Origin of the sequence: Prevotella sp. P6B4 (genome assembly GCF_000619985.1) — a bacterium.
Classification (GTDB): domain Bacteria; phylum Bacteroidota; class Bacteroidia; order Bacteroidales; family Bacteroidaceae; genus Prevotella.
In genome coordinates, this window is the sequence record NZ_JHVE01000019.1 from 1 (window position 1) to 57,671 (window position 57,671).

The window sequence follows — 57,671 nt, forward strand, 5'->3', positions numbered from 1 at the left end:
CATCCTGGACATTTGCCATTGAGGAACTTTTTGCATGCTCCGCAATATAATCCACATGCGGCAATCTGCTGAGGGTTAATTGTGATTTCTTTCATTCTGTAACTCATTTTGTCCTGACCGCCCCAAACTATATGGGACGATCAGGGCGAATTATTACTCTATTGGTATCTGAATCACCGACAGCCATTTCTCAGGGTCTTCTTGGTTCCATGCTCCATCGATGTAGCATGTACGATGTTGCCCGACCGCCTTATAGCCCTGCTCCTCAATATAACGGAAGGCCTCGGTGAACGACTCGTAGAAGCGTTCGTAAGGACCAACGTGCTTCATGCAGAGGGCCTTGGGTACGGCTGGCAAGCGCTTGAACTTGATAATGGCGCTGTCTTCGCCCATCTCCTCCACCTGTTCGCAATACTCGATATCGATGTTGGTGGGGGTGTACTCCTTGTTGTGCTCAATGGTGAAGCAGTAACCTGGTGGCGGACACTTGCATCCTAAACGTTGCATTTCAGGACCAATCTTCTCGACACACATAGGGCCGATAGCGGCGTAGTTAGGAATTACTTCACGATGACTTGCCACGATGATTTCGGGCAGAGATTGAATACTAATCTTTTCCATTGTCTTCATTTCTTTGCGAGCGTTCCTCCAGTCGAGCAGTTGGTTACGACGGGCGATCAGTAGTTTCAGCTCAGCCTCTGTTTCCTTTATCTTCTCAGTAAGCTGGCGGATGGTTGGAGTGTGAGAATATGAATCGCACAGGTCCTTAATCTCATCCAGCGAGAAACCGAGACGTTGTAGGTCGCGTATGGTCTTCAGCCGTTGCATCTGGTCGATGCTGTAATAGCGATAGCCCGTCCACTCGTCCACCTCGTCAGGTACCAGTAGTCCCTTCTGCTCATAATGACGCAGGGTTTTAACTGTTACCTGCATCAACTGTGAGAACTCTCCGATTTTTAATTTCTTTTTAAAATTCATAATCGCGCGATGTATTTGCTAAGCGACTGCAAAAATAAGGCATGCCCTTAGGGACGAGTCAAGAGAAATGAATACTTTAACACGGATTTAACACTTTATCTTCTTCGTTCTAACAGTTGTCTGGTAATATTTGCTATCACTGCCTCAGATGATGAATTCGTGGTGAAAATGGCGATAATGGCGTGGCTTCCATTAGGCATGAGAATGATACCTGCATCGTTCATGTCTTGCAATCCTTCAGCAGATGGGAATCCCGTACCTGTCTTATGTACGATTCGAGCATCTGCAGGTATGGCTGCAGGGATTCGTTTCTGTCCTGTTGAGCAGTCTGCCATCGCCTTCCAGATGAATGTCAGATATCGGTTGTCATCTTTATGATGATAAAACCACTCGAACAAACGAACCATCTCAGTGGGGGTAGAACTGTTTTCGATAGCCTTTGCCGGATTCTTGTGCATCTGTTCCTCTGTCATACGGATATGGATATCGTGGAATCCAAGTTTTCTCATGTACTTCTCTACCGCTTTGGGCTTGCCGCAAAACTTGAAAAGGAGTTCGCTGGCATTATTGTCGCTCTGTCCGAGAGACAATTCCAGCAGTTGCGCATACGAAAAGGTCGTTTTGCATTCAAACCGTTTTAGCATTGGCGACCATGTGTCTTGCATCAGGTCTGCCTTATCGACAACGATAGTGTCATCGAGATCCAGCCCTTTCCGACTCAGATAATCGGCAACACATAATGCTTGCGGGAACTTCATCACACTGTGCATGGCAAAATGCTCGTTTTCATTAATGCCAACAAAAGAGCCATCACGCATGATGCACGCACCATAGCTGGTACTGTCGCATATTAGGTCTTGGCCCAAACACGATGTAGCAATCAATGCACAAACTATAGTTACTATCTTTCTCATATCATATAATATAGTTTCATTGTCCCTCCGGCGGAAGCCACCTCCCCGTTTGGCGGGGAGCGTTCCGTCTTATGAAATGTCCCTCTTGTACAGCAGCAAATGTGGCTACGATTGCAGCTATTGAGATGGGGGCGATAGACCACAATGTCATGGGTACCGTAATGAATAGCAGGAATCCCGCCCACTTGTTCGCGAGGGTGTGAGGGAAGCAACAGCGCCCATACATCACAAGTGCTGAAAGCTGATTCACGACTTTAATCGCGACGATTACTCCTGCCCACAACCATAGCCATTGTGGCAGTTCGAGTATCGGCAGGAGCTTCCAAGCACAACATGCTACGAAGCAGATGTCTGCCACGCTATCTAGCAATGCTCCAGTCCTGGTAACGCACTTCAGTTTCCTAGCCAGCCACCCGTCGGCTATGTCGCTGATGCCGCAAACGATGTAAAGCACCCCGAAAAGAATGCTTGACACATCACTTAACAACAGAACAACAGTTCCGACAATTCGGAGCGACGACAGGATATTCGGCAGGTGTTTCATAGGCATTGTCTTTCTTATCCTTTATTTTATTCCAATGGCATCATCACGCCACACTGGTAATTGAGCGAGTCGATGTCGGTGCCGTTGTACCATTCCATCGTCATAGCGTTGTTGGGGCAATGGAATTCCGAGTGCTGGGGCAGCCACTCCTTATAGAACATTTGGTATTGCTCTTGAAAGGCTTTCATGCCTCCCTCGAAATGCATCTTCAGCCACTTGCCACTATGAATAGGGAAAAGCTGCATTCCCTCAGGCACCCCACCACCTTTATATATTCCGCCAATGACGTATGTAAAGGTGTTCTTGCTGCAAGCACCAAAGTTTGCCTCCCAACAGGTTGCACAATTATGGTTGGGAGTGTCGCAGGTGCAGAGCCCAAACTCTCCGACACCATTGTCGATGGCTGCCTGCTGAAAGGGATCAGGTGCCTTGTGTTCCATAAAGACGGGTTTAATAATGCGTTCCACATACTCGCCCCAGAACTTAGGGCACTCTTCCTGTCCCTTGCAGAATGCAATTTCCTTGTGCATACCGATAATCTTAACATCGGCTAATGTAATAATCTCGTGTTTCATTATTTTTGTTCGTTTTTAAATATGTTCTCTAATCTGTTTAATTGTTCTCATAGCTCCTGGCCAGTAGCACCATGCAATGATGACAATTCTAATCTCAACACTCTGATAGGCCTGTTCTCACCTTGATACTGATTCGCATCGATGCAGGTTTCACCTGTAGGGACGAAGCCACATTTCTCCATCACTCGGCCTGAAGCGGGGTTGTCAACGAAATGACCACTGATTAGCGAATTGATGTCCGTCGTTTGTCGGATATGGTCTAGCATCAGGCGCAGAGCCTCCGTACAGATACCTTTGTTCCAATAGGGTTTAGCCACCCAATAGCCGACGAGCGGTTCACCATCACGGGTCGGCAGGTCGCACTCGCAAGATGGCCCGTAACCTATAGCACCAATCGGCTCGCCTGTTTCTTTCAACTCAATAGCCCAAGTATTGGTTATATCATAAAATACAGTGCGAATAGTTTCCAAACTCTCCTCCACACTCTGATGTGGTGGCCAGCCTGCACGAGGCCCCACATCCGGATCAGAAGCCCATTTATACAGTGTCTCCGCGTCACTGTCGCGCCAAGGGCGCAATATAATTCTATTCGTTTCCATCATTTTCTCCATCGCTTTAGCATCGGGAAGAAACCTTGCATCATCTGCTTATACTCTTCTTTGGTCATGGGCTTGGGCATGTTCTTGTTTACCTCATCAATAAACTGAGCGCAATGCTCTATCATTTCGTCCATGGTACATTCCTGCACAAACTTACCATCCTTGTAGCAATACAGGCAATAATCAAAATTGGTACTGCCGTCTTCGTTTGTACCGCAATCCTCGATACGCGTCAATGGCATGCCGCAACTCTGGCAGAACTGTGGCAGTTGGCCCTCTTGGAATGCTTTCTCCTTCTGAGAGAAGCTGGCTTCGTAAGCCTCGAAAGCCTCTGGGTTTTCATCGGCTACAAAATAGCCCTTGGGAGGGCAATAGGTTGCCTCGGCGATACCATTATTCTTAAGCCAACCAGGAATTAGTTCCTGAGCCAGGAAATAAGGCACTTCGGCATCTTTCGGCTCGGCATGATAGTGAATGTTCAGTTTGCTGGCAAGGTCGAAGCCTGCATGTTTGTAAAACTCGATGTTACCCTCCATACAGATAAAGCCGATACCCATGTCGCGAGCCTTATCCAAGGCATATTGCAGCAACTTCAGACCATAGCCCTTGCGCTTGTAGGCAGGATGAATGCTGATGGGGCCGAATGTCCACGAAGCTTTCTTGCTGCCATCATCAAGCACAAGTTCGGCCTTCGAAAACATCACATGACCGATGATCTTTCCATCTACCTCCATCACAAAATCCAGCTCTGGTATAAAGTCGGGATTGGTTCTATACTGATTGAGCACGTAATGCTCTGTGCATCCAGGACGATATACGTTCCAGAATGCCTCACGCGTCAGGTTCTCTACCTCACGATAGTCTTTTGTATCTTCTAATCTAATAATCATTGTTATTTTTGATTTTAATTATTTACAACTTATTGATAGCCTTACGGCACTTTTGTTTGTCTTTCTCGGTCAGCGCGGGATGCATGGCTGTGCCGCCACGCTCGATGGTACTTACGATTTTGAAACCTGCATAGCGGGCTATCTCACGCATGGCACGGATAGCTCCGCGCGACTGTTTGAACAAAATGTTCCAAGGCCATGGCGTAGTGCAGGTGCTGATAAGGATACCCTTCTTACCTTTCATCAGCGGTTCTGGAAAACGATTAGTATCACGCATCATGCCATACACCTGACGGTCGAACATCAGTTTCATCTGTCCAGGGATGTTGCCCCAGTAGCAAGGTGCACCCATGATGATCGCATCAGCCTGCTGCATCAGCTTCAACACCCGCTGCGAATCATCTTCTGCGAGAACGCATTTCTGCTTCGTGCGACACGCCATACAGCCTTTGCAAGGCTTCACGGTCAGGTCGTTGGTATAGACCATCTCCACTGTATCGCCTCGCGTTTCAGCCTCCTCCTGCATGATGCCTAGCATCTGGGAAATCAGCCCCTTCTTCCGAGGACTGCCATTTATAATCAGAATGTTCATATTCTCTTTTGTACTCAAAAATCTATTTTATTTGTATCGCCCACTGAAAATCCTTTTACGCAGACACTTTATGGCGGGTTTATAATAATCTATCTCCATCGCTTCGAGGGTACGTTTCAACTCGTCCATCAGTTCTGGATAGAAGGTGCACATGCGAAAGGCGAGTTTCATGCAGAGCGTTTGGGTGCCAGGAAACTCTTCGATGCTGACCATGTGCTCGAAACAGAAATCAAGAAAGTCAGTCCTCAAATCATCCTCGTCCATTTTCAGCTTTTCGATGATGTTCAGCGTTAGCCGCCTCACCGACGAATTCTCCGTCTGCATGGCCTGATCTATCAGCTCATTGTATATCACCTTCAATTCCGACAACTCTTCGTCCTTAGCTTTGGTCAGACCCCACAAAGCAGTTCTCGCCACACGATAGTCGGTGTCGAAGGCATAGCGTTGGGCAAAGCCCAGAAAATCACCTTTCGCCTTAATCTCTTGGTATATCTCCTGAGCTCCGCCCTCACTAAAAGTCTGGTTCAATCTCTCACTTGTTATCGCCATTGTAACTATTTATTCTGGTTTTGCCCAGAATACCTCTGGGTCGGTTGTGGTATCACACTTCCAATTGTTGTTAACGAAGCCTACTGGTATAAGTCTGACGTCACCTTCAGGATCGTTGTCGCGATAGACGCTCTCAGGATTAAAGCGGTTAAGCTTCTTGCACACAAAGTAGTACAGGTTCTTCGCCATATAGGTTTCCAAATAGTATTCCTTTGTCTGCTGCGACTCATGGTTCCAGTTGGCTGTCTCACAAAGCACCAAGGGCTGGTCGTTAATGAGTCGTTCGCGCACTTCGGCGATGCTAAGCAGCGTGCCGTTCTCATCAGTCACCCAGGCATCCATCGTGGGGTCGATATAAAGCCATTTCTGCAACTGACTCGACCACACCGTGTTAATCACATGGCACTCATAATCGAGCGAATCGGCAGGCATGCAGGTCACGTAGCGGGCAGGAATGCCCATCGACAGGTACATCTCGCAGAGCGATATGGCCAGCTGGCGGCAGTTCACCCCCTTGCCAGTAGCCTTGTAATAGTTGTAAAGGTCGATGGCATCCAACTCGGCAAACGCCTGGTTGCTGCCGTCGTGGCGGATGTTGTCGTGGGCAAAGTGCAGCAGATTGATAATCTTCGACAGTTCATCGCCCTGACCTGCTACAGAATCGAGTTTAAAGTAATCGCGAACCTTGCAGAGATTGTTCGATCTCTTGGGTTGATAACGGAACTCTACCTTCGCATCATCCTTTGCATACGGGGCCGACTTCTTCAGCACATTCAGCGGCTGACGGTCTTTCACCTGCGCCTGTAGCGCCTGGTATTTCTTGTCCTTGCGCAGCGAGCGGAGGTCGTTGTCGTTCACCATATTATTATAATCTTTGTAGCCCAGCAGAACAGACTGCTCCAATGCCGCGAGTGCCTGTTTCTTTTGCCCCACCAGTGCATAGCAGCACGCATAGTCGTAGTACAGAAGTCCCTTCTGTTCCTTGATGGCCCTCTCAGGAATGGGCGACACCTTGAAAATCGTGGTAGTGTCAAGCATCGCGATGCAACTTGCCAGCGGAGCCATCGCCTCCTTATGCTTTCCACTATGCATCAGCTCACAGTATTGTGTCTGATACTTGGAGAACTCATTCTGGAACTCACTCATTCGCTGACTCTGAGCCTTCAACCTCATAACACTCAACAAACCGATGGTTAGTACAACCAATAATCTCGTTTTATTCATAACATTCGTTTTTATTATTTGCTATTTGACGTTGCAAAGATACGTATTGTTGCAATACGAAGCAAGTTTTTGGGATAATCTGCATACTTTTGTGACGAATAGCTTGGTTAAATCACTAATTTACTTTATTCATGCGGCATGAAACTAATTAATTATCTATTCATTGTATTACTATTAGCTGCATGCAGCAAAACAGATAAACAGCTTATTAGCGAAGCAGAGACACTTGTTGGAGAACACGCCGACAGCGCCTTGTGTATATTAAATAAGGTAGAAGATGCCACCCACCTTTCAGGCGAATGGAAGGCTCGTTACTGGATGGCGGCGATAAGATTATGAGCCTATACGGGCCTGCACATCCCTGCCCGCTCCAGTACCCTTGTATTTGCTGCGGGTGGCGTTAAAGCGGTAAATGAGCGTAGTTACCAACTTATGGGTTGAGTAACGATTGGTCTGTTTGAACCAGTTGTAACCCAGATCGCACACCTCGTTCACATGATGGCGCTGCAAGCAGTCGACTACGCCCACACGGGCTATGAGCGAGCGGTCCTTCAGGAAACTCTTCTGTACGACCAATCCCAAACGCAGACTGTAGGTGTCGTTATAGAAAATATACGAGTTACCCTTTGAGCGGAACATCACGTTGGCATCAAACTGCCAGCCATGCTTGAGTGTAAAGGTATTAAAGGCGTTCACGGTATAAGTGGGCTTGTTGCAATACACACGATACTGGTGGTTGTGCGGCCCCTCTACATCCAGATACAAATCCTGCTTCTCGACACCCAACGTAGCGTTAAGCGACCAGATGCCCACACGTGGTGTGAGCGACAGATAGGCACTTAGCACCTTGATAGGCTTATCCAGATTACGATGCTTTACAAGTGTGGCATCCTTCTGGGCTGTATTGATTTCCGTCCACTGGATAATGGCATTCTTGGTATGTTCGTACGAGGCTGAGAGGTTAATCCACTTCCAGGCCAGGTTCAGCGTCAGGTCGCGGATACGCTCATTCTTCAACTGCGAGTTACCTGCCTGCAGGGTATAGCGACTGATGTAAGTAACGGCATCGTTCATGGCAAAAAAGCTGGGGCGTTCGGTCTTAAAACTATAGGAGAGTCCAGCCTGCACCTTACCAAGCGTCACTGCATACGAAACAGTGGGGAACCACTCGTCCATCGAACGGTGCAGATAGTCGTCGTTGCTGGCATCGTCGTAATCCAACAGCGTATGCTCGTAACGCAAACCAGCACTGGCCTGTCCCCATTTGCCAAAGTCGCAACCATACTCGGCGAAGGCCGCCATGTTATTCTCCTTAATGTCGGCATCGGTATTGGCAATGGTAGCCTTGTCAATCCAGTATGTGTTATTACGCTTCACAAAGCTCATCTCGGTTCCTGCATCCAGCGAACCCTTCCAGATGGGGTACGACAGCACCAGCTTGGCGGCATACAGATGGCTGTTGGTACCCGACTTACTGAGCACATAGTCGTTCTGAATCTGACTCAGCTCCACATTCTCGCGGTCGGTATCGGTACCCCCCTTCATAAAGTCGAAGTTAAAGTCGATACCTAACTTGCCCACCTTACCATTGTAATAGGTATTGGTGAGTATGCCCAGAGGTTTGCTTTCTTTGCTGGTCTGGTGCGAGTACAGATGGTCGATCTTCACGTTATTCTCTATCACATCCTCATCGTATATCACCTGGTTGGTACCGCTTTTGGGGCGGTGTGTCAGGTCTATGCGCGCACCTAATGAGTGGTTCTCGTTCAGCTGCCAGTTCACACCAGCACTATAGTTCAGCTGGTTGTACTTCCACGTCATGGTGTAAGGGCCATGCTGATAAAATGTCTTCACATCGGTCATGGTCTTATCCTCAATCGTACTGTACTGGCGGTAGTCCTGATGGTAGAAATATACCTGTCCGAACACATCTACCCCATCCTTGCGGTAGTTGGCCCCCAGCTTTACCTGTGGACGGTCGAAATCGTAACGCAGATCGCGCTCGTTCGAGAGTGTGGCATTCAGTCCCAGACCCTCACCCTTCTGCTTCTTGGTTCTGATACGCACCACGGCACGTATCTGTGCATCGTACTGGGCTCCTGGGTTGTTAATCACCTCTACATCGCGAATGTCCTCGCTGCGTAGGCGCTTCAGTTCGCTGTCGTCGCGCATCTTACGACCGTTAATATAGATAAGAGGCGTACCCTTGCCTAATACCTCGGGAGCCTCATCGGTACCAGTCATGCCTGGCACCTTTACCAGCAAGTCGCCCAGTGTACCTGCCGATGCCAGCACCGTACCATCCACACGGGTAACCATAGCGTTACCCTTGAGACGAGTGTGAGGGAGGCCGCCTTTAACGACGACCTCCTTCAGATTTAAATACTTGTCTACAGATTCTATTGAGTCCTGAGGCTCCTGCGCCCTGCCTGTTGTACTAACAAGTGCCAGGGCAGTTACCACAACATATTTCTTTACCATACTAATGCACGTTTCTCCTTAGGGATAAACATCTTATCGCCCTGCTTGATGCCAAAAGCATCGTACCAGGTATCGATCATAGGCAGAGCAGCCATAACACGGATACGGGCAGGTGAGTGAACATCGCTGTTAACCAGCATGGCGGTGTACTCAGGGGTGCTGTTACAAGCCCATACACGGGCATAGGCCAGATAGAAACGCTGTGCAGGGGTGAAGCCCTCGACATTACTCAATGGCTCCTGCTTCATACGGTTCTCGTAAGCACGATAGGCAATCTTCAAACCACCATTGTCGCTCACGTTCTCGCCCAGAGTCTTCTGTCCGTTCACCTTCAAACCAGGCACAGCCTCCTGCTCGCTAAACCAGTCGGCTATCACCTTGGTACGGGCATCGTAATTGGTCTTATCATCAGCTGTCCACCAGTTCTTCAGGTTACCATCCTTATCAAACTGACAACCCTGATCGTCGAATCCGTGGGTCATCTCGTGTCCCATTACCACCCCAATGGCACCGTAGTTGCTGGCGTAATCGGCATTTACATCAAAGAACGGTGGCTGCAAGATGGCTGCAGGGAAGTTGATGCTGTTGAAGAGGGGATGATAGAAGGCATTAACAGTCTGAGGTGTGCAAACCATGCGGGTTTTATCAACAGGCTGGTGCCAGTACTTACGGAACATAGCAGCGCGTGCCTCCTGAGTGATACGGATGAAGTTCTCAACCAGATTCTCGTTCTCACGGATATCCACAAACTTCTCCATATCCTCCCACTTATCAGGATAACCTACATTAATATGCATGGCGTGCAGCTTTTCGAGCGCCTTGGCCTTGGTGCTATCGCTCATCCAGGTGTTCTCCTTCAAACGGTCCTCAAAGGCTTGCTGCAGGTCCTTAACCAAACGTATCACACGCTGCTTGCTGCTCTCGGGGAAGTACTCCTGAACGTACAGTTTACCGATGGTTTCGCCCAGACTACCGCTGATGGTTGAAACAGCACGCTTCCAACGGGGCTGCTGTTCCTGTACACCACTGATGGCCTTTTGGGCCTCGAAAGCACGATCCTCGAAAGCATCGCTCAGGAAACCGCTGTAAGAGCGGATAATCTGAAGCTCGACATACGACTTGAGATCGTCGAGGCTGGTGTTGGCCAGAATCTTCTCAACCTCGTGCAGAGGCTCCAACTGGCTGATGTTCACCTGATCGATATCCTTTGGCATACCTAAGGCATCGCGATAACCCACCCAGTCGATACCCTTGAAATCGTTCAGCAACTGCTGCCAAGGCATGATGTGGATAGTAGCCATGGGATTACGGCGCTCAACCTGATTCAGGGTCTTAATGCCGATAGCGTGCTCGATGCCCCACTCGGCCTCCATCTTTTTCTGAGCCTCTTTCTCGCTGTAGCCTACCATCTTGAAGAAATCCTTATACATGGCCTTCTTGGCTTCAACTGTCTTCTTCTGCTGCTCGTTAGGGTTGGCATAGTACTCCTGTGGCAGCGAGGCACCACCATGACCGCCACCAATCATATACTCTGACGAGTTGAATGGATTGAGTGACAGACTGATACCGAATGGAGCGGTATTGAATCCCTTTGCATCGAAATCGCACATCAGCTTAAGCAACTGCTCGCGGTTTTTAACGTCGCGTACTTGCTTGAGGTAGGGCTTGATTGGCTCGTAGCCCATCTTATTGCGGCTTACGCTATCCATATATAAGCGATAGAGAGCACCTATCTTCTGTCCGTCGGTTCCCTGTGGCATCTGCTTCTCGGCATACTTCATAATCAGTTCCTTAATACGATCGTTGTTCAGCTCCTCCAAGTCGGTAAACGCACCATTCTCAGCATGCTGTTTATCCAGCGGATTGGCCTTGAGCCAGCCGCCAACGGCATACTGCCAGAAGTCGTCGCCAGGTTTAACACTCGGGTCCATGTTCGCTTTCAGATCTTGTGCTGAGCCGGCCAAACTAACAAGGGCCATAGCTACAGCAAAAAACATTTTTTTCATACTTCGTAATCTATAATTAGTTCAACGATATTTGTTCTTACCATGAAAGCAGCACGCATCATCGCGACGAATACTGCCTTTTAGAAATTTATTCTAACTTGATATTAACAAAACTTCATACTAGTTTTTGACATCAACTCCCCCAAAGAAGTTACTGGCTACGACGTGTAGACAAGGGGCATCCTTATCAGGCACATGCACGGTTGAGTTGCCTACGCCTCCAATGAAACTGCGACTCTTTATCAATACATTGACATGAGCTGGCACAAAGAGCTCGACACCACCACAGAAAGTGTGGATATCAATCTCCTCGTCCTCTGTAATCACAGCCTCGCGCAAGTCCATACGGATACCGCCACAGAAAGCGTCGAGACGGGCACCATGAAACTGCTCGCCACGGAAGATATACTCATCGCCACCATAATGCACGCTACAACAAATACGCTTGCCATCCTCGCCAATGGGCAGAGGGCGCTGCAACCACTGGTCGGGGTCGCGACGATAACTATCGACAATCAGATGCGCACCTATATATATTATCAAACAGATGCTGAAGTACATGCTCCAAGGACCTTCAGTCATGGTTTCGAACCACTCCCAATGAATAATTCCCCAGATGGTAGCCAGCTTAACCAGGCCGCCCACAACTAAAACTAATCCGATAATCGTTCTTGGTTTCATAACTCTCTTATTTTTGAAATTCCACATTTCGATTGTTTGACGCTGCAAAGATATAAATAACTACATCACATGCCAAATATTAGGGATATTCTGTACAAAAATGTGATGAATGGGATGATTATCCGCCATCAGAACTCCACACGATAGGCAATATTGGGGAATGTGAGCGAGGTGAATTTGTCGACAATCTCGTGGGAACGCAGGTCGAAAGTCTGTCCCTAGAACGTCTTCATCTGCAGATATTCAAGGATGAAGTGGTGCGAAGTATGCTTCTTATTGATGGATTACATACGTGCCTTCTGCTTTTCGCCAGCACCTTTTCCACGATACTTACTGTGAGCCTCGTTGAACTTCCAAGTCAGGTCGAGCATGAAGGTACGACGGGCTGGATTGCGAACAGTCAACTCACGCTGACCAAACAAGGTGGCGTTAGTCTTATCGGTATTAAAGATATCATTGCAACGTACATCGGCAGTAAGCGTACCCAAACGGCGCAGGTTGAAGTCGCGCTGTACACCAAGGTTAGAACGGAACTGCTGCTTATGAATACGGAAGTTATTAGCATCACCCTTAGGCACATAACTCAATCCAGCATTAATGCGCCAACCCTTTGACAGCTGGATGGTATTATTCCAACCTACCTGACAATAAGGATGATTGAGGGTGATGGTAGAACCATCTGCACGAGGCGCCTTGTAATCCTGGAACTGAACATAGACGTACCAGGTAGGATGCCAACAGCCAATAACCGGACTGGCATAGGGATTCAGGCCCAGCTGATTGAAGTCCTCCTCGGTATTGATGGGACGAACCAGGCATACCAGCGGATCATCGGCACCAGGGAAGGGTTCTGACGACATCGTCTCCAAATCCTTAATACGCGAGTAGTTCATACTCATTCCCATCCACTTATAGTTTACGTTCAGCTCTAAACTGTGAGTGTAAGTGGGGCGTAGATATGGGTTACCACTCTGATAGGCATAACGGTTCAGATAGATGGTAGAGCTTGTTAAGCTGCTGTAGGCTGGGCGCTTGATATCGCGACGATAAGAGAGTGCCAGCTGAACCTTACCGATAGGCGCCGAGAGGGTAGCGGTGGGGAACCAGTCGCCATAGTCGCGGCTCTCATCGTCCATACGCTTACCAAAGTTATAATAGTCGTTCTTCAGATGCTCGTAACGCAAACCAACCTGGGCATACAGCTTTCCGAACTGATGTCCATATTCGATAAAGGCGGCCTCCGACTTCTCGTTAATCTCTGTATCGGTAGCTGTTACAGGCACTGCCTCAGAGGCGGTAAACGAGTAGGCATCGGTACGATGATTGTAGCTATATTCACCACCGATAGAGAGGTTACCCTGCAGCAATGGATAGCTGAAGATAAGCTTCGAAGCCCAGAAATTATTACCGCTCTTGGTATTGCTATTGATAGTGCGCTGCGTTTTCTCGCCAGTAGGCGATGTGGCAAACTCGCTGGTATTGCCTGGAGTTTCGGTATCGTCGAAAAGTCCGTCGATATTCAGGTCGATACCCAACTTACCAATCTTACCATTATAATAGGCATTAAAGATGTGTTTCTTAAACTTATCATCCTGGTTAATTTTACTCTCCGAACGCTCCATAAAGACGCCATTCTGATACTCGTCGGTGTTAAAATCGCTGGTCAGGCTGCCACTGGGGTGATAGTCGTACTTGTAGAAAGCACCCAAACTATGGTTCTCGTCAATCATGTAGTTTACCTGAAGCTGTGGCGAGAGACCTTTCCATATCTGTTTGGTTTCCTGCTTGGTATAGCCGGTAACCACATCTTTGCCATTGCCATTTGGCACCATATAATACATATCATCCTCCTGTAACGACTTGCTGTGACCATATCTGCCAGTCCAGAACGATGCTGTTAGATCCAATCCGCCAGTACGATAATTCACATCGAGGTTATTGGTAAGCGTATGACCATACTGATACATGCCACCAGCATTATCCTGGAAACTGATACCCTCACCCTGCGCCTTCTTCAACGTAATGCGAACCACAGCCTTAGTTGATGCGGCATAGCGGGCTCCTGGATTCTGAACCACATCTACATGTAGCACCTGATCGGAACGCAAGCGCGACAACTCAGAGATATCCTGCACCTTACGGCCATTGATATACACCTCGGCATCGCCACGACCCAGCACTTTTACTGCACCATTGCGCTCGGCTTCGAGCGAAGGAATCTTTGCCAAAGCATCGCTCACGGTTCCGGCTTTTTCAAGGATGGTTCCTGCCACAGTAGTACGCATGGCATCGCCTTTAACATGAGTTTTAGGCAACTGACCTTTTACTACCACCTCTTTCAACAGCTGGTTATCCTCTTTCATCTGGAGGGTAAGATCCTGTCCGGCCTTAATATATAAGGTCTGATAGCCTACGCTCGTTACCTTAAACAAGCCCTCGTTTACATCAGTTACAATCTTAAACACGCCTTGTTCGTTGGTCATCGCACCCTGCACAAAGGCCGAGTCAGGCAGCGACAGCAGCACTACATTTACAAATGGCATGGGTTCGCCATTCTCATCTATCACGCGTCCGCCCCAGTCCTGTGTCTTAGCGGAACTTGTCAGCGTCATCATCATTGTGGCCATCAGGGCCATCAGTCTAAAACTTAACTTTTTCATAACTTTCATCAATTAAATTTTGCAACTCGAGCTTTGTCGTTTTGACGTTGCAAAAGTAGATATAGTTGCAACACACTCCAAATTTTGGGGATATTCTGTGCAGATTTGTGACGAACGGTGTGATAAACGGTAATTTTGTGACGAATGGCGTAGAAAAATGATAATTGATAATTCATAATTGATAATTATTTTGTATTTTTGCCCACTGTATGAACAAAGGTTCTGTTTATTGCATAGGATTGGGATTAGTGGTCATCGTACTCTTTGCCCTCAATCTGTTATTGGGATCGGTATCGATTCCTACAGGCGACGTAGTGAGTATTCTTCTGGGTAACGAAGCCGCCAAAGCCTCGTGGCAGTTCATCATTTTAGAGTCGCGATTGCCCCAAGCCATCACAGCCACCTTATGTGGTGCTGCTTTGGCTGTAAGCGGACTGATGCTGCAAACGGCTTTCCGCAACCCGCTGGCTGGTCCCAGTGTATTTGGTGTAAACAGCGGTGCTGGATTAGGTGTGGCATTGGTCATGTTGTTTTTAGGTGGCGGACTTTCTGTAGGTTCGGTCAGCATAACAGGTTTTGCCGCCATCCTGCTGGCTGCCTTTGTGGGCGCCATGACGGTGATGGCCATCATCTTTTTCTTCTCAACCTTGGTTCGCAATAGTGTGATGCTATTAATTATAGGTATTATGATTGGCTACATCAGCAACTCGGCTATATCGCTACTTAACTTTTTTGCTACCGACGAGGGTGTAAAATCGTATATGGTATGGGGTATGGGCTCGTTTGGTGGTGTGTCGATGGCCAATATGCCTGTGTTTGCGATTGTAACGCTAACAGGCCTTTTAGGCGCTTTATTATTGATAAAACCTCTGAATGCCCTGATGCTGGGCGATCGTTATGCCGAGAACTTAGGCGTAAACATTCTGCGTGTTCGCAACTGGTTGCTGATAGTAACTGGCCTGCTCACTGCTATCACCACCGCCTTCTGCGGTCCTGTAGCTTTTATCGGATTGGCTGTCCCCCACATCGCCCGCCTGTTGCTCACCACCGACAACCATCGTCAACTGCTCCCCGCCACCTTACTCTGCGGTTCGGTAGTTGCCTTAATATGTAATCTCATCTGCTATCTGCCAGGCGAGAGTGGTGTCATCCCCCTAAACGCCGTCACCCCCCTCATCGGTGCCCCCGTTATCATTTATGTGATTGCCCGTAAACGATAAAAAAGAAGGACCCGATACTATCTCAGTATCGAGCCCCAAAGCAAACTTTAACAAATCGCTCACGATTCAGCCATCTACAAGCCAACTTGCATGGCTTCTTCGCTCAATCGCGATTTTCAAACAACCAAAAAAAGAATTGTTTGATTTATCGATTATCGGATGAACAGCAATTCTCTGTACTTAGGCAGTGGCCACAGTGCATCGTCAACAATCAGCTCAAGTTTGTCAATCTGATAGCGAATGCTGTCGAGATGTGGTTCTACTGTATCATGATAAGCAATAGCCTTCTCGTGCTCGTCGGCAATTTTGTTGGCCTTCTTGCGTGCTTCAACCAGTTCCTCTACACCCTTCTCAATGGCAAAGGTACGTTCAGCAATCTCCTGGATGATTTTCTTGTTACGAGCCGAGAGTTTATCGGCGGTATCGATAGGGAATACTACTGCCATATGGTTCAAGTTACTTAGCAACTCACTCTGGTAACGGGTTGCCACTGGGATGATGTGATTCATCGACAGATCACCCAGTACACGAGCCTCAATCTGAATCTTCTTGGTGTAAGTCTCCCACTTCACCTCGTTACGTGCCTCAAGCTCCTTCTTGGTCATTACACCCAGACTCTCAAACATCTTGATGCTAGCCTCGTCGAGATAACGCTCAAAGATCTTTGGACAGCTCTTCTCTACGTCCAGACCGCGCTTCTCGGCCTCAATAACCCACTCGTCTGAATAACCGTTGCCATCAAAGCGAATAGGTTTACAGGTCTTGATATCCTCGCGCAACACGTCGATAATAGCGTGGAAAGTTGCGCTATGACCTGTACCAGCCAACTTCTTCTCGAACTCAGGAATACGAGCATCCACACGCTTTTTGAACTCTACCAAAGCCTCGGCAACAGCAGCGTTCAGGGCAATCATTGCGCTGGCGCAGTTTGCCTCAGAACCTACGGCACGGAACTCGAAACGGTTACCAGTGAAGGCGAATGGAGAAGTACGGTTACGATCGGTGTTATCAATGAGCAGTTCAGGAATCTCTGGGATATCCATCTTCAAACCCTGCTTGCCTGCCATAGCCAGGATATCGTCCTTATCGGCCATTTCAATGTGGTCGAGCAACTCGCTAACCTGCTTTCCGAGGAACGAAGATACGATGGCTGGGGGAGCCTCGTTAGCACCCAGACGATGAGCGTTGGTTGCACTCATGATAGATGCTTTAAGCAGTCCGTTATGCTTGTAAACACCCATCAGGGTCTCTACGATAAAGGTTGCAAAGCGCAGGTTAGCCTCAGGCGTCTTACCAGGTGCATGCAACAGAATGCCATTGTCAGTAGACAGACTCCAGTTATTGTGCTTACCAGACCCGTTGATGCCAGCAAATGGCTTTTCATGCAGCAATACACGGAAACCATGCTTGCGGGCGATGCGCTTCATCAACGACATCAACATCATGTTATGATCAACTGCCAGGTTTGTTTCTTCAAAGATAGGTGCCAGCTCGAACTGATTGGGAGCCACCTCATTGTGACGGGTCTTACAAGGAACACCGAGCTCAAGAGCCTGAATCTCGAGGTCGCGCATAAAAGCAGCTACACGCTCAGGAATTGCGCCAAAGTAGTGGTCGTCCATCTGCTGATTCTTGGCAGAGTCGTGTCCCATCAGGGTACGACCAGTCAGCAGCAGGTCGGGGCGAGCAGCGTAGAGTCCTTCATCCACGAGGAAATACTCCTGTTCCCATCCGAGGTTTGAGGTTACTTTTTTCACAGTAGGATCAAAGTAATGGCAAACATCAGTAGCAGCCACATTCACTGCATGAAGCGCACGCTTCAGCGGAGCCTTGTAATCGAGAGCCTCGCCGCTATAACTGATAAATACTGTGGGGATACAAAGCGTATCATCTATAATAAAAACTGGAGAAGTGGGATCCCATGCGGAATAACCACGTGCCTCGAATGTAGAACGGATGCCACCAGAGGGGAATGAAGAAGCATCAGGCTCCTGCTGAACGAGCAGCTTTCCGCTAAACTCTTCAACCATACCACCCTTGCCATCATGCTCAATAAATGAGTCGTGCTTCTCGGCAGTACCTTCAGTCAGGGGCTGGAACCAGTGAGTATAGTGAGTAACGCCATTTTCGGTGGCCCATTGCTTCATGCCTGCAGCTACTGCATCGGCAACCGTACGATCCAAACGTGCGCCATTATCAATAACGTCAACCATCTTCTCATACACATCCTTGGGCAGGTACTTGTACATTTTCTCACGATTAAAGACCTTCTTGCCAAAATACTCGCAAGGTCTCTCACTTGGTGCTTTTACGTCGAGTGGCTTCTTCTTAAAAGCCTCGCCGACAACCTGAAATCTTAATGCTTCCATAATTACTGTTTATGTTGTTATACAATTTGCTTACACTTTGCTATGATTTCGATGCAAAGGTACTACAAATTGAAAGTAAATTACCTATTTTATCGACACTTTTTATCTTGTTTTTACAACAAAATTACAAATTGTAAGTTCTGTACATGCATTTTCTTACAGATTGTAATCAAAATACGGGATTTAACTAATACCTTTTATAAGGCGATTTCGCCATCACACACAAACTCGGCTGGGCCAGTCATGTACACGTGGTTATCACTCTCACGCCACTCGATGGTAAGCGTGCCGCCATCCATCACAATCTGCGATGTACGTCCGGCCTTACCTGTAAGTGCAGCGGCCACAGCGGTGGCACAGGCGCCAGTACCGCAAGCCTGAGTAATACCACTGCCACGCTCCCAAACACGAGTACGCAAACTATCGTCGGGCTCAACACGGGCAAACTCAATGTTGCAGCGCTGGGGAAATGCAGGATGATGCTCCAAGGCCCTACCCGTTTCACCTACCTGATCTACATCATCGGTAAATATCACGTAATGAGGATTGCCCATTGATACGAATGTGCCGTGACCGGGGCAACGTGACGACAAAAACTGCGACTCATTTTCGAGCACGGGCTCACCCATATCTACGGTAACACTCTCTACAATACCACCGTTTACATGCAAACTGAGCACCTTAACACCCGAGAGGGTGAGCAGGCAAATCTCTGTCTGATTGGTCATGCCGCGCTCGTAAAGGTACTTACCAATACAGCGGCTGGCATTACCGCACATCATAGCCTCGCTACCGTCGGCATTAAAAATACGCATGGTAAAGTCAGCCTCAGATACGGTTGACTTGCCAATAAGCACCAGTCCATCGGAACCGATGCCCTTGTGGCGGTGGCTCCACTTAATGGAGGCCACCTCAGGGTCGGGTATATTGTACTTCGTGGTATCAACATAGATGTAGTCGTTACCACAGCCGTGCATCTTGGTGAAATGAACTTTCATGTTTAACTATTTAGACAGGAATACGTTCACTTTTTGGGCCGTTTGGCGGCCGCTAGCCATAGCGCGCACTACGAGAGAGGCGCCATTGGCCGCATCGCCACACACAAACACATTATCAGCATACTGCGGATGCTCTGGCTTCAAGAATCCCATAGCCAACAATACCAGTTCAGCTTTTATAATCTCGGGCTTACCCTTCTCAACCATGATGGGACGTCCGCCTTCGGGATTTGGTTTCCAATCTATCTCCTGTACCTTTACGCCAGTAAGTTTACCGTCCTTACCCAGGAACTCCAGGGTATTGATATTCCAACGGCGGGTGCAGCCCTCCTCATGACTCGATGTAGTCTTCAGAGTGCGAGGCCATTCGGGCCAAGGGTTCTGTGGGTCTTCGGGCCCCTCAACGGGTTTAGGCATAATCTCAATCTGGGTAACGCTCTTACAACCCTGACGATGGGCGGTTCCGATACAGTCAGAACCAGTATCACCACCACCAATTACGAGTACATCCTTACCCTTAGCTGTAACGCGCTCGTCCTTACTGAACTCCATGCCTGCCAGCACGCGGTTCTGCTGCGACAGCATGTCGAGTGCGAAGTGTACGCCCTTGAGTTCGCGGCCAGGAGCCTTCAGATCACGGGCTGTTGGTGTACCTGTTGAGATTACCACAGCGTCGAACTCCTTGGCAAAGGCGTCGTTCACCTCTACAGTCTGACCGTACTTAAACTCGATACCCTCCTGCTCCAGCAGGGCGATACGACGGTCGATAACGGCCTTGTTCAGCTTAAAGTTAGGAATACCGTAGCGCAACAATCCGCCTGCAGCTTCGTTTTTCTCAAACACGGTAACGGTATATCCCATGTGGTTCAGGTCGTTGGCAGCAGCCAGTCCGGCAGGGCCGGCACCAATCACAGCCACCTTCTTTCCGTTGCGGGCGATATCGGTCTTAGGCACGATAAAGCCCTCCTGGAATGCCATCTCGGTAATGGCGCACTCATCTTCGCGGTTGGTGGTTGGCTCGTGGTTAAAGCGGTTCAGCACGCAAGCCTTCTCGCACAGTGCAGGACAGATACGACCAGTAAACTCAGGGAAGGGGTTGGTGGTGTTCAGCAACTGGTAGGCCAACTCAAAGTCGCCTTTGTACAGGGCGTCGTTCCACTCGGGTGCTTTGTTACCCAGCGGACAGGCCCAATGGCAGAAGGGCACACCGCAATCCATACAGCGGCTGGCCTGCAGTTTGCGTTCGCGAGTGCTGAGCGTTTGCTCTACCTCGCCAAAATCGTGGATTCTATCGTGAATCGGACGGTAACCCGCCTCCTGGCGGTGTATCTCTAAAAATGCTTTTGGATTTCCCATTTCAATGTACAATTTTACAATTTACAATTTACCATTTAATAGTCGCGCTGGATGTCGGCAATCTTCTCGTGCAGGCGCGCCATCTTCTCTTCTTCGAGCACGCGTTTGTACTCGATAGGTACAACCTGGATAAAGTCCTCGATGTAGCGGTGCCAGTCGTCGAGCATACGTCCTGCCAGAGCCGAGCCTGTGTGCAGATAGTGCTCGCGAATCAGCTCAAGCAGCTCTTTGCGGCTTACACTGTCCTCAACCAGCGAGAGTTCAACCATATCCATGTTGCAGAAATAGTCGAAGGTGTGATCGGGGTCGTAAACATAGGCTACACCACCACTCATACCGGCGGCAAAGTTACGGCCCGTCTTACCCAGCACTACCACACGTCCGCCAGTCATGTACTCGCAGCAGTGGTCGCCGGCACCTTCAATCACAGCGATGGCACCCGAATTACGCACTCCGAAGCGCTCGCCTACCTTACCATTTATATAGAGTTCGCCCGATGTAGCACCGTACAGTCCGGTGTTACCTGCGATAATATTTTCTTCAGCCTTAAAGTCGTCGCTCCTGCGGGCAGGAGGCAGAATAGAGATACGACCACCTGAAAGACCCTTACCGAAGTAGTCGTTGGTCTCGCCCTCGAGGCGCAAATCCAGTCCCTTCACGGCAAAGGCACCGAAACTCTGACCAGCCGAACCCTTGAACTTAATCTTGATGGTTCCGTCGGGCAGTCCAGCCTCGCCATACTTCTGGGCAATCACACCACTCAGCATGGTACCCACAGCGCGGTCGGTATTCTTGATGGCATAGTCGAGTGTTACCTCTTCCTGATTCTCGATAGCCTTCTGTGCAGCACGAATCATCTCCTCGTCCTTCACACCTGTTACCTTGGTGTAGGCGCCACGATCCCAGTACAGAGCCTTGTCGGTTGCAGGCTTGTGCAGCAAGCGGGCAAAGTCGATGGTCTTCTGCTTATCGGTAGCGTTCTCGGTGTTCACCTCAATCAACTCGGTGTGTCCAATAATCTCCTTCAGACTCTTCACACCGATTTCACTCAGGTATTCGCGTACCTGCTCGGCCAGGAAGGTAAAGAAGTTAACCACGTACTCGGCTCTACCCTCAAAATGCTTACGCAGCTCGGGATTTTGGGTAGCCACACCCATCGGGCAGGTATTGGTGTTACACTTACGCATCATCACACAACCCAGCACAATCAGGGGCAGTGTTCCGAACGAGAACTCGTCGGCACCAAGCATCGCCATGATAATCACGTCCTTGGCTGTCTTCAGCTGTCCGTCGGTCTGCAGGCGAACCTGATTACGCAGACCGTTCATCACCAGTGTCTGCTGGGTCTCAGCCAGTCCGATTTCAGGACTGATACCTGCAAATCGCATACTTGATGCAGGGCTGGCACCAGTACCACCCTCGGCACCACTGATTACAATCAGGTCGGCCTTGGCCTTAGCCACACCAGCGGCAATGGTTCCTACACCACTCTCGGCCACCAGCTTTACGCTTACGGCAGCTGTGGGGTTGATATTCTTCAGGTCGAAGATGAGCTGTGCCAGGTCCTCGATACTGTAGATATCGTGATGTGGTGGAGGCGAGATAAGCGAGATACCGGGGATGGCATTACGTGTCTTGGCGATAATCTCGTTAACCTTAAAGCCAGGCAGCTGTCCGCCCTCACCAGGCTTAGCACCCTGTGCCACCTTAATCTGTATCTCCTCGGCATTCACCAGGTACTCGGCGGTTACACCAAAACGTCCACTGGCAATCTGCTTGGTCTTCGAGCTCAGGCTTACACCGTCAACCTCCGAGTGGTAGCGTGCGTTGTCCTCACCACCCTCACCGGTGTTACTGCGGGCGCCCAGCTTGTTCATGGCCAGTGCCAGTGCCTCGTGGGCCTCGATGCTCAGGGCACCGAAACTCATGGCACCTGTAACAAAATGCTTAACAATGCTTTCTACGCTTTCAACCTCGTCGATTGGGGTTGGCTTGGCAGCCTTCTTGAATCCGAAGAAGTCGCGGATAAAGATGGGACTCTCCTTCTCGTCAACCAGCTTAGCCCACTGCTTAAACTTATCGTAGTTACCCTGACGGGTAGCCAACTGAAGCTTAGCAATAGTTTCTGGGTTCCAAGCGTGCTTGATACCATCCTTACGCCATGCAAACTGTCCCTGGTTCTGTAGCAGTGTCTGCTCCTTGGCAGCCTCATGCAATGCGATAGCATCGCGGGCAATCTCCTTCAGACCCACACCACCAATGGTGCTCACCTCGGTACCGAAGTAACGGCGCAGTAGGTCTTCGCTCAGTCCGATGCTCTCAAAAATCTTGGCACCGCGGTAGCTGCGGATGGTACTGATACCCATCTTACTCATAATCTTCTTCAAGCCCTTGTCCACGGCCTTGATGTAGTTCTTCTCGGCAGTAGCGTACTCCTCCTGAATCTTGTGGTGCTTCACCAGATCGTCGAGCACGGCAAACGTCATGTATGGACACAGGGCGCTGGCACCGTAACCCAGCAGCAGAGCCGCGTGCATCACCTCACGAATTTCACCGCTCTCAACAATTAGGGCTGTCTGCACGCGCTTACCTACGCTAATCAGGTAGTGGTGAACAGCACTAACGGCCAACAGCGATGGGATGGCGGCATGGGTATCGTCCAAGTCGCGGTCGCTCAGAATAATGTAGTTAACACCCTCGTCTACACTGGCTTCGGCCTGATGGCACAAGTCGTCCAAAGCTTGGCGCAAACCTTCCTCACCCTTAGCCATCTCAAACACGATAGGCAACTTCTTGGTGTTGAAGCCCTTGTAGCGGATGTTACAAAGTATATCAAGTTGTGTGTTGGTTAAAACTGGCTGCGGCAAACGTACCATCTTACAGTTCGATGCATCGGGTGTCAGGATATTGGTACCTACAGCACCGATGTATTCGGTAAGACTCATTACAAGCTCCTCGCGGATAGGGTCGATGGCAGGGTTGGTAACCTGCGCAAACTGCTGACGGAAGTAGTTGAACAGCACCTGTGGACGGTCGCTGATAACGGCCAGCGGAGTGTCGTTACCCATCGCAGCTACAGGCTCCTGTCCAGCTGTGGCCATAGGAATGATAGTCTTGTCGATATCCTCCTGACCAAATCCGAAGGTAACCAGCTTCTGCTGCAAGTCGCTCACGCCGTTGTCAACCTTACGTCCGCTCTTCAGTTTCTCAAGCTGCACGCGGTTCTCGGCCAGCCACTCGCGGTAAGGATGAGCCTTGGCCAGCTTCTCCTTAATCTCGCCATCGTAGTAAATCTTGCCTTCCTGGGTGTCAATCAGCAGAATCTTTCCTGGCTGCAGGCGTCCCTTCGAAACCACGTCGCCGGGTTCAAAGTCCATCACGCCAACCTCAGAGGCTACCACCATCATACCTTGCTTGGTGATGGTGTAGCGGCTGGGGCGCAGACCGTTGCGGTCCAACATTCCGCCTGCGTAGCGACCATCGCTAAACAGCAGTGCGGCAGGACCGTCCCACGGCTCCATCAGGATAGAGTGATATTCGTAGAAGGCTTTCAAATCTTCTGAAATAGGATTCTTATCGTTAAAGCTCTCGGGCACCAGGATGGCCATAGCCTGCGGCAGCGAGAGTCCGCTCATCATGAGGAACTCGAACACGTTGTCGAGGCTGGCCGAGTCGCTCATGCCCTCCTGCACGATGGGGCGAAGGTCCTTGATATCACCCAGCGCCTCGCTGCTGAGCACACTCTCTCTTGCTTTCATCCAGCCGCGGTTGCCACGAATGGTGTTAATCTCACCGTTGTGGGCCAGCAGTCGGAAGGGCTGTGCCAGCTTCCATTTGGGGAAGGTATTGGTAGAGAAACGCGAGTGAACCAAGGCCAGTCCGCTCGTAAAGTAATCGTTAGAAAGATCGGGGAAATAGCGTCGCAGCTGTCCGCTGGTAAGCATTCCCTTGTAGATAATATTTTTGCTCGACAGCGAACAGAGATAAAAATCCTCATCATTGATGCGGTTCTCTATGCGCTTGCGTACTTTATATAATATACGCTCAAACACAGGCACATCGTCCTCAGCTACGCCCGTTACAAAAATCTGCTTAATGTCGGGTTCCACCTCGCGGGCAGCCACACCCAGCACCTCAGGATTGGTGGGCACCGTGCGCAGATGCATCAGCTGCAGTCCCTCACGCTCAATCTCCTCGATCATCACGCTCAGGATCTGCTGCTGCCTCTCGTCGTTGACCTCCGGTCGAGCCTGCTCACGCTCGGCAGAGCTCAAACTTGTTTGGCCCTGCTCTCGCTTACTCGCAGCCTTAGGCAGAAAAACCAAACCTGTGCCATACTTACCTTTCTCGGGCACAGGGATACCCTGTAACAAAATAAACTCGTGGGGTATCTGTACCATGATACCCGCACCATCACCGGTCTTGTCGCGTGTCTCGGCGCCACGGTGTTCCATGTTCTCAAGCACCTTCAGTGCATTGTCAACCAGATCATGACTTTTTCCGCCGTGTATGTTAACCACCATACCCACGCCGCAAGCATCATGCTCATAGTCGCTCTGGTAGAGTCCTTTTTTGGTTTGAGTTTGCTTTCTTTTTGTCATATTATCCTTCATTAACCTTACTTTTTGTCATATTTTGAGTGCAAAGGTATGACATTTTGTAATCAAAACGACTAAACGCGTAACGTTTTTATCTACTTTTTTCGTAAAAATAACAATCTGTAAGCTAATATTGTTATTTTGCTTACAATTCGAAATAAAAACAAACCTCAATACTAAAGAAATGCAGTTAGCTTAGAACTTGTTTGTTTATTTATTATGATATGTACGCGTATTATTATAATAATGCTTACCTTTGCAGTCCATAAAATAGATTGATTTTATGGAAACAAAGTACATTTTCGTAACAGGCGGTGTGGTTTCATCACTTGGCAAAGGAATCATATCAGCCAGCATAGGCAAGTTGCTGCAGGCACGCGGCTACAAAGTCACTATACAGAAATTCGACCCCTATATCAACATCGACCCAGGTACACTGAACCCCTACGAGCATGGCGAATGCTACGTGACTGCCGACGGTTTTGAGACCGATTTGGACCTGGGACACTACGAGCGATTTACAGGCATACACACAACACGAAACAACTCTATAACAACAGGACGCATTTATAAAACGGTGATTGACCGTGAGCGTCGCGGCGACTACCTGGGTAAAACGATCCAGGTAGTGCCACACATTACCGACGAGATTAAGCACCGCATGCTGCGCGAGGGCTTGGACGAAGGCTTCGACTTTATCATTACCGAGGTGGGCGGCACCATCGGTGACATTGAGAGCGCCCCATTTATGGAGGCCATCCGACAACTGCGTTACCAGCTGGGTCGCAATGCCGTATGCGTACACCTCACGTACGTACCTTACTTAAAAGCCGCCGACGAATTGAAGACCAAGCCCACACAGCACAGCGTGAAGGAGCTTCAGGGCATGGGTATCCAGCCCGATATCCTGGTACTGCGCACCGAGCGCCATCTGGACGACGGCATGCGCATGAAGGTGGCATCGTTCTGTAACGTGGACCTGGAGTGCGTGGTGCAGAGCGAGGATCTGCCCAGCATTTACGAGGTGCCCGTGAACATGCAACATCAGGGACTGGATGCTGCCATCATGCGTAAGATTGGCATCCCCGTAGGCGAGACACCAGCCATGAAGCCTTGGCGCGATTTCCTTGAAAAGCAGCGCCATGCCACCAACGAGGTACACATCGGACTGGTAGGAAAATACGACCTTCAGGATGCATACAAGAGTATTCGCGAGAGTCTGAACCTAGCTGGTATCTACAACGATGTAAAGGTAAAAATGCACTTTGTGAACAGCGAGGAAATAACCAAAGCCAATGTGACCGAGAAACTGAAGGGTCTGGCAGGCATTGTGGTTTGTCCGGGCTTTGGCCAGCGTGGTATCGAGGGCAAGATTATTGCCGCCGAATACACCCGCACCAACGATATCCCAACGTTCGGCATCTGTCTGGGCATGCAGATGATGGTGATTGAGTTTGCCCGTAACGTGCTGGGCTACAAGGATGCCAACAGCATGGAGATGGACGAGAAGACACCCCACAACGTGATTGACATCATGGAGGAGCAGAAGAATATTACCGAGATGGGCGGCACCATGCGCCTGGGCGCTTACGAGTGCGAGCTGGTTAAGGGCAGCCGCGTGTACGAAGCCTACGGCGAGGAGACACTGATTAAGGAGCGCCACCGCCACCGCTACGAGTTCAACAACAAGTACCAGAATGAGTACGAGGCCAAGGGCATGAAGTGTGTAGGCATCAACCCCGATGCCAACCTGGTAGAAATCGTAGAGATACCCGAGAAGCGCTGGTACATCGGTACTCAGTTCCACCCCGAGTACTCATCTACGGTACTAAACCCCCACCCACTGTTTATGAATTTCATTAAAGCCTGTAAATAAGCAACTATGGAACAACTGAAACACGAGTGTGGAGTGGCGATGATTCGCCTGCTGAAGCCGCTGGATTACTACGAGAAGAAATACGGTACCTGGGCCTACGGTTTTAACAAGCTGTACCTGATGATGGAGAAACAGCACAACCGCGGACAAGAGGGCGCCGGTATAGCCAGCGTGAACCTGAACAACAAGCCCGGCACCGAGTACATGTTCCGCGAAAAGGCAGAGGGCAAGAACGCCATTACCGAGATATTCAGTCGCGTGACCGAGGAGATGAAAGGCGAGCTGCTGATGGGCCACCTGCGATACTCGACCACCGGCAAGAGCGGACTGACATTTGTGCACCCTTTCCTGCGACGCAATAACTGGCGCGCCAAAAACCTCTGTCTGTGCGGTAACTTTAACATGACCAATATCGACGAGGTGTTCGACTTCCTGACCGCCCAGGGACAGAGTCCACGTATCTACGGCGACTCATACATCACCCTGGAGCTCATGGGACACCGACTGGACCGCGAAGTGGAGCGCCTGTATCAGGAGGCCACTGCACAGGGCTTAACAGGCATCGACATTACCAACTATATTGACGACCACATTGAGATGGCCAACGTACTGCGCACCACCATGCAGCATTACGATGGTGGTTTTGTGATGTGCGGACTGACAGGTAGTGGCGAGATGTTCAGCGTACGCGATCCCTGGGGCATCCGACCCGCATTCTACTATCGCGACGACGAGATTATAGCACTGGCCAGCGAACGCCCCGTGCTGCAAACGACATTTGATATTGACAGTAACGACGTGCATGAACTGATGCCAGGTCAAGCACTGATAGTACATAAGAACGGCGAAAGCCGACTGGAGCAGATTATGCCTGCCCAGAAACTGAGCGCCTGCTCGTTCGAGCGCATCTACTTTAGTCGCGGCTCCGACTGCGACATCTACCAGGAGCGCAAACGACTGGGCGAACAGCTGACGCAACCCATCTTAAAGGCCATCGACGGCGATGTATCCCATTCAGTTTTTTCCTATATCCCCAACACCGCCGAGGTGGCCTTTTATGGGATGACAGACGGGTTCCGCAAACTACACGGCGACGTACGTACAGAGAAAGTAGTGTGGAAAGATATCAAGTTGCGCACCTTTATCACAGACAATAGCGAACGTAACGATCTGGCTGCCCACGTCTACGACATCAGCTACGGCTCACTGCAGGCAGGCGTGGATAACCTCGTGATTATCGACGACTCGATTGTACGCGGCACCACACTGAAGGAGAGCATCTTTAAGATTCTGGACCGCCTACACCCCAAGAAGATTGTAATGGTATCAAGTTCGCCTCAAATCCGCTACCCCGACTACTACGGCATCGATATGGCACGATTAGAGGAGTTCTGCGCTTTCCGTGCCACAATGGCTCTCATCGAAGAGCGCGGCATGTGGCAATTGGTAAACGACACCTATCTGGCCTGCAAACGCGAGCTAACGAAGCCGAAGGAGCAGATGCAGAACTGCGTGCGCGCCGTATACGAGCCCTTCACTGTCGACGAAATCAATCAGAAAATCGTCGAGATGTTACGACCAGCCGACATGCAGGCACCCATCGAACTTGTATTCCAGAGTATCGAAGGACTTCACAAAGCCTGCCCCAACCATCCTGGCGACTGGTATTTTACAGGACACTACCCCACTCCAGGCGGTGTGAAACTGGTAAACCAAGCGTTTATAAACTATGTGGATAAGATAACAAAAAAGTAGGTCGGATGACCTACTTTTTTTCACTCTCTCTTATTACTAACAGCTTATTTCTTAAGCCATTTTTCTATTCTCAACAATGCCTCGTCAGTCTGTTCATGACTACCAAAGGCCGTGAATCGAACATAACCCTCGCCTGATGGACCGAAACCCACACCTGGCGTACAAACCACATGGGCACCATACAACATTTCTTCGAAGAACTTCCAAGAACTTGAGGTCTCGGGGGTCTTCGCCCAGATGTAAGGAGCATTCTCGCCACCATAGCACTCGAAACCCAAGCCACGTAGAGTAGTAAGCATCTTCTTGGCATTTTGCATGTAATAGTTGATTGTTTCCTTCACCTGCTGCTTACCCTCGGGGGTGTAAATAGCTTCAGCTGCACGCTGCGATATGTAACTGGTACCATTAAACTTGGTACACTGACGGCGGTTCCATAGCGGGTTGAGCGGTATGCGCTCGCCCGTGAGCGTGGCAGCCGTCACCTCCTTGGGCACAATGGTATAGCCGCAGCGGATACCGGTGAAACCGGCCGTCTTGGAGTACGAGTGGAACTCGATAGCGCACTTGCGGGCACCACGAATCTCGTAGATACTATGAGGGATCTCATCATCCTGAATATAAGCCTGATAAGCAGCATCGTAGAAAATGAGTGTATCATTCTTAAGCGCGTAGTTTACCCACTTGCGCAACTCGGCCTTAGAGATAACAGTACCTGTGGGGTTGTTAGGATAGCACAGATAGATAACGTCAACACGGCGATCAGGCAGCTGAGGCACAAAACCGTTCTCGGCATTACAAGGCATATAAAGCACATTAGACCAACGGCCATCCTCTTGCACACCAGCACGACCAATCATCACGTTCGAATCGATGTAAACAGGATAGATAGGATCAGTAACGCCGATAGAGTTATCCCAGCGTACCAATTCCTGAATGTTACCAGTATCACTCTTAGCACCATCGTTGATAAACACCTCGTCGCGATCCAAGTGAATACCGCGTGGCAGGAAATCATTTTTCAAGATAGCATCGCGCAGAAAATCGTAGCCCTGCTCAGGACCATACCCTCTGAACCCCTGACGGGTGGCCATCTCGTCGGCTGCCTTATGAATAGCCTCGATAACGGCAGGTGCTAATGGTTGCGTTACATCGCCTATGCCCAGCGAAATGACATCCACCTTAGGATGCATAGCCTTAAAGGCGTTTACCTTTTTTGCAATATCGGCGAACAGATAATTGTTCGGCAGCTTCAAGAAGTGGTCGTTTACTAATGCCATAATTAATATATACCTTATTTAAGTTTGCGCTGCAAAGGTAGTACTTTTTGGAAGAAAATTCAAAAAATACTTAGCATAATCACCTTCAATTTATAGAAAAGTAACAATTTGTAAGCACCATAATGTGTTTTGCTTACAGTTTAAAAGAAAATCACTATTAACGATTACAAAAGGATAACAAAAGAAAATGTTCAATATCAAAATGCAAAAGAAATACATTGTTTTACTTACAAAATGCATTAACTTTGCACCCAAGAAATAACAAAGTGTAATCAATTTAATGGTTTATATTATAAATAGGTAAAAGTTTAAGAGGTATGAAAAAGATTGAAGCGATTATCCGAAAGACTAAGTTCGAGGAGGTGAAAGCAGCTTTGCTATCATCCGACATCGATTGGTTTGAGTACCACGACGTGCACGGCATCGGCCAGAGCCGTCAGGAGCGCATCTATCGTGGCGTACAGTACAGTACCGACGTGATCGAGCGTGTCGCCATCACCATTGTGTGCCGCGACATGTTCCTCGATCCAACGGTCAAGGTTATTTTAGAAGTTGCCCATACGGGTGAAATTGGCGACGGTCGCATCTTTGTGAGCGACGTCATCGACACATGGAGCATCCGCACAGGCGAACATGGTGACACTGTACTAAGAGACAAGAAGTAAATAGTGATAAGCTAAGGTATTAACAAACTAAATTTTCAGGATTATGAACGAAATTGGAATATCACTCGATACCGTATGGATGCTATTGGCAGCAATGTTGGTTTTCTGGATGCAGCCTGGTTTTGCGCTGTGTGAAGCAGGATTTACACGTAGTAAGAACACCGCTAACATCCTGATGAAGAACTTTGTCGACTTCATGTTCGGCTCTCTGTTGTTCTTCTTCTTAGGTTTCGGATTTATGTTTGGCGGCGACGTATTAGGCGGTTTTATTGGTATGCCTAACTGGGGCGACCTGAGTTTCTATAAGAGCGACCTGCCTGTTGAAGGATTCCTGATTTTCGAGACCGTATTCTGTGCTACCGCCGCAACTATCGTCAGCGGTGCTATGGCCGAGCGTACAAAGTTCTCAATGTATCTGGTTTACAGCGCAGTTATTTCGCTGATTATCTATCCCGTTGAGGGTCACTGGACCTGGGGTGGCGGCTGGCTCTGCAACGACGCAGCTGACAGTTTCATGATGACCACCTTTGGCGATGTGTTCCACGACTTTGCCGGTTCAGCTATTGTACATAGCGTAGGTGGTGTGCTTGCTTTGGTAGGTGCTATCGCACTGGGGCCCCGTGTAGGTAAATATGGTGAGGATGGTAAAAGCCGTGCTATTCCTGGTCATAACTTAGCCATGGCTGCACTGGGCGTTTTCATTCTCTGGTTGGGCTGGTTCGGATTCAACCCCGGTTCACAGCTGGCTGCCAGCGGCGAAGTTAACCGCATTGCCATCAGCCACGTATTCCTTACCACTAACTTGGCTGCTGTAGCTGGTGGAACTGCAACCATGTTCCTTACCTACATAAAGTACGGCAAACCATCGCTCTCACTCACCCTTAACGGTGTGCTGGCAGGATTGGTAGGTATAACCGCCGGTTGCGACCTGGTATCACCCTTCGGAGCTGTTATCATCGGTTTGGTTTGCGGAATCGTACTGGTTTACGCGATTGAGTTTATAGATCACAAACTGCATATCGATGACCCTGTTGGCGCATCTTCTGTACATGGTGTCTGCGGTATCCTCGGAACACTGATGACCGGCCTGCTGTCAACCTCTAACGGTGCTTTCTACGGTCACGGATTTGGATTCTTCGGAGCTGAACTGTTCGGTGTTCTGGTTATCGACCTCTGGGCTGCTGCCTGCGGTGTAGTTCTGTTCTACAGTATCAAGAAGATTCACGGTCTGCGCGTTAGCAAGCGTATTGAGGAAGAAGGTCTGGATATTTACGAGCATGGAGAAATGTGTTATAACTAAGTAGTGAAAAGTGAATAGTTAAAAGAGAACGAATTATGAAAAAGATTGTTTTAATGGCAACATTGCTTGCCGCAGGAATGAGTGCTACGGCACAGGATGAAGTAGAAACAACAGTAGCTGCTGATGTAGTAAGTTCATACGTCTGGCGTGGTACAGAGTGTGGAAGCGCAGCTATCCAGCCAACTCTCGGCATCGGTTACAAAGGTCTCTCACTCTCAGCATGGGGTAGTTACGGACTGGTTGATGCCAATGATACCAAGGAGTTCGATCTGACTTTGGGTTACACAACAGGTGGATTCAACATCGGCGTAACCGACTACTGGTTTAACAGCCCTGAGGAGCGCTATTTCCTCTACGATGCCCACAAGACCAGCCACATCTTCGAAGCAAACGTTGGCTACGACTTTGGTGCTGCCAGCATCCAGTGGTTCACCAACTTTGCAGGCAACGATGGCGTCAATAAGGATGGTAAACGCGCTTATTCAAGCTACGTAGAATTAGGCGTACCCTTCAAACTCGCCTCAGTCGATTGGAGCGCAGCCGTTGGTGCCGTTCCTTTCGCCACCAGTTTCTACGATACAACAGGCTTTGCAGTAACCAACGTGTCACTGAAAGCCACAAAGGATATCAAGATAACCGACACGTTCAGTATTCCTGTGTTCGGCCAGATTGCGGCCAACCCAAGAACTGAAAAAGCTTTCTTCGTCTTTGGATTCACGCTTCAGCCGTGAGTCCAAGGACTCTTTTAAAAAAGCAAACATTCAAACAACTATAAAAAAACAAAATATTATGTGTGGAATAGTAGGTATTTTCAACATCAAGGAGCAGTCGCAAGAAATGCGACAAAAAGCATTAAAGATGAGTCAGAAAATCCGTCATCGTGGTCCCGACTGGAGTGGCATCTACTGTGGCGGTTCAGCCATCTTAGCTCACGAGCGATTAAGTATTGTTGATCCAGAGTCGGGTGGCCAACCCCTATTCTCGCCCGACCACAAACAAGTGCTTGCCGTTAACGGCGAGATTTACAATCATCAGGAAATCCGCCGCCGTTATGCCGGCAAGTACGACTTCCAGACAGGTAGCGACTGCGAAGTAATCCTAGCCTTGTATCGCGAAAAGGGTATCGATTTCCTTGAAGACCTGAGTGGCATCTTTGCCTTTGCCCTTTACGATGAAGAGACCGATGAGTTCCTTATTGCTCGCGACCCCATTGGCGTCATCCCCCTGTACATCGGCTGCGATGCCGACGGCAAGGTGTACGTAGCTTCAGAACTGAAAGCTCTTGAGGGGCAGTGTGAGCACTACGAGCCCTTCCTTCCTGGCCATTATTACTGGAGTGCAGACCCTGGACAGAAGCGTTACTACAAGCGCGACTGGATGGAGTACGATGCCGTGAAAGACAACCCCGCATCGGTTGAAGCTATCCACGATGCACTCGAAGGTGCGGTGAAACGCCAGCTGATGAGCGATGTTCCTTACGGTGTGTTGCTCTCGGGCGGACTCGACTCGAGCGTTATCTCGGCCATCGCCGAGAAATACAGCGAAATGCGTATCGAGGACGACTCGAGAACCAAAGCCTACTGGCCTCGCCTGCACTCGTTTGCCGTCGGTCTGAAGGGGGCACCCGATCTGGCCAAGGCCAAGCTGGTGGCCGACCACATCGGTACCGTTCACCACGAAATCAACTACACCATACAGGAAGGCTTGGATGCCATCCGCGATGTGATCTACTTTATCGAGACCTACGACGTGACCACCGTACGTGCCTCAACACCTATGTATCTGCTGGCGCGTGTCATCAAGTCGATGGGTATCAAAATGGTACTCTCAGGCGAGGGTGCCGACGAGATTTTCGGTGGTTATCTCTACTTTCATAAGGCCCCAACAGACAAAGACTTCCACGAGGAGACTGTACGCAAACTCTCTAAGCTACATCTTTATGATTGTTTACGAGCCAACAAGAGCTTGAGTGCCTGGGGCGTTGAGGGACGTGTGCCCTTCCTCGACAAAGAGTTCCTCGATGTAGCTATGCGTACCAACCCTGAAGCCAAGATGTGCCCAGGTAAAACCGTCGAAAAGAAGATTGTACGCGAGGCCTTTGCTAACATGCTTCCAGAGGCAGTCGCATGGCGACAAAAGGAACAGTTCAGCGATGGCGTCGGCTACAGCTGGATCGACACTCTGAAACAGATTACATCTGAAGCCGTCAGCGACGAGCAGATGGCCCATGCCGCCGAGCGATTCCCCATCAACCCACCAAAGAATAAAGAGGAATACTACTACCGCTCAATCTTTGCCGAGCATTTCCCCAGCGACTCAGCTGCCCTAAGCGTGCCCAGCGAAGCCAGCGTAGCATGCTCTACCGCTATCGCCCTGGAATGGGACGAGGCCTTCAAAAACCTAAACGACCCCTCAGGCCGTGCCGTTAAAGGTGTGCACGAGCAAGCCTATTAAGTAATAACTGACTCATCGATGATGATGTTACCTCCCTTCGTATGCTTCTTTGGCATCAGCGTAGTCGGAGGTAACACCATCGTCGGTTAGTGTATGAACGAAAAAAGGCTACTTGTATCATCGTTAGTAACGGTTTCATCCTCTTTCAGCCTGAGAGATAACTCTAACGTTGCGTAGTCCCTCCCTTTCTCACCTAACGAAAATTTCCCCGCATCGGGTGTTATCGTGTATTCCATGGTGCCATATTGGATGGTCAGCGAATATTCATCAAAGGTCCTTACTACGATGGTAGCAAACAGATGTCGCCAGCCACTGCTCATCGGTAGCCGCTCTACAGACAACGGTTCGCCTTCAATAACAGGGAATTCTGGCACAGGAAGACCCTTCGTAGGCCGTTGGAACTCAATAGCGTGATATTCACTATGACGGTCAGCTTGCCAGTCAATGCTCAGCAAGAGCTGCGACCATGTTTTGCTGTCAGTAGTACTTTTCGGCATATTGTTACTTTTATTAAGATATATTTTTCCGCAAAGATAGTCTTTTTTCAACAAAAAAGATATTCATTTCATTTTTTTTCGTATTTTTGCAAACAGATAGTAACTAATAGACCGACATTCATAATGGAAAAGAAAAGACAACTATGCCTATTATTACTCTTGCTGACAATTGTTATTGCCAGCAAAGCACAGACTTATCTCACCGATAAATACAAGCCTACCGACTCATATCTGTATAAGGCCTACCCTACAAAGGGGACTGACGTGATGCAGATAGCCACCTATAAATACAAAGGCGGATTCACACTGGAAACAGGTCGTAGTGGTCTTATTGCAGGTGACAAAGCAGGCTTTGTGGTATTCAATCTGACTGAGAGCTACGACAAAATGAGCTTCGTGGTTGGCCCCAATGCCCCCAACTCGGCTAGCGATCAGTATAATGTCATCCTGGTCATGAAGGCCGACGGGAAAAAAGTGCTCGACAAAGTCATCTGGCAGCACGATGCGCCACAGGAATGTGTGATTGACCTGAAAGGAGCTCGCCAATTGCGCATTGACCTGCCCAAGGGATCTGCCGATCTGGCATTCGGCGCCGTCAAACTATGGAAAGCTAACGAAGTTTTCAAACCTTCTGCCGATCCACATCGCGCCATCCCTACCAACGACCGTGTTCAACTGGTGGGACAAATCTGGCCGCACTTTATCCGCCATTCCGGATGGGTACACCCCATCACAGCCAAAGAGGTAAAGGGTATCGAGAAGACCGAAAAGATCAGCATCAACCGCGTGGAGTACAAAACGGGCTTGGCATTCACTGCCGACCAAGCTTTCGTAGGCAACAATGAGGCATGGGCCTACTTCTGGCTACAGAAGAAATATGGCAAGGTGTCGTTTATCATCGGCCCGCGCGACAACCAGGCTAGCGGTGCCACAGGCTGGCTGACGGTGAAGGCCGACGGCAAGATTATCTACGAGAAACGAATCAGCCAACTCGATCTGGCGGAACAGGTAGTGCTTGATGTCGCCAATGTCAATCAATTGTCGTTTCATAGTATCGATGAAAATGCACGTTTAGGAGGCGGTCTCGTATTCGGTGTTGTCAATATGTTTGCCTATCCAAACAATTACGACATGGCCTTGCTACCAACCCCAGGCGAGGTAAACGGCTCCAAGAGCAGAATCTCGCAACTGCCCGATGTGTGTAGATTGGTGTCGAATATTAAGCCGTACTCCGTTCAAGGCATCGTAAATTACAAGAACAGCGTGTTCGATGGCGAGAGCGACTATATCACCTTCTCAATGGGAGGCGAGAAGTTTAACGAAGGCTTTGTGCTTACAAGCGGCTCCACACTGCTGGGCGAAGATATCAGTTCATATTACAAATTCGACCTGGCAGGCGAGTTCGACTACATGACCTTCACCGTTGGAGCGCTCACCAACCGTCGCGTCATGTCGGATGAAGACATCCGCATCTATTGCGACGGTAAGGTGGTACTCGACACGGTCATCCACTGCACCTGGCCAAATCAGCACTTTACCATCCCGCTCAACAAATGCCGTACCCTCACCTTCGCCAAGCCTGGTACAGGCAGCGACACCCAGCCTTACTATGGATTTGGCGACATCACGCTCTACCGTGGTGAAGTGGTAGCCAACAATCTCTATGAGCATCCCAAACCCGAATGTCCTGATTCAGTCGACCTTATCGATCTCTGCAAGCGTCCCTACTTCCACTTTGTGGGGCGTTATCTGAGCAGGATGACCAACTTCGACTTCAACGACTGTTTCCATAATGGAGAATCGTTACGCCGCTACTTTCACATGAAAGACGGTTCAAAGATTTACAAGGGTGTGATGTTGGAAACCAACATCCCATTTGCATTCGAGAATGTGACGTTTATGGATTTGATGTTCATGTTCCTGACCAGTGCAGGTGGTGAATTATCAAATAGTGATGTCAGTGCAACAACCGGTGTCACAGGTGGCGCCTCTAGTTTGCCTACGACGATGCTCAACCTGTCGTTGGAAGCCAAGAAGAAAGGTGACCGCGTACAGGACAGAGCCAAAGCTCATGGTCTGAAACTAGGCACCCTGTCGCTCTTCGGTCCCGGTGGCTACCAGTCGTCAGCAGCAGCCTTCAATATCTATGGTGAGTACGATACCTGTACTTTTACCGTTGCCAACAAGTCGGTCTTTGTCGACCCCTACGAAGAGGTACTTGGCGGTGTGTTCGGCGAGAAGGCGAAAGCCCCACCCGTACGCCTCGATGTGTTTGCCGACCAAGTAAAGGTGGGCGAGTTTATGCTGACAGACGACATGAAGCCTACTACCTATACCGTACCTGTAAACAAAGGCACCCAGTTGATGTTCTGGTTGGAGTGCGGTGACGTACGCTCTGGCCAGTATGTGCTCTACGATATGAGCGTGAAGAAAAACCAAAAACAAAAGTAGATCAGATATGAAGAATTTTATCAAGTTTGTGATTATCGTATTGATTTGCTGCTGGGTTTACAAGAAATGCAGCAGTGACAGTACCAACGAGAAAACGAAGGTTGAACAGACTACTAAGAGTTCAAAGAAAAAGGCTGTCAAAGGCAAAATGAGCAAGAAGAACAAGAACGTCTCATCGGTCAACGAGCAGAACCAAAATGAGAGCTCTACTGCTGAGGCACAGCCTACCACCAAGAAACAGGCTACACCTGAAGATGTTGTAGAAGAGGTAAAAGGCGGTCAGCCCGACAATGATGTCATTTTCTAATTCTCTCTGCATATGGAAGCTAACGACCAGCTCAAAAAGATAGAAAGCCTGATTATAGAGGCCGACAAACTGATAGCCAACAATCAGACCTGGAAGGCAACACCTTTACTGGAACAAGCCATCCAACTTATCAACGATGTTCCTGATACAGAATCCTATCAGGAATGGCTATACGAAGCCTGGTTTGCAATAGGTGAATGCTACTACACCAATCAGCGTCGCCAACAAGCCAAAGATGCTTACCAGCAAGCGCTGGTACACGCCACATCGGCAGGACTGGACACCGACGACTGCGACTATCAACTGGATCGTATCAAGAAGCCCCTACTGAAGTACGACCCAATAGAAGACAGCCAGGAATATTTGGCCGTAATCGACGAAGTGGAGAAAAAGCTCTACGACGAACTGAAAGATGAACCCCGTCCCATGGGCTTCTGCTTTCGCTATTGGTCGCTAAAACGCGCTATTCTCGCCACATACGGCATCGAATGGCGCTCACCTAATATCATGAATCCTCGTGTACATTTCGATTAATGCCCATGTCAACGATCTGTCAGATTATCGTCTACAAAAGCTATAGCGACCGCGGTGCCTTCATGTTCAAGGAGCTGTGGGATACAGTCGATGTCGATCCGAACATACTGAAAGCGGGCGAACACCTGCCCTATTGGGACCCAAGAGTTGCTCCTAAAATCACCTACTACGATGAGCAGCGCCTCGACTTGGTATATGGCGGTCAGACGTTCAGCGTTCATCTGGGCGAAGAGGTGCTGATCAGCGAAGGCTCTGGTCCAGAAGACTACGGCGTGATCTGCACGATTCTGCATTGCGTCAGACTGATAGATGACGACAATTACATAGATGATGATGGACGATACGACGCCTATGATTAGTCTCAAAACACATCCAACAAACGATTCACTCTTCGCCCAAAGCAAATGGTGGGGCGAACCTGATATGCCAGACGATTTAGACTGGCCCGAAGTGACGATAAACGACGAGAACGGTGAGCCATACAGCGACCCACTGACCTTTGTTTGTCAGATTCGTTGCAACGATATAGCTATGCTCGACCCAGAGGGTCTATTGCCTCACGAGGGCATGCTCTATTTCTTTGCAGCGCTCGACTATTTCCTCGGCGATATCGACAGTCCCGTCTATCCTGGCATGGGGCAATGGAACCCTGATTATTTCAAGGTACTCTATAGCCCAACGTGCGACCAACTACACACCCATCATCTCTACTATCCTGATGGCACAACAGCCACCCGCGCTGCCGAATCCATCACCTTCGCCCCTAGCGATGAAGCAGATGACGGTCTACGCCTGTTAGGATATCCATACATTGAAGATGTACGCGAAACCATGCCTGACATGCTCTCGCTATTACAGATTGACGAGAACGACGACTGGCATCTGACGTTCCACGATTGTGGCGAACTATATTTTCTTATCACTCCGCAACACCTACTCAATCGCCTGTGGCAGCAAACAACCTGCTATCTCTTTTCACTTTGAAATGACCGATCTGCTCACAATAAATAATTTCCTTCGATTCTAACTGTGGCCTTGCCACCAAAGAGCACCTGGTCGTTTACATGCTTTAGCTTTACTGAGTTGAAAATACGGTCGTTACCACCCTGTTCGATGGTGATGGGGTGACCATCCCAGAGGTTTTCGCTCAGCAGATAGTTAGCAAAGGCACTATTGCCCGAACCCGTGGCAGGGTCTTCCAGATAACCGAACTTAGGCGCGAACACCCTTGTGTGGGCAAAAGCATCAGCATTGGCTGTTTGCTGGGAGAAAACAAGGATGATGTCGATATCATTGCTTAAGCAGAACGCTTTGAGCTGCTGTTCGTCAGGAAAGACCGTTTCCTTATTATCCATATTGTTACTATTAATTATTTACCTTTTAATGGTTTTGACGGTGCAAAAATACATAGAATTACCATACAATGCAAATTTCTGGGACAAATGGTACACTTTTGTGACGGATGGTTTGGTTGTTTCGGCAAATATATGTATCTTCGCAGCGTTTTATTGTAATGGTAAAGGATTGAAAAGGGAATGAATATTCTGATCATAAACGGTAGCCCACGAAAGAATGGACTCATTTCGCAGATGCTCGCTATGATGAGCGAAGAGGCCGAGAAGCGAGGCGACACGGTGGAAATGGTACATACCAACAACCTGACCGTGAAGCCTTGTACTGGTTGTATGGCCTGCAGAACAAAGCAGAAGTGTGTACTGGCTGAGGACGATTCGCAGCGAGTGTTGAGGATGATGCAGCAGGCCGATGCCATTATCATGGGCGCACCATGCTACTGGGGGAACATACCCGGACAGATGAAACTGATGTTCGACCGTCAGGTTTATGGCATGATGCGCGATACGAACCGCTTTCCAGAGCCACTAATGAAAGGTAAAAAGTGTATTCTTATCAGCACCTGCACCACACCCTGGCCTTGGAACATATTGTTCAAGCAGTCGCGTGGCGCCATCCGTTCCATGCGCGAGATTGCCCGCTATGCAGGTTTCAAGATTGTAAGCACCATCGAACGTGGTGGCACAGCCATGCATCCCCAACTTACCGAGAAAGACAAACTGAAGTGTAGAAAAGCCATAGACCGGATTTAAGATGAAAGAAGGACGCAAAGAAACAATGATGACCCGCATAACCAGTGTAACCTTTGTAGCCGTTGCACTGGCAGTTTTTAAGCCATTCGGACTCGACACCTGGCAGTGGCAGGCCTATATCCATTTGCTGGCCATCTGGACAATCGGCGTAGCTGTTTGTATCATCGCCGATTTGATTCTGAAGTATATTGTTCGCATGCCGCGATCGTTTAAGAAAGGCATTGGCTATATTATCCGTCGAAACCTATATTTCCAGTTGATCAACACCCCGCTAGTATCGCTGGCTATCTGCTTGTATCGCCACTTTGTAATCAACGAATACGTGGCGGGCAACCAGCTTTCGGTGATTAACTACATCGAAACGCTCCTGATTATCGCTTTCTGCTCGTTTACCATCGGACTGTACTGGCGCTTTAAGTTCCGCAGCAAGTATCTGGCTGTTGAGCTAGAAGAAATGCGCCTGCTTAACGAGCAGCTGAAAAAAATTACAGCATCAGCACCACAACCCAGCAACGAAACAAAAGCCCCTGATACCGTAACACTTTCTGGCAATACCAACGATACGATTGAACTCAACATTGCCAACCTGCAATATATCGAGGCTGTTGGCAACTACGTAAAGGTATGCTATATGCGCGATGGCGAGGTACACACTGATATGCTACGTGCCACTTCCAAACAGATGGAGGACGATCTGAAAGCCTATCCCATGATTGTACGCTGCCATCGCGCATTCTTAGTAAATCTGGCTCAAGTAGAGCAGATTATCTCTAACTCACACGCCATGCAACTTATCATGAAGCATACTAACGATGCTATACCGGTATCGCGTAGCAATATGCAAGGCGTAAAAGAGGCTCTTTCTTAGAGTGTTACCTCGGGCACAACCTGACCATCGAGCAAGTTGATGGTGCGCTGGGCATAACCGGCATCACGCTCCGAGTGGGTCACCATCACCACGGTGGTGCCTTCCTGATTCAGTTGGGTAAGCAGCTGCATCACCTCAAGTCCGTTCTTTGAATCGAGGTTACCTGTGGGCTCGTCGGCGAGGATAATCTTAGGATTCATCACAACGGCACGAGCAATAGCTACACGCTGCTGCTGACCTCCAGAAAGCTGCTGAGGGAAGTGGTGGGCACGATGACTGATAGCCATACGGCGCAATACCTCCTCTACCCTTGCCTTACGCTCCTTCTTGGGCACACCCAGATAAGTGAGAGGCAGTTCTACATTCTCTTCAACATTCAATTCATCAATCAGGTTAAAGCTCTGGAACACAAAACCAATCTGGCCCTTGCGAACCTTGGTGCGCTGACTTTCCTTGAGCGAGCCCACATTCTGACCATCCAGCAGATACTGGCCGCTGGTAGGATTATCGAGCAAGCCCAGAATGTTAAGCAAGGTTGATTTACCACAGCCCGATGGACCCATGATGGCCACGAACTCGCCTTTCTTTACTTCGAGCGATACACCGCCCAATGCAACGGTCTCCACCTCTTCGGTACGGAACACCTTCTGAATGTTTTCTAACTTAATCATAAGTTTTATTATTTAAAGATTTACTATTTATTCGTTCTTAAGATAATCTACCGGATTGCTGCTGGCCACACGATAGCAGCCAATGCAAACCACCGAGAGGATAATCACCACTACTGCCAGGGCACAAAGACCGAAGAGTACTGGCGACAGGACAGCCTTTTCGCTGAATTGCTCCAACCACAAGCGCGATACATACCAGCCACCAATGGCTCCGATAACCACTGCAGGCAAAGCCAGGCGCAGAATGTCGCGGATAAAGAGCTGTAGAACATCGATGATATGGGCACCGTTCACCTTACGGATGGCAATCTCCTTCTGTCGGCGAGCCATCTCACCAGCCAGGTAACCAATCAGTCCGATCAGGGCAATAATCAAAGCTACCATTCCACCAATCATCACGGTACTGCGGAAACGCTGCGCATCGGTATAAAGCTGCGTCATCAACATGGTATAGGGACGGAGCGAAACCTCAGGACTCTCAGGGATCAGTTCGTGCAACCGCTTGTTAGCCGCATCGAGTGCATCCATATCGTGAAAACGCACAGTAATATGATGTGTGTACCTCATTCTATGGTCATAGAAGCAGATACTTGGACGATTATCAGGATGAGTGATACTGCCAATACGAGGATCGTCGAACACGCCCACGATGGTGTAAGGACCTTCGTATGATGTACAGATTACCTGCTTGCCTACAGCCTGATCCCAGCCAGCCAGTTGCTTCATACGCTCCTCGAACTTTCGGCTTACCATTACCTCGCGCATGGTATCAGTCTGCTCAGTAAAGCTATGACCGGCAATCACAGGAATGCCCATCACCTCGAAATAGCCATCTCCCACATCAAAGAGGTCGGCCACATTCATGTACTCTTTATCATCGCCTGGCAGGAAGATATTATCGCCACTCTGCATTTCGGGCAGATAGGCATAAGATGTAGTAACACCTTTCACACCCGATAGTTTCTTGAGTTCATCAACCACCAATCGTGTCTGTGCCAACGAGAGTTCGTCGGTATTGATATCAGCCAGAGTAGAATAGTCGTAGCCAGGATTGTCGTTCACCATCAGCTGATACTGGCGACCTACCACCAGCAACAACACAAAGAGGAAGGTGGCCGAAGCAAACTGCAAACCTAACAACAGCATCTTCCACACACGGTGAGAATGATTGTAATGCTTAAAGGCGGCAGTCATGGGGATGTGGGTATAAGCCCAACCAGGAACCAGACCAGTGATGACCAGCACCACCAGACAAGTGAGGGCGATGAACCAGATGTTATGACCTGTGGTAAGGATGACCGGTAGTGGTGTGCCCGTAAGCTCCTGGATCGTATCCTGGAAGATGAACAACAAGCCTGCGGCCAGTGCCAGCGATAACAGCAGGTGCAGCATGCTCTCGATCATCACGCGTCCGTAGATGTTACGTGCCTCGGCACCATAGCAACGGTGTACAGCCATCTCGCGAGCTCGGCGACTGATGCCACCAACCACCAGCAACAGATAGTTCATCACCGCACAGCCAATCAGCACCATGGCCAGCAACGAGATAATCCAAATCATTCGGCGTGTAGCATCGTCCTGCGTGTGATAGTCGGCCAACGGGCGCAGCGAGTAGTCGAGATCCACACCGGCCTTCTTCAGTTCGTCGGCAGGCAGGTTATCATGGCGCATCTTCTTTATTTGCGGTTTCAGGTCGTCGGGGGTGATACCCTTAGCCAGGCGCACATAGCCGAAGTAGCGGTCGTTACCCACCCAGTTGTCGCGACCATCCCAGGTTATCTGGGGCAGTGTAGGCATCGATACCAGCACCTCCAAGTCGTGCAGTCGGGTATTCAGGGGGATATCCTCGTAGATACCGCCAATAGTGAGTGCCAGATTGCCACGCTTATTATAATACACCTTCTTACCAATCACGTCGCCACCCAGTTTCTCGGCTATCGACTGCGGAATCATGCAGTAGTTGGGCTGACTGAGCGTTTTCTTTGGATTACCTGCCAGAATACGGTAGGGAAACACATCGAAGAAACAGCTATCGGTAAAGAAGAAATTGGTACGTATGCGCTTATCGTCTTCGGTAACCAGTGGCAGGTCCCAACCAAAGCCTGTATAGCGGGTAGCGGCCTCAACCTGCGGGCAGTAGCGCTTCAAGCCGTGAGCGATAGCACCCGGGGTTTGTGAGTAATGCTGATATTCGCCATCGCGAATCACATCCTCGTAAAGCACATAGATGCGGTCGCTCGTATCAAAGTCCTTATCCCACGACTGTTCGAAACCAGCCTTACCTATTAATACTATTCCAGTAGCCAAACCAACAGCCAGACAAAGGATCTTAATCCAGTTGTGCTGACCACGCTGATTGAGAGATTTGATAACGTTCATATTCATTATTTGTTGATGTTTACGCTGCAAAGATACGGCTATTAACCTATATCTGCAAGATTTTTGCAAGCCCTAAAGGCGGTATGTCTAAACATTATACGGTTCACTGTATGATTTTTATACACTTACCATCTGTTACTCGGTTTTAATACTCTCCACCGGGTTGGTACGCACGGCTTTGATAATCTGGATGCTAACCGAGAGTACAGCTACCAGCAGGGCAAAAGCACAGGTAACAGCGAATATCCAAGCACTCAGGTTGATGCGGTAACTGAAGTTGCTCAACCAGTCAGTCATCACGTACCACGACAGCGGGATAGCGATGACAAACGATACCAGCAATGGTGCACAGAACGTGCGCAGCATCAGCGTCATCACCTCGTGCGAGGTTGAACCCATAATCTTGCGGAGACCTATCTCCTTCTGTCGCTGACGGATAAAGAAGAGCGACATACCAATGAAGCCCAATACAGAGATGACGATAGCCACAATGGTAAAGAGCGAGATAATCTTGAGCGTATTCTTTTGATCGGCGAAGGTTTCGGCTATACTCTCCTCGAGCGACTGCACATACCACTCCATATCGGCCTCGGGTATACCCAGCTCTTTTTGCATGGCAATAAAGGCAGCCTTGGCCTGCTTGTCGCCATCGGTCTTCACCAGGAACGAAGGATATTCGAATGTATCCGTAACTCGGATGGCGAAAGGATCAACACCTTTCAGAACGTTGATACGATGGACATCGTAAAGCACCCCCGCAATGGGGTTCTTCATATCTTCGCTCCAGACAATAGTCCTTGTGCTATCGGTAAACTCCATCTGGCGCATGGTTTCCTCCGTCAAGTAGTAACCGTCGCTGGTTGGTCCATAGTCTTTCTTTTTCTTCAATCCATAAAGATCGTAGGCTGTTTTATCAAGGTCTAATAGCATAATGGTAACCATTTTACCATCGCGCTTAATGCTTCGCATGCTACAGCTACCAGTTGCCAGCGAAGTTTTCGAGAATGTACCTATCTTCTCTACAAAAGGCATCTTTTCCAAGAGGTTTCTCACTGTTTGGTCTTTCCCATCAGGGGCGTTAATAACAAACAGATTCTCGGTGTTGTAGCCCAGCGGGGCATGGATCAGGTGATTGAGTTGCAACCAGATAACAAGCGCCGAAGTAAGCATCACTACCGTAACTACATTCTGCAGAATGATAAAGATCTTACCCAGCACCATCTTGGAACGGAAACGGAAACTACCTTTCACGATGTCGATGGGCTGGAAACGAGAAATCTGCCACGAAGGCATGATACCTGAGATGATACCCACCAACAGGATGAAAGCGATGCTGACACTAACGGTGCCCAGACTGATGTCGCCAGCAAGGTCGATCTTACCCTTAAACAAATCGATAGCCTCATCCTGCAAGGCAAAGGCTAAAGCCAGACCGATGGCAAACGATACGGCCACCATCAGGGTTGATTCGGCAATCAACTTCAGCGAGATATCCTTCTGACTACTGCCGAAGAGTTTACGGGTGGCCATCTCCTTGGCACGGAAACCCGTATTGGCAACCGTCAGGTTGATATAGTTGCTGATGGCAAAGAACAGGATGGCCAACACAGCTGCAAGCAGGATGTGGAGTCGCGTCTTATCGCCTTTCAGCATACCTGTGCCATTGTTCTGTGGGGCAAACATGATATCCTTGAGTGGTGTAAAGGTCAGGTTCTCTGCCTCCCACTTACCATAGTAATTCTTGGCCAGATAATCGGCGACAACAGCTTTCTTGCTGTCGAGGCTGGTGCCTGATTGCAGCATCAGGAACACCTTGCTATAACCATGGGGACCATAGGCCATCGTATAGTTCTCGAGCTTGTAGCCCATCACCTGTGGATAACGCTGCATGTTAACGATAATCTGGGTCTCGTTAGGCAGTACCGTATGATCAAAGTCCTTTGCGATGGCACTTACGGTATAAACCAGCGTACTATCGTAAGGATCATCATTTCCGATACGCACATGGCGTTCGCCAGTAATCTGAATCGACTCACCCATAGGGTTCTTATCGCCAAACAAGCGCTTGGCCAGTCGCTCGGTGATCACACATTTATCAGGCTTATCAAGTGCATAACGCTTGTTACCCTGCGTCAACTCATAGTCGAAGATGTTGAAGAAAGAAGAATCAACCAACAGGATACTGCTCTTGTCGTCGCCATCTTCTATCACCCTTTCGCCATATTTTATCTTTCCACTCTGGCTCATCACGGCACACGACTGCTCCACTTCAGGACACATGGCCTTGATATCGCCACCAGCCTGTGGCCACATAAAGAAGTTGTCCTGACTACCTACCAGAACGATTCGTTCGGCCTGCTGATGCCACGAGTCGATAGTGAACTGGCGCCAGGTGTAGTCGCCCAGCAGGATGATAAACATCAACGACACTACAAGCCCTACCACATTGATTAATGTGTAGAGCTTGTTGCGTGAGAGGAATCGGAAATAACTCTTCATTTTTTATTCTTTATTTATTTCTGTGTAAGATAATAATCCATGTTCATCGTATAACTTTCTATAGGTGCCTGCCACTCCAGTTGCATATCGGCTTTGTTGTACTGGCGACTGTAACAAGCCACACTGACAACACTCTCATCGGGCTGTAGGGTATAGGTTATCTTACCTACAGGTTCGTCAAAATCAGCCTTCTTCTTGTTCCAGCGGCTATAAGTAGCAGTATAGAAATCGGCATCCAGAGAGTAGTTGTGACGACCTGCACACTGCCACTGCTGTTTGTGCCACACGTACTTAGTACGACTGATAAGCATACCATCGGTAGCATAGGTGTACTGGTAACGGTAGATGGGCGTCAGGGTGAAGTTACCCTTGCGTAGAGTCTTCTCCTGATAAACCACCATCGTAGCAATGTTTCCATCAGCGTCACGATCAGCGTTATACACGAACGCGGCATCGGTAGCTTGAGAGACTGTGTTGTAAACCTTATCCACAGTTGCAGATGTCATCACTTGTGCATTTGAGGTCAGAGCCATCAGGCACATCATTGAGCTAATCATAAACTTTTTCATAATCGTACTTTTTTTATTATTATTACTTTGTTTTTTAATTTTCACATTGCAAAGTTACGATCATTTTATATGATATGCAAGCTTTTTTGAGTGCCCAGAGGGCGTTCGTCTAATCTTTATACACACCATCGTATGATTTATTTACACTACCCTGGTTATTCGGTTTTGATATTGTTCACTGGGTTCTCAGATGCAGCGCGCCAGTTCTGGAAAACAACGGTAAGCAGCGAGATGATGAAGCAGGTAAACCCAGCCGCTACGAATATCCAGACACTGAGCGCGATGCGATAACTGAAATTGCTGAGCCAGTCGGTCATCACATACCACGAGATGGGTACAGCTATGACAAACGCAATCAGCATAGGTATTGAGAAGATACGGAGCATTAACATCAGTACTTCGGTCGAAGTAGATCCCATCACTTTACGGATAGAGATCTCTTTCTGGCGCTGACGGATGAAGAAGAGCGACATGCCGATGGTACCCAAGATAGAGATGATAACAGCAATGAGCGTGAAGAGCGACACGATGCGCAGGGTGTTACGCTCGTTCTCAAAAGCTTTTGCTATTGTTTCTTCAACACTCTGCACGCGTTCCAAGCCAAACACCTTAGGAGCATTAGGATCTTCGAGCTTCTTAACCATCTCCTGGAAAACAGCCTTGGCCTTCTTATCTCCATTGGTCTTTACCAGGAAATACGGAAACGTCTTATGCTTATCTATACAGATAGCAAAAGGCGGCACTTCGCCTTCGAGCACATTAGCCAACTTGATGTCGTTCAGCACACCACCTATCGGAGCGGTGCTACCGGTACCAAAATCCAATTCACGCGTTTCATCGTTATAGCCCAACTGGTGCAGCGCATTCTCGGTAAGATAATAGCTACCATTGCTCGAACCATGATTCTTGATAATCTTCAGTCCCAACAGGTCAAAAGAGGCCTGGTCCATGGTGGTACAGAACAGCATCATGAAACTGTCGCCTCGCATGATACCCAAAGCCGCAGGGAAGGTGTAGTTAAACAGTCCTCCCTCGTAGGTGCCTACCTTCTCTACAAACGGCATCTCGGCCAGTTGCTTTCCGATGGTCTGACTCTTACCATCCGGACTCATAATACAATACAAGTTCTCGGCATCGAAACCACGTGGTGCATGTATCAGGTGGTTCAGTTGCAACCATACAACGAGTGTGGCAGTAAGCATGGTTATCGTCATCACGCTCTGCAGGATGATAAACAAACGTCCCAGCACCATTTTGGAGTGGTAGCGGAAGTTACCTTTCACTATGTCGATAGGCTGATAGCGCGAGAGTTGCATAGATGGCAGAATGCCTGACACAATACCCGTTAGCAAGATAAAAGCCAGACTAACACTTACACTCACCACATTGATATCCTCTAACAGAGCTATCTTTCCACGGAACAGGTTTGCGGCATCGTCCTGCAGACCTACCGCCAGGAACAGACCTATCACAAACGAGAGTGCCACCATCAATGTCGATTCTACAATCAGCTTGAGCGATACATGCATCTGACTGCTACCAAACAGCTTCCTGGTGGCCATCTCCTTGGCACGAAAACCAGTGTTGGCTACCGTTAGATTAATATAATTGGTAATCGCAAAGAACAACAGAATCAATACTGCCGCCAGCAGGATGTGCAAGCGCTGCTTATCGCCCTTCACCAGATCCTTTCCGCCATTCTGCGGTGCAAACAACACATCCTTCAAGGGGGTGATACTTGTTTTGAACTCACCCATCAGGGGATGGTAGTTCTTGGAGATATAGTTATCGATGTTTTTGGTTTTTCTGTCGAGTGTCATGCCCGGACGAAGCATAAAGAAAGCCTTGCAGCTACCAAACGCAGTACTGGCGAAATTATAATTCTGGAAATGATAACCTAACAACTGTGGATAACGTGCCATATTGGCTATCACCTGTGTCTCGTTAGGCAATACCGTATGGTCGAAGTCCTTCACTACTGCGCTGATGGTATAAACCAGCGTCGTATCGAAATCTTCTTTGGCATAGTCGCTCGAACACTCGCCTACAAGCTGCAACGATTCGCCTATCGGGTCTTCCGCGCCAAACAAGCGCTTGGCCAGTCGCTCTGTAATCACACATTTATCGGGTGCATCAAGCGCCGAGAGTCTGTCGCCTGCCAGCAATGGGAAGTCGAAGAACTTAAAGAACGTAGAGTCGGTCAGCATGATGATGGCATTCTCGTCATCAGCCTCAGTCACCTCTTGCTGTCCGTACTTTACTCTACCCTTCTGACTGAGCACACAGCAGGTCTGTTCCACCTCAGGGCACATATCCTTGATGCTCTTCACAGCCTCGGGCCACATGGCAAAAGCCTCCTGATGGCCCACCAGCACGATACGATCGGCATTCTTGTGCCAACTGTCGATGCTGTACTGGCGCCAGGTGTAGTCGCCCAACAGGATGATAAACATCAACGACACTACAAGCCCTACCACATTAATTAATGTGTAGAGCTTGTTGCGTGAGAGGAATCGAAAGTAACTTTTCATACGGTTTTATGGTTTACTCGTTTTTAATATTATTGATAGGGTTCTCGGTGGCGGCGCGCCAGCCTTGCAGGGCGGCGGTGAGCACATTGACTACCAGCACAATAAGCAGCGAGAGTATCAACGGCATGAACTGCATCTCTACATGCAAACCTGATATACTGCCTGCCGTAGGTGCCAGCCAGTAAGCCAACGGGATGGCAATGATGGCGGCTACCAGCGACTGTACAAACACCGTTCGCAACAAGTGCAGGGTGATACTACTTACTTCGGCACCAAACACTCGGCGCACAGCTATCTCGCGCCTACGCTGACTCACAAAGTAACTGTTCATCGCCATCAGTCCGAGGATAGCTATCAGCAAGGCCACAAACGTAAACACGGTAAGCACACTCAGGAACCGCTCGTAATCCTCGTACCACTCCTGATGTTTCTGTTCAAGCGAGTGAGCATCTGACGCTTCATGACCAGTGAGTTCCTGGAACAACGTTTTCATTTTCCGCTCCACTTTTTCACGATCACCATGATACTTCACAATCGCCATACGGGGCGAGCCATATTGTCGCTGAGCAAAACTGGTGGTGTCGTTAATATATTCATCGGTTCTCAATATCACGATGGGCGTGGGATGCTTCTCCTCGTTCATCACAGTCTGATAGATAATATCGGGATAAACAGCCGAAATAGTCATATTCATATGGCCTTTGGTGTTCACAATCTCTCGGGTATCATCACTCTTACCAAACTGGCGCAGTAGCTGATGGTTCACACCTGCTCCCCTATCCGTATAGGTCTTCTCGGGATGGATGTTCAGAATATTGAAGAAACAGCTGTCGCCCATCAGGTAGCGCATACTTACCACTGTACCATCGTCGGCCTGGGTGGTGTTGTTCTCCAGGAAATCGAGCGGCGTACCATAGCCAAATCCCACAGCATCAACCTCAGGCAGTTGCAACAGCTGTTGGCGATAGGTCTGGCGCTGTGTCTGACTCAGGTTATTGATTCCCCAGGTTTGCAGGATATTCTCGTAATCGTAACCCAGAGGCTGATGCATCTTTTCGCGGATATTGCTACTGAGCAACAAGGTCACAGTGAGCATCACGATGGCAAACACAGCCTGAATCACCATCAGCACATGACTCCAGCGCTGGCGCACACGGCGACGGAAAGTGCCGCGAACGATATCGATGGGCTGGTAGCCGCTAAGTATCGAGGCGGGCACAAAACCTGCCAACGCACCTACCACAGCAATGATAAGTACAAAACCAATGATGGTAACGATGCCTGTATCCTTAAGCAGATCTATCTGACATGCGGCCATCTCGATAGCCTTATCCTGCAAGGCAAGAGCTGCCAGATAAGCCACAGTAAAAGCTATGGCGGTAAAGAAAATGCTCTCGCCAATCAACTTGAGGAACACCTGCAGGCGCGAGAGACCCAACAGGCGACGGGTGGCCATTTCCTTGGAACGCTCCGTGGTGAGCGACACACTCAGGTTGACATAATTAAAGATGGCAAACACCAGCACCAACAGGGCTATCACCACATAAAGATGAGCCATATCGCGATTGCCGTGGTTCAGGTCGCCCGACTGGAATGAGCATTCCTTGGCATCGTAGTAGAGTGTAGAGAGCGGGGTAAGCGTCACCTGCTTTACTGCATCCATACGATAAAGCCAGAAGAAGGTCTTCATATACTCGCGCATCGCATCAGTCTTGCTACGCAAGTCGGCACCCTCGCGCTGCATCAGGAACAGCACGCTACTACCGGCATTGTTCATCTCTTCGGTATAAGCCGAATAGTTAAAATGCTTATGGCTTTCGAGGTTCACCACGCACTCGTGACTGCTGGGGATAACCGAGCGGTCGAAATCGTCCATGATGCCACTAATGGTATAGGTAACATGCCCGTCGGGATCGTTCTTATCACCCAGCACCATCTCCTTGCCCACCGCATCGCCATCGGGCCAATAGCGCTCGGCAAACTTCTTGCTAACCACCATCTGGTTGGGGGCTTCGAGCACTTTATGCTTGTCGCCAGTCAGCAACTGGTAGTCGAAGAACTCAAAGAAGTTTGGTGCAACCACCAGGATATCAGTATTTACCTCCATGCCACGGATATCAAACATGGCATTATAACCAGAGACAGAGCACCAGGCTTCGATTTCGGGAAAGCGGTCCTGCAACTTTTGACCTACACGGAAATGCGACATGGTAAACTCCTCGTTGCCAAGAGCAAAGATACGCTCGCCACGGCTCTGGTAGTTCTCTACCGATGTCTGACGATAGATAAGGTCGCCCAACAGCAGCAGGAACGCCATCGACAGGCACAGGCCCACGATATTTATAATGGTAAACAGGCGATGACGACTCAGGAACTTAAAAAAGCTTTTCATAACGCTTTACTTAATCACCAACACTTCATTATCCTTAAATGCTTCGTAACCACTGGTAACCACGCGCTCGCCTGGCTCCAATCCTTCGAGAATCTCGTAGTACTGAGGGTTCTGGCGACCTACACGGATGTTACGGCGATAGGCCTTCGAGCCGCTCTTGTCGAGAACAAATATCCACTGGCCTCCTGTGGTCTGGAAGAAGGTACCACGAGGAATAATGATGGCCTGCTCGGGCTGACCCAGTTCGAGGTCGATATAATAGGTCTGACCTGAACGGATGTTCTCCGGACGCGCACCTTTGAAGATGAAATCGCAGCGGAACTTACCATCGCGCACCTCGGGATAAACCTTACGCACCTGTAGCTGGTACTGCTTGTCGCCACGGGTAAAGGTAGCTGTAAGACCTGGACGAACGCGGTCGATATAATGCTCGTCGATGCTGGCCTGTACCTTATAATCCGAGAGGTCGTTCAACTGACCGATCTTCTGTCCAGGCTGAATGCTCTGTCCTAACTCCACATCCAAAAGTCCCAGTTCGCCATCGATAGCCGAACGTATCTCGAGCTTATCCTTACGCTGGCGCACCAGCACCACGTTCTTACGCATGTTCTGCAGATTGTCCTCCATCTGGTCCATCTGTACGGTACGATAGATAGAGTCCTGTTTCAGACGCTTGGTAATGAGCGAGCGCTTCTTGGCTGAGAGCTGGTAATCCTCCTGCGACTTGATGTAATCCTCCTTGCTGATCAGCTTCTCGGCATACAGACGCTTGTTCTGATCATAGGTACGCTGTTTGCGATGGGTGTCCATATCCAACTGAGCCTGCTCGGTCTGGTTGTTCAGGCGGTCCTGTTGCATAGCCACCTGGGTGTTACGCAGCAGGTTCTGCTTCTCGGCCAGTTCAGCCTCGGCATTCAGGATCTGCAGGTCGAGGTTCGAGTTGCTCAGACGCACAATCACATCGCCCTTATGCACCATCGTACCTTCTTCAACCACCTTCTCCATCACGATACCACCTTCTTCGGGCGAAATCTGTACTATCTGGATGGGCAGCACCTGTCCGTTGGTACGTACATAGTCCTTAAACTCGGCACGCTGTGCTTCGCTGATGGTCATCTCGTCCTTGCTCACCTTGAGCGTCGAGGCGTGGTTACCGAATATCAGCCAAATCAGCATGACTAACAACAAGCTGCCGCCTGCGGCGTATGGCCAATACTTCTTCAGTTGCTGACTCTTAGTTTTTTCGATTACTCTGTCCATATTGTTTCTCCTTTATAATATCTTACTAATTGTTCCTTTACCATAGCCATGAGCTGACATTGCAGCAGGGTGGCTTTTGAGTTGAGCAGCTGTGCCGATGTGGTGTGCAGATCGATGGCTGTTGCAAGACCCTCTTCGAACTGTCGACGGATAAGCTGATAACTCAGCGAGTCGGCCTGCACCTTCTTCTCCATCTGTATTGTCTGCTTCTGATAGCCCTGCCAGTCGTTCCAAGCCTCACTGCTCAGTTTGGTCAGTTCCAACTGCTTCTGGTCGTAAGCCTCCTGGGCAATCTTGTAGTTGTTCTTGGCCTTGCGAATGCTGGTAAGGGTCTGCAAACGGTTGAAGAGCGGAATGCTGACTGATACACCAAGATACTCACCCATATTGTTCTTCAGCTGGTTGCGGAAAGTCTCTGCAGCATCGTTATGCAGCGTTTTGTAGTAAGTGGTGCTCAGGCCCGCACTCAGAGAGAGTGATGGATAAAGAGAAGCGCGAGCCTGATGCCACTCATGTTTCGATGTCTGCATGCGATAACGAGCCACCTGCAGTTCTGGATGGCGCTCGTTATCCAGATTTTGTTCCCACGTTGGGAATGAATTGTTCCCACACTGGGAACCAAACATTCCCACGTTGGGAATATATTCCAGGCTCAGACTATCGCTCAAAGGATAGTTCATGGCCTTTTTCAGTTCCAATATAGCCGAGGCATAAAGGTTCTGCTGGCGTGTCAGTTCGTAATCGGCCTCAGCCTGTTGCGATTCCACCTGAGCCACATCAGCAGCACTCTTTCGCCCCACCTCTTCAAGCACTTTTACCTGCTTGAGCAACAACAACGTCTCTTCAACTTTCTCCGCGGCCATTTTTACTAATCCATCGTAATAAGCCACGCTGGTATAGGCCTGCAGTACGTCAAGGGCAGTCTGATCCTGACGCTGGCGCAGACTGGCGCGTCCCATCAGCTCGCTGGCTTTGGCGGCCTTGAGAGCATGCAGACGACTGAATCCGTCGAATACTGGCAACGATGCCGAGAGCTGATAGCCATTATAAAAGGTACTCACATCGGTATAGCCGTTGGTCTCAGGATCGATGGCACGACCAAAGTTATACTGGGCACCGATGCCAGCATCCACAGAAGGCAGGAATTTACCGATAGCACCCGTCTTCGATGCCTTATAGTTGTCGAGTTCCAGCTCGGCCTGCTTCACCTCGTGGTTATGCTGCACCGCATACTGCATGCATTGCTGCATGTTGAAGCTCTGCGCCAGACTGGTGCTGAAACACAGAGATGCTGAGGTACAGAATAATAAAAACCTTTTCATATAGCGTTATCATTAAATTTTTCTGGTGCAAAGATAGGGTAATAAATATTACGAGCCAAGCAAAAATAGGGCTCCAAAGGCTGATTGTCTAAAATTTATACACCCATTTGTATGACTTTTAGACAGAAAGTATTACTTTGGCTTCGCCGAAGATACTTTCGTCCGAAAAAGCTCAAATAAAATTTGGCTTTTTGCTCACTTATTCGTATCTTTGCACACAAAAATCATCATTATGAATAAATACGGAACTATATTAATCGTTGATGATAACGCGGCCATCCTTACCGCTATGCGTTATCTGCTTGACAGCACCTTTGAACAAGTGCTGACCTTAACAAACCCAGATGACATCCTGAAAACGATGGCCCAACAGACCATCGACATCGTAGTGCTCGACATGAACTATACCCTTGGCGTAAACAATGGTAATGAGGGACTGTTCTGGCTGCGTGCTGTTCGCAAGCAGCATCCGCAGACACCTGTCATTCTGCTCACTGCCTATGCAGATATCAATCTGGCCGTGAAGGGACTGAAGAATGGCGCTGCCGACTTTATCACCAAGCCCTGGGATAACGACGAGCTACTGCGCAAACTGAAGGATGTGCTGGATATGCAGAACGAAATCGTCAGTCTCGACGAAGTGGAACAGGAGCATATCCGCCGCACTATCGACCACTGTCACGGTAATCTCACCCAAGCAGCCCAACTGCTTGGCATCACTCGTCAGACACTCTACAACAAGATGAAACGCCTATGACGTGGCTTCTCATCATATTCTGCATCGTATTGGTAGTGCTGGTAAGTGGTATCGTTCACCATCAGCACAGACTCCGTTTGCGTGCCCACCTGATGCAGGAAGCCATTCGCAATCAAGACTTCTCGTTCCGTCTGCCCACCAACAATCTGCTGCCTGGCGAACGTGCCATGCAGGAAGCACTCAACCAGTTGGGCGAGAACATCCGCCAACAGATCAACAAGAATGAGGTAGAATCGTGGGAGCGACTCACTCGTGTGCTGACCCACGAGATGATGAACGCTACTGCGCCCATCACCAGCATCAGCCAGTCGTTACTAAGTCGTCCCGATGTTAAGAACACGCCATTAGAGGATGGTATCAAGGCCATCCATGACACCTCGCGCCATCTCAGCGATTTCGTGGTGAACTATCGCAAGATGTCGGAACTCGAGAAACCAGTATTAGCTGCTTTCAATCTCCGCTCGATGATTGACGACCTGAGCAAGACCTACCAGCAATTGGACTGGACCATCGACGTGCCTGCAGACACCACCGTTACTGCCGACAAGGGAATGTTGCGCCAAGTACTGATGAATCTTGCGAAAAACGCCATCGAGGCCGAAGCTACAAAAATGATTGTAGAGCAAGAACCATCAGCCAGCACCCTTTTCATCGGCAACGACGGACTACCCATTCCTGCCGAGAATCGTCAGTCGTTGTTCGTACCATTCTTTACTACCAAGCGCACTGGCAGCGGTATAGGCCTATCATTGAGCCGCCGCATCATGATAAAACAAGGTGGCATGCTCGACCTTGCAGAAAAGAATCTACCAGGCTGCCATGTCACCTTTGTTCTAAGTTTGTAAACAATCCGTTATTGTGCTTCGAGCAGTAATACGCGACTGCTCCAATCGTTTTTCTTCGACCACTCGGGCTCGTTGCGATAAGGCATCTCAAGTCCGTGATTCATCAAGTAGGCACCGCTGAACACTTTACCCTCTACATCAAGAGGCTTCAAGTCGATACGGTTCAACTCGTGAATCTTATAGTTCTTCGATGCATCGAGACCAGCCATTTTTACACGAGGCAGATGCTCGTTCTGGAACGACTCTGTCTTCCACCAGAAGAACACACTCTTCGACTTTTGCTCGTTGACGTACATTAACGAAGCAAGTCCCACCTTATCATAAGGCGAAACCAGACGATAGATATCGCCAAACTGTACGATTGGGCGTATCTGCTTATATTCAGCAATAGCCTTCCGACAGAGTTCCTTCTCATCATCAGTCATGTTCTTTGGCTGGATTTCCATTCCTAAGCGCCCACTCATAGCCACATCGATACGATACTTCATGGCTGTGGTACGGAATACAGTATGGTTAGGTGTAGCCGAGATGTGCGAAGCCATCGCGATAGCAGGGAAGAAATAGCTGGTTCCCCACTGCATATAGATACGCTGCAGGGCATCGGTATTATCGCTCACCCAGAACTCATCGAAGTAAGGCAGCACACCCCAGTTGGCACGTCCACCACCAGAAGCACAAGCCTGGATAGTCAGGTCAGGATACTTGGCACGTACACGCTGGCAAACCTTCTCAAAACCACGGTGATACTCTATATAGAGATGACTCTGATCGTTCATCGTCAGATACTGTGAGCCATGATTCAGAATCGGCATATTGGCATCCCACTTGATATAATCTATCTCTGGATACTTGGTCATCAGATTGTCGACAATCGAGAACACAAAGTCCTGCACTTTAGGATTGCCCATATCCAGTATCAGCTGAGTACCGCCACGTCCCTGAACAGGAGCTCGCTTGGGGGCCTTGATAATCCAATCCGGATGCGCGTCGTACAGTTCTGATACAGAATTGGTCATCTCTGGCTCAATCCAGATACCGAACTTAATGCCGTGCTTCCTGGCATCGCGAAGCAATCCCTCGATACCCTCTGGCAATTTGTTCTTATCTACCACCCAGTCGCCAA

46 protein-coding genes and 1 pseudogene (1 of these 47 running past the window's edge) are annotated in these 57,671 nt (G+C 49.1%); 17 read left to right on the top strand and 30 right to left on the bottom strand.

What is annotated here, in order from left to right; translation table 11 throughout:
- Positions 1 to 153: 153 nt before the first annotated feature.
- The 10 genes and pseudogenes from T491_RS0111920 to T491_RS0111960 form a co-directional block, all read right to left on the bottom strand.
- A complete protein-coding gene (locus tag T491_RS0111920) occupies positions 154 to 978 on the bottom strand; it encodes a MerR family transcriptional regulator (protein ID WP_028904092.1) in 825 nt (274 codons plus the stop codon).
- Between the two features lie 95 nt (positions 979 to 1,073).
- Positions 1,074 to 1,892 (bottom strand): serine hydrolase, encoded by an 819-nt coding sequence (locus T491_RS0111925; protein WP_081773371.1) that lies wholly within the window; start codon positions 1,890 to 1,892, stop codon positions 1,074 to 1,076.
- A gap of 16 nt (positions 1,893 to 1,908) precedes the next feature.
- Entirely contained in the window at positions 1,909 to 2,442 is a 534-nt protein-coding gene (locus tag T491_RS18270) for a CDP-alcohol phosphatidyltransferase family protein (RefSeq protein ID WP_051523143.1), read from the bottom strand.
- Positions 2,443 to 2,462: 20 nt separating this feature from the next.
- The gene (locus tag T491_RS0111935) at positions 2,463 to 3,011 is read right to left on the bottom strand and encodes a GyrI-like domain-containing protein (protein WP_028904094.1); all 549 of its coding nucleotides are present in this window, start codon (positions 3,009 to 3,011) and stop codon (positions 2,463 to 2,465) included.
- A gap of 47 nt (positions 3,012 to 3,058) precedes the next feature.
- Positions 3,059 to 3,622, bottom strand: a complete 564-nt coding sequence (locus tag T491_RS0111940) for a GNAT family N-acetyltransferase (RefSeq protein ID WP_231480247.1) — start codon at positions 3,620 to 3,622, stop codon at positions 3,059 to 3,061.
- Positions 3,610 to 3,852, bottom strand: a complete 243-nt coding sequence (locus T491_RS18120; protein ID WP_231480250.1) for a zinc ribbon domain-containing protein — start codon at positions 3,850 to 3,852, stop codon at positions 3,610 to 3,612. The genes T491_RS0111940 and T491_RS18120 overlap by 13 nt, the downstream gene beginning before the upstream one ends.
- A 261-nt stretch (positions 3,853 to 4,113) precedes the next feature.
- Positions 4,114 to 4,500: pseudogene (locus T491_RS18125) on the bottom strand (GNAT family N-acetyltransferase); the annotation flags it as partial.
- Between the two features lie 22 nt (positions 4,501 to 4,522).
- Positions 4,523 to 5,092 carry a flavodoxin family protein gene (locus T491_RS0111950; RefSeq protein ID WP_028904096.1) on the bottom strand — a complete coding sequence of 190 codons (570 nt, stop codon included), beginning with the start codon at positions 5,090 to 5,092 and terminating at the stop codon, positions 4,523 to 4,525.
- A 27-nt stretch (positions 5,093 to 5,119) separates the two neighbouring features.
- Positions 5,120 to 5,641, bottom strand: coding sequence for a hypothetical protein (locus T491_RS0111955; protein WP_028904097.1), 522 nt, complete (start codon positions 5,639 to 5,641; stop codon positions 5,120 to 5,122).
- 9 nt (positions 5,642 to 5,650) lie between these two features.
- On the bottom strand, positions 5,651 to 6,865 hold the full coding sequence (locus T491_RS0111960; RefSeq protein WP_028904098.1) for a transglutaminase-like domain-containing protein: 1,215 nt from the start codon (positions 6,863 to 6,865) through the stop codon (positions 5,651 to 5,653).
- Between the two features lie 138 nt (positions 6,866 to 7,003).
- Between T491_RS0111960 and T491_RS0111965 the strand changes: the two genes are divergently transcribed.
- Positions 7,004 to 7,204 (top strand): hypothetical protein, encoded by a 201-nt coding sequence (locus tag T491_RS0111965; protein ID WP_028904099.1) that lies wholly within the window; start codon positions 7,004 to 7,006, stop codon positions 7,202 to 7,204.
- Here the strand turns inward: T491_RS0111965 and T491_RS0111970 are convergent.
- The 4 genes from T491_RS0111970 to T491_RS16495 form a co-directional block, all read right to left on the bottom strand.
- Positions 7,199 to 9,346 carry an outer membrane beta-barrel family protein gene (locus tag T491_RS0111970; RefSeq protein ID WP_028904100.1) on the bottom strand — a complete coding sequence of 716 codons (2,148 nt, stop codon included), beginning with the start codon at positions 9,344 to 9,346 and terminating at the stop codon, positions 7,199 to 7,201. The genes T491_RS0111965 and T491_RS0111970 overlap by 6 nt on opposite strands.
- Entirely contained in the window at positions 9,340 to 11,352 is a 2,013-nt protein-coding gene (locus T491_RS0111975) for a M13 family metallopeptidase (RefSeq protein WP_028904101.1), read from the bottom strand. Before T491_RS0111975 ends, T491_RS0111970 begins: the two co-directional genes overlap by 7 nt.
- Before the next feature lie 120 nt (positions 11,353 to 11,472).
- The gene (locus T491_RS17185; protein ID WP_197018868.1) at positions 11,473 to 12,033 is read right to left on the bottom strand and encodes a LiaF domain-containing protein; all 561 of its coding nucleotides are present in this window, start codon (positions 12,031 to 12,033) and stop codon (positions 11,473 to 11,475) included.
- 284 nt (positions 12,034 to 12,317) lie between these two features.
- On the bottom strand, positions 12,318 to 14,693 hold the full coding sequence (locus T491_RS16495) for an outer membrane beta-barrel family protein (protein ID WP_197018869.1): 2,376 nt from the start codon (positions 14,691 to 14,693) through the stop codon (positions 12,318 to 12,320).
- 209 nt (positions 14,694 to 14,902) lie between these two features.
- Between T491_RS16495 and T491_RS0111990 the strand changes: the two genes are divergently transcribed.
- The gene (locus T491_RS0111990; RefSeq protein ID WP_028904102.1) at positions 14,903 to 15,913 is read left to right on the top strand and encodes an iron ABC transporter permease; all 1,011 of its coding nucleotides are present in this window, start codon (positions 14,903 to 14,905) and stop codon (positions 15,911 to 15,913) included.
- Between the two features lie 152 nt (positions 15,914 to 16,065).
- Here the strand turns inward: T491_RS0111990 and T491_RS0111995 are convergent, their stop codons facing one another.
- From T491_RS0111995 to gltB, 4 genes are all read right to left on the bottom strand, one after another.
- Positions 16,066 to 18,282: a glutamine synthetase III gene (locus tag T491_RS0111995; protein WP_028904103.1), complete on the bottom strand. Its 2,217-nt coding sequence runs from the start codon at positions 18,280 to 18,282 to the stop codon at positions 16,066 to 16,068.
- Between the two features lie 197 nt (positions 18,283 to 18,479).
- Positions 18,480 to 19,280 carry a diaminopimelate epimerase gene (dapF, locus tag T491_RS0112000; protein ID WP_028904104.1) on the bottom strand — a complete coding sequence of 267 codons (801 nt, stop codon included), beginning with the start codon at positions 19,278 to 19,280 and terminating at the stop codon, positions 18,480 to 18,482.
- A gap of 6 nt (positions 19,281 to 19,286) precedes the next feature.
- On the bottom strand, positions 19,287 to 20,636 hold the full coding sequence (locus T491_RS0112005; RefSeq protein WP_028904105.1) for a glutamate synthase subunit beta: 1,350 nt from the start codon (positions 20,634 to 20,636) through the stop codon (positions 19,287 to 19,289).
- A 35-nt stretch (positions 20,637 to 20,671) separates the two neighbouring features.
- Positions 20,672 to 25,237, bottom strand: coding sequence for a glutamate synthase large subunit (gene gltB, locus T491_RS0112010; protein ID WP_028904106.1), 4,566 nt, complete (start codon positions 25,235 to 25,237; stop codon positions 20,672 to 20,674).
- A 280-nt stretch (positions 25,238 to 25,517) separates the two neighbouring features.
- Here gltB and T491_RS0112015 point away from each other — a divergent pair, with 280 nt between their 5' ends.
- Together T491_RS0112015 and T491_RS0112020 are read left to right on the top strand one after the other, a co-directional pair.
- Positions 25,518 to 27,110 (top strand): CTP synthase, encoded by a 1,593-nt coding sequence (locus tag T491_RS0112015; protein WP_028904107.1) that lies wholly within the window; start codon positions 25,518 to 25,520, stop codon positions 27,108 to 27,110.
- A 6-nt stretch (positions 27,111 to 27,116) separates the two neighbouring features.
- Positions 27,117 to 28,865 carry an amidophosphoribosyltransferase gene (locus T491_RS0112020; RefSeq protein ID WP_028904108.1) on the top strand — a complete coding sequence of 583 codons (1,749 nt, stop codon included), beginning with the start codon at positions 27,117 to 27,119 and terminating at the stop codon, positions 28,863 to 28,865.
- A 44-nt stretch (positions 28,866 to 28,909) separates the two neighbouring features.
- Here T491_RS0112020 and T491_RS0112025 read toward each other — a convergent pair whose 3' ends face one another.
- Complete coding sequence (locus T491_RS0112025) at positions 28,910 to 30,142, bottom strand: LL-diaminopimelate aminotransferase (protein ID WP_028904109.1); 1,233 nt, start codon at positions 30,140 to 30,142, stop codon at positions 28,910 to 28,912.
- Between the two features lie 317 nt (positions 30,143 to 30,459).
- Between T491_RS0112025 and T491_RS0112030 the strand changes: the two genes are divergently transcribed.
- From T491_RS0112030 to asnB, 4 genes are read left to right on the top strand one after another with little or no spacing between them, the layout of a single operon-like run.
- The gene (locus T491_RS0112030) at positions 30,460 to 30,807 is read left to right on the top strand and encodes a P-II family nitrogen regulator (RefSeq protein WP_028904110.1); all 348 of its coding nucleotides are present in this window, start codon (positions 30,460 to 30,462) and stop codon (positions 30,805 to 30,807) included.
- A 43-nt stretch (positions 30,808 to 30,850) separates the two neighbouring features.
- Positions 30,851 to 32,107: an ammonium transporter gene (locus T491_RS0112035; protein ID WP_155950125.1), complete on the top strand. Its 1,257-nt coding sequence runs from the start codon at positions 30,851 to 30,853 to the stop codon at positions 32,105 to 32,107.
- Positions 32,108 to 32,142: 35 nt separating this feature from the next.
- A complete protein-coding gene (locus T491_RS0112040; protein WP_028904112.1) occupies positions 32,143 to 32,838 on the top strand; it encodes a hypothetical protein in 696 nt (231 codons plus the stop codon).
- A 58-nt stretch (positions 32,839 to 32,896) separates the two neighbouring features.
- Positions 32,897 to 34,561 carry an asparagine synthase B gene (asnB, locus tag T491_RS0112045; RefSeq protein ID WP_028904113.1) on the top strand — a complete coding sequence of 555 codons (1,665 nt, stop codon included), beginning with the start codon at positions 32,897 to 32,899 and terminating at the stop codon, positions 34,559 to 34,561.
- Between the two features lie 86 nt (positions 34,562 to 34,647).
- Here asnB and T491_RS0112050 read toward each other — a convergent pair whose 3' ends face one another.
- Positions 34,648 to 35,058: a hypothetical protein gene (locus T491_RS0112050; RefSeq protein WP_028904114.1), complete on the bottom strand. Its 411-nt coding sequence runs from the start codon at positions 35,056 to 35,058 to the stop codon at positions 34,648 to 34,650.
- Between the two features lie 123 nt (positions 35,059 to 35,181).
- Here T491_RS0112050 and T491_RS0112055 point away from each other — a divergent pair, with 123 nt between their 5' ends.
- Genes T491_RS0112055 through T491_RS0112075 form a run of 5 tightly spaced genes read left to right on the top strand, consistent with a single transcriptional unit; the run spans position 35,182 to position 39,334 of the window.
- Positions 35,182 to 37,509, top strand: coding sequence for an NPCBM/NEW2 domain-containing protein (locus T491_RS0112055; protein ID WP_028904115.1), 2,328 nt, complete (start codon positions 35,182 to 35,184; stop codon positions 37,507 to 37,509).
- Positions 37,510 to 37,516: 7 nt separating this feature from the next.
- The gene (locus T491_RS0112060; RefSeq protein ID WP_028904116.1) at positions 37,517 to 37,816 is read left to right on the top strand and encodes a hypothetical protein; all 300 of its coding nucleotides are present in this window, start codon (positions 37,517 to 37,519) and stop codon (positions 37,814 to 37,816) included.
- Between the two features lie 12 nt (positions 37,817 to 37,828).
- On the top strand, positions 37,829 to 38,350 hold the full coding sequence (locus T491_RS0112065) for a hypothetical protein (protein ID WP_028904117.1): 522 nt from the start codon (positions 37,829 to 37,831) through the stop codon (positions 38,348 to 38,350).
- Positions 38,351 to 38,355: 5 nt separating this feature from the next.
- Positions 38,356 to 38,709, top strand: a complete 354-nt coding sequence (locus T491_RS0112070; protein WP_155950126.1) for a hypothetical protein — start codon at positions 38,356 to 38,358, stop codon at positions 38,707 to 38,709.
- Complete coding sequence (locus T491_RS0112075; RefSeq protein WP_197018870.1) at positions 38,702 to 39,334, top strand: DUF1963 domain-containing protein; 633 nt, start codon at positions 38,702 to 38,704, stop codon at positions 39,332 to 39,334. Before T491_RS0112070 ends, T491_RS0112075 begins: the two co-directional genes overlap by 8 nt.
- 14 nt (positions 39,335 to 39,348) lie before the next feature.
- Here the strand turns inward: T491_RS0112075 and T491_RS17475 are convergent, their stop codons facing one another.
- Positions 39,349 to 39,705, bottom strand: a complete 357-nt coding sequence (locus T491_RS17475) for a PhzF family phenazine biosynthesis protein (RefSeq protein WP_081773376.1) — start codon at positions 39,703 to 39,705, stop codon at positions 39,349 to 39,351.
- Between the two features lie 180 nt (positions 39,706 to 39,885).
- Between T491_RS17475 and T491_RS0112090 the strand changes: the two genes are divergently transcribed.
- Both T491_RS0112090 and T491_RS0112095 read left to right on the top strand, forming a co-directional pair.
- Positions 39,886 to 40,455, top strand: coding sequence for a flavodoxin family protein (locus T491_RS0112090; protein ID WP_028904120.1), 570 nt, complete (start codon positions 39,886 to 39,888; stop codon positions 40,453 to 40,455).
- A 1-nt stretch (position 40,456) separates the two neighbouring features.
- On the top strand, positions 40,457 to 41,323 hold the full coding sequence (locus T491_RS0112095; RefSeq protein WP_028904121.1) for a LytTR family DNA-binding domain-containing protein: 867 nt from the start codon (positions 40,457 to 40,459) through the stop codon (positions 41,321 to 41,323).
- Here T491_RS0112095 and T491_RS0112100 read toward each other — a convergent pair.
- The 8 genes from T491_RS0112100 to T491_RS0112135 form a co-directional block, all read right to left on the bottom strand.
- A complete protein-coding gene (locus T491_RS0112100) occupies positions 41,320 to 41,994 on the bottom strand; it encodes an ABC transporter ATP-binding protein (RefSeq protein ID WP_028904122.1) in 675 nt (224 codons plus the stop codon). The two genes, T491_RS0112095 and T491_RS0112100, sit on opposite strands and share 4 nt — an antisense overlap.
- Positions 41,995 to 42,021: 27 nt before the next feature.
- Entirely contained in the window at positions 42,022 to 44,373 is a 2,352-nt protein-coding gene (locus T491_RS0112105) for an ABC transporter permease (RefSeq protein WP_197018871.1), read from the bottom strand.
- 135 nt (positions 44,374 to 44,508) lie between these two features.
- Complete coding sequence (locus tag T491_RS0112110; RefSeq protein WP_028904124.1) at positions 44,509 to 46,872, bottom strand: ABC transporter permease; 2,364 nt, start codon at positions 46,870 to 46,872, stop codon at positions 44,509 to 44,511.
- Positions 46,873 to 46,886: 14 nt separating this feature from the next.
- Entirely contained in the window at positions 46,887 to 47,441 is a 555-nt protein-coding gene (locus T491_RS0112115; RefSeq protein ID WP_155950127.1) for a DUF3836 domain-containing protein, read from the bottom strand.
- Positions 47,442 to 47,596: 155 nt separating this feature from the next.
- Positions 47,597 to 49,972: an ABC transporter permease gene (locus T491_RS0112120; protein WP_081773377.1), complete on the bottom strand. Its 2,376-nt coding sequence runs from the start codon at positions 49,970 to 49,972 to the stop codon at positions 47,597 to 47,599.
- A 13-nt stretch (positions 49,973 to 49,985) separates the two neighbouring features.
- Positions 49,986 to 52,364, bottom strand: coding sequence for an ABC transporter permease (locus tag T491_RS0112125; RefSeq protein ID WP_028904127.1), 2,379 nt, complete (start codon positions 52,362 to 52,364; stop codon positions 49,986 to 49,988).
- A 6-nt stretch (positions 52,365 to 52,370) separates the two neighbouring features.
- Positions 52,371 to 53,624, bottom strand: coding sequence for an efflux RND transporter periplasmic adaptor subunit (locus T491_RS0112130; RefSeq protein WP_028904128.1), 1,254 nt, complete (start codon positions 53,622 to 53,624; stop codon positions 52,371 to 52,373).
- Entirely contained in the window at positions 53,612 to 54,946 is a 1,335-nt protein-coding gene (locus T491_RS0112135) for a TolC family protein (RefSeq protein ID WP_028904129.1), read from the bottom strand. Before T491_RS0112135 ends, T491_RS0112130 begins: the two co-directional genes overlap by 13 nt.
- A gap of 232 nt (positions 54,947 to 55,178) precedes the next feature.
- Between T491_RS0112135 and T491_RS0112140 the strand changes: the two genes are divergently transcribed.
- A complete protein-coding gene (locus T491_RS0112140; RefSeq protein ID WP_028904130.1) occupies positions 55,179 to 55,703 on the top strand; it encodes a response regulator transcription factor in 525 nt (174 codons plus the stop codon).
- The gene (locus tag T491_RS0112145) at positions 55,700 to 56,548 is read left to right on the top strand and encodes a PAS domain-containing sensor histidine kinase (RefSeq protein WP_036916066.1); all 849 of its coding nucleotides are present in this window, start codon (positions 55,700 to 55,702) and stop codon (positions 56,546 to 56,548) included. Before T491_RS0112140 ends, T491_RS0112145 begins: the two co-directional genes overlap by 4 nt.
- A gap of 8 nt (positions 56,549 to 56,556) precedes the next feature.
- Here T491_RS0112145 and T491_RS0112150 read toward each other — a convergent pair whose 3' ends face one another.
- Positions 56,557 to 57,671, bottom strand: the 3' portion of a protein-coding gene (locus T491_RS0112150) for an alpha-galactosidase (protein WP_028904132.1). It continues 1,087 nt past the right edge of the window; 1,115 of the gene's 2,202 nt are visible here — the last part of the coding sequence; the start codon falls outside the window, past its right edge; the stop codon is at positions 56,557 to 56,559.

Bases quoted from the DNA above. Each gene is read 5' to 3' on its own strand.
- T491_RS0111920 (WP_028904092.1), bottom strand. From the start codon at position 978: ATGAATTTTAAAAAGAAATTAAAAATCGGAGAGTTCTCACAGTTGATG.
- T491_RS0111925 (WP_081773371.1), bottom strand. From the start codon at position 1,892: ATGAGAAAGATAGTAACTATAGTTTGTGCATTGATTGCTACATCGTGT.
- T491_RS18270 (WP_051523143.1), bottom strand. From the start codon at position 2,442: ATGCCTATGAAACACCTGCCGAATATCCTGTCGTCGCTCCGAATTGTC.
- T491_RS0111935 (WP_028904094.1), bottom strand. From the start codon at position 3,011: ATGAAACACGAGATTATTACATTAGCCGATGTTAAGATTATCGGTATG.
- T491_RS0111940 (WP_231480247.1), bottom strand. From the start codon at position 3,622: ATGGAGAAAATGATGGAAACGAATAGAATTATATTGCGCCCTTGGCGC.
- T491_RS18120 (WP_231480250.1), bottom strand. From the start codon at position 3,852: ATGCCATTGACGCGTATCGAGGATTGCGGTACAAACGAAGACGGCAGT.
- T491_RS0111950 (WP_028904096.1), bottom strand. From the start codon at position 5,092: ATGAACATTCTGATTATAAATGGCAGTCCTCGGAAGAAGGGGCTGATT.
- T491_RS0111955 (WP_028904097.1), bottom strand. From the start codon at position 5,641: ATGGCGATAACAAGTGAGAGATTGAACCAGACTTTTAGTGAGGGCGGA.
- T491_RS0111960 (WP_028904098.1), bottom strand. From the start codon at position 6,865: ATGAATAAAACGAGATTATTGGTTGTACTAACCATCGGTTTGTTGAGT.
- T491_RS0111965 (WP_028904099.1), top strand. From the start codon at position 7,004: ATGAAACTAATTAATTATCTATTCATTGTATTACTATTAGCTGCATGC.
- T491_RS0111970 (WP_028904100.1), bottom strand. From the start codon at position 9,346: ATGGTAAAGAAATATGTTGTGGTAACTGCCCTGGCACTTGTTAGTACA.
- T491_RS0111975 (WP_028904101.1), bottom strand. From the start codon at position 11,352: ATGAAAAAAATGTTTTTTGCTGTAGCTATGGCCCTTGTTAGTTTGGCC.
- T491_RS17185 (WP_197018868.1), bottom strand. From the start codon at position 12,033: ATGAAACCAAGAACGATTATCGGATTAGTTTTAGTTGTGGGCGGCCTG.
- T491_RS16495 (WP_197018869.1), bottom strand. From the start codon at position 14,693: ATGAAAAAGTTAAGTTTTAGACTGATGGCCCTGATGGCCACAATGATG.
- T491_RS0111990 (WP_028904102.1), top strand. From the start codon at position 14,903: ATGAACAAAGGTTCTGTTTATTGCATAGGATTGGGATTAGTGGTCATC.
- T491_RS0111995 (WP_028904103.1), bottom strand. From the start codon at position 18,282: ATGGAAGCATTAAGATTTCAGGTTGTCGGCGAGGCTTTTAAGAAGAAG.
- dapF (WP_028904104.1), bottom strand. From the start codon at position 19,280: ATGAAAGTTCATTTCACCAAGATGCACGGCTGTGGTAACGACTACATC.
- T491_RS0112005 (WP_028904105.1), bottom strand. From the start codon at position 20,636: ATGGGAAATCCAAAAGCATTTTTAGAGATACACCGCCAGGAGGCGGGT.
- gltB (WP_028904106.1), bottom strand. From the start codon at position 25,237: ATGACAAAAAGAAAGCAAACTCAAACCAAAAAAGGACTCTACCAGAGC.
- T491_RS0112015 (WP_028904107.1), top strand. From the start codon at position 25,518: ATGGAAACAAAGTACATTTTCGTAACAGGCGGTGTGGTTTCATCACTT.
- T491_RS0112020 (WP_028904108.1), top strand. From the start codon at position 27,117: ATGGAACAACTGAAACACGAGTGTGGAGTGGCGATGATTCGCCTGCTG.
- T491_RS0112025 (WP_028904109.1), bottom strand. From the start codon at position 30,142: ATGGCATTAGTAAACGACCACTTCTTGAAGCTGCCGAACAATTATCTG.
- T491_RS0112030 (WP_028904110.1), top strand. From the start codon at position 30,460: ATGAAAAAGATTGAAGCGATTATCCGAAAGACTAAGTTCGAGGAGGTG.
- T491_RS0112035 (WP_155950125.1), top strand. From the start codon at position 30,851: ATGAACGAAATTGGAATATCACTCGATACCGTATGGATGCTATTGGCA.
- T491_RS0112040 (WP_028904112.1), top strand. From the start codon at position 32,143: ATGAAAAAGATTGTTTTAATGGCAACATTGCTTGCCGCAGGAATGAGT.
- asnB (WP_028904113.1), top strand. From the start codon at position 32,897: ATGTGTGGAATAGTAGGTATTTTCAACATCAAGGAGCAGTCGCAAGAA.
- T491_RS0112050 (WP_028904114.1), bottom strand. From the start codon at position 35,058: ATGCCGAAAAGTACTACTGACAGCAAAACATGGTCGCAGCTCTTGCTG.
- T491_RS0112055 (WP_028904115.1), top strand. From the start codon at position 35,182: ATGGAAAAGAAAAGACAACTATGCCTATTATTACTCTTGCTGACAATT.
- T491_RS0112060 (WP_028904116.1), top strand. From the start codon at position 37,517: ATGAAGAATTTTATCAAGTTTGTGATTATCGTATTGATTTGCTGCTGG.
- T491_RS0112065 (WP_028904117.1), top strand. From the start codon at position 37,829: ATGGAAGCTAACGACCAGCTCAAAAAGATAGAAAGCCTGATTATAGAG.
- T491_RS0112070 (WP_155950126.1), top strand. From the start codon at position 38,356: ATGTCAACGATCTGTCAGATTATCGTCTACAAAAGCTATAGCGACCGC.
- T491_RS0112075 (WP_197018870.1), top strand. From the start codon at position 38,702: ATGATTAGTCTCAAAACACATCCAACAAACGATTCACTCTTCGCCCAA.
- T491_RS17475 (WP_081773376.1), bottom strand. From the start codon at position 39,705: ATGGATAATAAGGAAACGGTCTTTCCTGACGAACAGCAGCTCAAAGCG.
- T491_RS0112090 (WP_028904120.1), top strand. From the start codon at position 39,886: ATGAATATTCTGATCATAAACGGTAGCCCACGAAAGAATGGACTCATT.
- T491_RS0112095 (WP_028904121.1), top strand. From the start codon at position 40,457: ATGAAAGAAGGACGCAAAGAAACAATGATGACCCGCATAACCAGTGTA.
- T491_RS0112100 (WP_028904122.1), bottom strand. From the start codon at position 41,994: ATGATTAAGTTAGAAAACATTCAGAAGGTGTTCCGTACCGAAGAGGTG.
- T491_RS0112105 (WP_197018871.1), bottom strand. From the start codon at position 44,373: ATGAACGTTATCAAATCTCTCAATCAGCGTGGTCAGCACAACTGGATT.
- T491_RS0112110 (WP_028904124.1), bottom strand. From the start codon at position 46,872: ATGAAGAGTTATTTCCGATTCCTCTCACGCAACAAGCTCTACACATTA.
- T491_RS0112115 (WP_155950127.1), bottom strand. From the start codon at position 47,441: ATGAAAAAGTTTATGATTAGCTCAATGATGTGCCTGATGGCTCTGACC.
- T491_RS0112120 (WP_081773377.1), bottom strand. From the start codon at position 49,972: ATGAAAAGTTACTTTCGATTCCTCTCACGCAACAAGCTCTACACATTA.
- T491_RS0112125 (WP_028904127.1), bottom strand. From the start codon at position 52,364: ATGAAAAGCTTTTTTAAGTTCCTGAGTCGTCATCGCCTGTTTACCATT.
- T491_RS0112130 (WP_028904128.1), bottom strand. From the start codon at position 53,624: ATGGACAGAGTAATCGAAAAAACTAAGAGTCAGCAACTGAAGAAGTAT.
- T491_RS0112135 (WP_028904129.1), bottom strand. From the start codon at position 54,946: ATGAAAAGGTTTTTATTATTCTGTACCTCAGCATCTCTGTGTTTCAGC.
- T491_RS0112140 (WP_028904130.1), top strand. From the start codon at position 55,179: ATGAATAAATACGGAACTATATTAATCGTTGATGATAACGCGGCCATC.
- T491_RS0112145 (WP_036916066.1), top strand. From the start codon at position 55,700: ATGACGTGGCTTCTCATCATATTCTGCATCGTATTGGTAGTGCTGGTA.